The sequence below is a fragment of the Pseudoduganella sp. genome (genome assembly GCF_041914865.1).
Classification (GTDB): Bacteria; Pseudomonadota; Gammaproteobacteria; order Burkholderiales; family Burkholderiaceae_D; genus Rugamonas.
Map to the genome: position 1 here is coordinate 1 of NZ_JAYSCO010000037.1, position 53,411 is coordinate 53,411.

54 protein-coding genes and 1 pseudogene are annotated in these 53,411 nt (G+C 64.2%); 29 read left to right on the top strand and 26 right to left on the bottom strand.

What is annotated here, in order from left to right:
- Nucleotides 1-261 precede the first annotated feature (261 nt).
- Nucleotides 262-2,025, top strand: a complete 1,764-nt coding sequence (locus ACE3TQ_RS17040; RefSeq protein ID WP_374583481.1) for a DUF885 domain-containing protein — start codon at nt 262-264, stop codon at nt 2,023-2,025.
- Here ACE3TQ_RS17040 and ACE3TQ_RS17045 read toward each other — a convergent pair.
- The 3 genes from ACE3TQ_RS17045 to ACE3TQ_RS17055 form a co-directional block, all read right to left on the bottom strand.
- On the bottom strand, nt 2,022-2,372 hold the full coding sequence (locus tag ACE3TQ_RS17045) for a DUF1840 domain-containing protein (protein ID WP_374583482.1): 351 nt from the start codon (nt 2,370-2,372) through the stop codon (nt 2,022-2,024). The genes ACE3TQ_RS17040 and ACE3TQ_RS17045 overlap by 4 nt on opposite strands.
- Before the next feature lie 69 nt (nt 2,373-2,441).
- The gene (locus ACE3TQ_RS17050) at nt 2,442-2,963 is read right to left on the bottom strand and encodes a hypothetical protein (protein ID WP_374583483.1); all 522 of its coding nucleotides are present in this window, start codon (nt 2,961-2,963) and stop codon (nt 2,442-2,444) included.
- A 20-nt stretch (nt 2,964-2,983) separates the two neighbouring features.
- A complete protein-coding gene (locus ACE3TQ_RS17055) occupies nt 2,984-5,287 on the bottom strand; it encodes a TonB-dependent receptor domain-containing protein (RefSeq protein WP_374583484.1) in 2,304 nt (767 codons plus the stop codon).
- A gap of 111 nt (nt 5,288-5,398) precedes the next feature.
- On the opposite strand from ACE3TQ_RS17055, the gene ACE3TQ_RS17060 reads away from it, so the two are divergent.
- Entirely contained in the window at nt 5,399-6,220 is an 822-nt protein-coding gene (locus tag ACE3TQ_RS17060) for a hypothetical protein (RefSeq protein ID WP_374583485.1), read from the top strand.
- On the opposite strand, the gene ACE3TQ_RS17065 is transcribed toward ACE3TQ_RS17060, so the two are convergent.
- Nucleotides 6,217-7,737 (bottom strand): YifB family Mg chelatase-like AAA ATPase, encoded by a 1,521-nt coding sequence (locus ACE3TQ_RS17065; protein ID WP_374583486.1) that lies wholly within the window; start codon nt 7,735-7,737, stop codon nt 6,217-6,219. The genes ACE3TQ_RS17060 and ACE3TQ_RS17065 overlap by 4 nt on opposite strands.
- 192 nt (nt 7,738-7,929) lie before the next feature.
- Between ACE3TQ_RS17065 and ACE3TQ_RS17070 the strand changes: the two genes are divergently transcribed.
- The gene (locus tag ACE3TQ_RS17070; RefSeq protein WP_374583487.1) at nt 7,930-9,147 is read left to right on the top strand and encodes a hypothetical protein; all 1,218 of its coding nucleotides are present in this window, start codon (nt 7,930-7,932) and stop codon (nt 9,145-9,147) included.
- Between the two features lies 1 nt (nt 9,148).
- Here ACE3TQ_RS17070 and ACE3TQ_RS17075 read toward each other — a convergent pair whose 3' ends face one another.
- The 5 genes from ACE3TQ_RS17075 to ACE3TQ_RS17095 form a co-directional block, all read right to left on the bottom strand.
- Nucleotides 9,149-10,702, bottom strand: a complete 1,554-nt coding sequence (locus tag ACE3TQ_RS17075; RefSeq protein WP_374583488.1) for an MBL fold metallo-hydrolase — start codon at nt 10,700-10,702, stop codon at nt 9,149-9,151.
- Between the two features lie 9 nt (nt 10,703-10,711).
- A complete protein-coding gene (locus ACE3TQ_RS17080; protein ID WP_374583489.1) occupies nt 10,712-12,661 on the bottom strand; it encodes a hypothetical protein in 1,950 nt (649 codons plus the stop codon).
- Between the two features lie 8 nt (nt 12,662-12,669).
- Complete coding sequence (locus ACE3TQ_RS17085; protein WP_374583490.1) at nt 12,670-13,071, bottom strand: hypothetical protein; 402 nt, start codon at nt 13,069-13,071, stop codon at nt 12,670-12,672.
- A gap of 21 nt (nt 13,072-13,092) precedes the next feature.
- A complete protein-coding gene (locus ACE3TQ_RS17090) occupies nt 13,093-13,680 on the bottom strand; it encodes a patatin-like phospholipase family protein (RefSeq protein ID WP_374583491.1) in 588 nt (195 codons plus the stop codon).
- Nucleotides 13,681-13,789: 109 nt separating this feature from the next.
- Nucleotides 13,790-14,032 carry an accessory factor UbiK family protein gene (locus ACE3TQ_RS17095; RefSeq protein WP_055928647.1) on the bottom strand — a complete coding sequence of 81 codons (243 nt, stop codon included), beginning with the start codon at nt 14,030-14,032 and terminating at the stop codon, nt 13,790-13,792.
- Between the two features lie 205 nt (nt 14,033-14,237).
- Here ACE3TQ_RS17095 and ACE3TQ_RS17100 point away from each other — a divergent pair, with 205 nt between their 5' ends.
- From ACE3TQ_RS17100 to ACE3TQ_RS17155, 12 genes are all read left to right on the top strand, one after another.
- A complete protein-coding gene (locus ACE3TQ_RS17100) occupies nt 14,238-14,996 on the top strand; it encodes a TorF family putative porin (RefSeq protein ID WP_374583492.1) in 759 nt (252 codons plus the stop codon).
- Between the two features lie 12 nt (nt 14,997-15,008).
- Nucleotides 15,009-15,347, top strand: a complete 339-nt coding sequence (locus tag ACE3TQ_RS17105; protein ID WP_374583493.1) for a P-II family nitrogen regulator — start codon at nt 15,009-15,011, stop codon at nt 15,345-15,347.
- Nucleotides 15,348-15,367: 20 nt separating this feature from the next.
- The gene (locus ACE3TQ_RS17110; RefSeq protein WP_374583494.1) at nt 15,368-16,921 is read left to right on the top strand and encodes an ammonium transporter; all 1,554 of its coding nucleotides are present in this window, start codon (nt 15,368-15,370) and stop codon (nt 16,919-16,921) included.
- A gap of 517 nt (nt 16,922-17,438) precedes the next feature.
- Nucleotides 17,439-18,737, top strand: a complete 1,299-nt coding sequence (gshA, locus tag ACE3TQ_RS17115; protein WP_374583495.1) for a glutamate--cysteine ligase — start codon at nt 17,439-17,441, stop codon at nt 18,735-18,737.
- A 101-nt stretch (nt 18,738-18,838) separates the two neighbouring features.
- Complete coding sequence (gene gshB, locus ACE3TQ_RS17120; RefSeq protein WP_374583496.1) at nt 18,839-19,789, top strand: glutathione synthase; 951 nt, start codon at nt 18,839-18,841, stop codon at nt 19,787-19,789.
- A gap of 2 nt (nt 19,790-19,791) precedes the next feature.
- Nucleotides 19,792-20,193 (top strand): PTS sugar transporter subunit IIA, encoded by a 402-nt coding sequence (locus ACE3TQ_RS17125; RefSeq protein ID WP_374583497.1) that lies wholly within the window; start codon nt 19,792-19,794, stop codon nt 20,191-20,193.
- Nucleotides 20,194-20,206: 13 nt separating this feature from the next.
- A complete protein-coding gene (locus ACE3TQ_RS17130) occupies nt 20,207-20,476 on the top strand; it encodes an HPr family phosphocarrier protein (RefSeq protein WP_028102381.1) in 270 nt (89 codons plus the stop codon).
- An 18-nt stretch (nt 20,477-20,494) separates the two neighbouring features.
- On the top strand, nt 20,495-22,243 hold the full coding sequence (gene ptsP / locus ACE3TQ_RS17135) for a phosphoenolpyruvate--protein phosphotransferase (protein ID WP_374583530.1): 1,749 nt from the start codon (nt 20,495-20,497) through the stop codon (nt 22,241-22,243).
- Between the two features lie 29 nt (nt 22,244-22,272).
- The gene (locus ACE3TQ_RS17140; protein WP_374583498.1) at nt 22,273-23,430 is read left to right on the top strand and encodes a homoserine O-acetyltransferase; all 1,158 of its coding nucleotides are present in this window, start codon (nt 22,273-22,275) and stop codon (nt 23,428-23,430) included.
- A complete protein-coding gene (gene metW / locus ACE3TQ_RS17145) occupies nt 23,427-24,035 on the top strand; it encodes a methionine biosynthesis protein MetW (RefSeq protein ID WP_374583499.1) in 609 nt (202 codons plus the stop codon). Before ACE3TQ_RS17140 ends, metW begins: the two co-directional genes overlap by 4 nt.
- Nucleotides 24,032-24,928 (top strand): M48 family metallopeptidase, encoded by an 897-nt coding sequence (locus ACE3TQ_RS17150; protein WP_374583500.1) that lies wholly within the window; start codon nt 24,032-24,034, stop codon nt 24,926-24,928. Before metW ends, ACE3TQ_RS17150 begins: the two co-directional genes overlap by 4 nt.
- A 1-nt stretch (nt 24,929) precedes the next feature.
- Nucleotides 24,930-25,838 (top strand): pseudouridine synthase, encoded by a 909-nt coding sequence (locus ACE3TQ_RS17155; protein WP_374583501.1) that lies wholly within the window; start codon nt 24,930-24,932, stop codon nt 25,836-25,838.
- On the opposite strand, the gene ACE3TQ_RS17160 is transcribed toward ACE3TQ_RS17155, so the two are convergent.
- Together ACE3TQ_RS17160 and ACE3TQ_RS17165 are read right to left on the bottom strand one after the other, a co-directional pair.
- Nucleotides 25,835-26,851 carry a S41 family peptidase gene (locus tag ACE3TQ_RS17160; RefSeq protein WP_374583502.1) on the bottom strand — a complete coding sequence of 339 codons (1,017 nt, stop codon included), beginning with the start codon at nt 26,849-26,851 and terminating at the stop codon, nt 25,835-25,837. The two genes, ACE3TQ_RS17155 and ACE3TQ_RS17160, sit on opposite strands and share 4 nt — an antisense overlap.
- A gap of 45 nt (nt 26,852-26,896) precedes the next feature.
- On the bottom strand, nt 26,897-27,919 hold the full coding sequence (locus tag ACE3TQ_RS17165; RefSeq protein ID WP_374583503.1) for an AraC family transcriptional regulator: 1,023 nt from the start codon (nt 27,917-27,919) through the stop codon (nt 26,897-26,899).
- Between the two features lie 91 nt (nt 27,920-28,010).
- On the opposite strand from ACE3TQ_RS17165, the gene ACE3TQ_RS17170 reads away from it, so the two are divergent.
- Complete coding sequence (locus ACE3TQ_RS17170) at nt 28,011-28,988, top strand: 2Fe-2S iron-sulfur cluster-binding protein (RefSeq protein ID WP_374583504.1); 978 nt, start codon at nt 28,011-28,013, stop codon at nt 28,986-28,988.
- On the top strand, nt 28,985-30,145 hold the full coding sequence (locus tag ACE3TQ_RS17175) for an alkane 1-monooxygenase (RefSeq protein ID WP_374583505.1): 1,161 nt from the start codon (nt 28,985-28,987) through the stop codon (nt 30,143-30,145). Before ACE3TQ_RS17170 ends, ACE3TQ_RS17175 begins: the two co-directional genes overlap by 4 nt.
- On the opposite strand, the gene ACE3TQ_RS17180 is transcribed toward ACE3TQ_RS17175, so the two are convergent.
- The 5 genes from ACE3TQ_RS17180 to ACE3TQ_RS17200 form a co-directional block, all read right to left on the bottom strand.
- On the bottom strand, nt 30,114-30,815 hold the full coding sequence (locus ACE3TQ_RS17180; protein WP_374583506.1) for a hypothetical protein: 702 nt from the start codon (nt 30,813-30,815) through the stop codon (nt 30,114-30,116). The two genes, ACE3TQ_RS17175 and ACE3TQ_RS17180, sit on opposite strands and share 32 nt — an antisense overlap.
- An 80-nt stretch (nt 30,816-30,895) precedes the next feature.
- Entirely contained in the window at nt 30,896-31,297 is a 402-nt protein-coding gene (locus tag ACE3TQ_RS17185) for a hypothetical protein (RefSeq protein ID WP_374583507.1), read from the bottom strand.
- A 2-nt stretch (nt 31,298-31,299) separates the two neighbouring features.
- The gene (locus tag ACE3TQ_RS17190) at nt 31,300-32,040 is read right to left on the bottom strand and encodes a DUF4386 domain-containing protein (protein WP_374583508.1); all 741 of its coding nucleotides are present in this window, start codon (nt 32,038-32,040) and stop codon (nt 31,300-31,302) included.
- Nucleotides 32,041-32,112: 72 nt separating this feature from the next.
- Nucleotides 32,113-32,505 (bottom strand): YcxB family protein, encoded by a 393-nt coding sequence (locus ACE3TQ_RS17195; RefSeq protein WP_374583509.1) that lies wholly within the window; start codon nt 32,503-32,505, stop codon nt 32,113-32,115.
- Nucleotides 32,502-33,272: an exodeoxyribonuclease III gene (locus tag ACE3TQ_RS17200; protein WP_374583510.1), complete on the bottom strand. Its 771-nt coding sequence runs from the start codon at nt 33,270-33,272 to the stop codon at nt 32,502-32,504. Before ACE3TQ_RS17200 ends, ACE3TQ_RS17195 begins: the two co-directional genes overlap by 4 nt.
- 48 nt (nt 33,273-33,320) lie before the next feature.
- Between ACE3TQ_RS17200 and pyrE the strand changes: the two genes are divergently transcribed.
- The 3 genes from pyrE to ACE3TQ_RS17215 all read left to right on the top strand — a co-directional run bounded on the left by pyrE (nt 33,321) and on the right by ACE3TQ_RS17215 (nt 35,335).
- Complete coding sequence (gene pyrE / locus ACE3TQ_RS17205) at nt 33,321-33,977, top strand: orotate phosphoribosyltransferase (protein WP_374583511.1); 657 nt, start codon at nt 33,321-33,323, stop codon at nt 33,975-33,977.
- Nucleotides 33,978-34,050: 73 nt separating this feature from the next.
- Nucleotides 34,051-34,425: a hypothetical protein gene (locus ACE3TQ_RS17210; RefSeq protein WP_374583512.1), complete on the top strand. Its 375-nt coding sequence runs from the start codon at nt 34,051-34,053 to the stop codon at nt 34,423-34,425.
- A 4-nt stretch (nt 34,426-34,429) separates the two neighbouring features.
- Nucleotides 34,430-35,335, top strand: a complete 906-nt coding sequence (locus ACE3TQ_RS17215) for an alpha/beta fold hydrolase (RefSeq protein WP_374583513.1) — start codon at nt 34,430-34,432, stop codon at nt 35,333-35,335.
- Nucleotides 35,336-35,582: 247 nt separating this feature from the next.
- Here ACE3TQ_RS17215 and gatB read toward each other — a convergent pair whose 3' ends face one another.
- From gatB to gatC, 3 genes are all read right to left on the bottom strand, one after another.
- Nucleotides 35,583-37,043: an Asp-tRNA(Asn)/Glu-tRNA(Gln) amidotransferase subunit GatB gene (gatB, locus tag ACE3TQ_RS17220; protein WP_374583514.1), complete on the bottom strand. Its 1,461-nt coding sequence runs from the start codon at nt 37,041-37,043 to the stop codon at nt 35,583-35,585.
- Nucleotides 37,044-37,142: 99 nt separating this feature from the next.
- The gene (gene gatA, locus ACE3TQ_RS17225) at nt 37,143-38,618 is read right to left on the bottom strand and encodes an Asp-tRNA(Asn)/Glu-tRNA(Gln) amidotransferase subunit GatA (RefSeq protein WP_374583515.1); all 1,476 of its coding nucleotides are present in this window, start codon (nt 38,616-38,618) and stop codon (nt 37,143-37,145) included.
- Between the two features lie 80 nt (nt 38,619-38,698).
- Nucleotides 38,699-38,998, bottom strand: coding sequence for an Asp-tRNA(Asn)/Glu-tRNA(Gln) amidotransferase subunit GatC (gene gatC / locus ACE3TQ_RS17230; RefSeq protein ID WP_374583516.1), 300 nt, complete (start codon nt 38,996-38,998; stop codon nt 38,699-38,701).
- Nucleotides 38,999-39,237: 239 nt separating this feature from the next.
- Here gatC and ACE3TQ_RS17235 point away from each other — a divergent pair, with 239 nt between their 5' ends.
- Genes ACE3TQ_RS17235 through ACE3TQ_RS17260 form a run of 6 tightly spaced genes read left to right on the top strand, consistent with a single transcriptional unit; the run spans nt 39,238 to nt 46,177 of the window.
- The gene (locus ACE3TQ_RS17235; protein ID WP_028102363.1) at nt 39,238-40,281 is read left to right on the top strand and encodes a rod shape-determining protein; all 1,044 of its coding nucleotides are present in this window, start codon (nt 39,238-39,240) and stop codon (nt 40,279-40,281) included.
- A gap of 46 nt (nt 40,282-40,327) precedes the next feature.
- The gene (gene mreC, locus ACE3TQ_RS17240; RefSeq protein ID WP_374583517.1) at nt 40,328-41,452 is read left to right on the top strand and encodes a rod shape-determining protein MreC; all 1,125 of its coding nucleotides are present in this window, start codon (nt 40,328-40,330) and stop codon (nt 41,450-41,452) included.
- The gene (gene mreD, locus ACE3TQ_RS17245; protein WP_374583518.1) at nt 41,449-41,961 is read left to right on the top strand and encodes a rod shape-determining protein MreD; all 513 of its coding nucleotides are present in this window, start codon (nt 41,449-41,451) and stop codon (nt 41,959-41,961) included. Before mreC ends, mreD begins: the two co-directional genes overlap by 4 nt.
- Nucleotides 41,962-41,963: 2 nt before the next feature.
- A complete protein-coding gene (gene mrdA, locus ACE3TQ_RS17250) occupies nt 41,964-44,036 on the top strand; it encodes a penicillin-binding protein 2 (RefSeq protein WP_374583519.1) in 2,073 nt (690 codons plus the stop codon).
- A 9-nt stretch (nt 44,037-44,045) separates the two neighbouring features.
- Entirely contained in the window at nt 44,046-45,161 is a 1,116-nt protein-coding gene (rodA, locus tag ACE3TQ_RS17255) for a rod shape-determining protein RodA (RefSeq protein ID WP_374583520.1), read from the top strand.
- Entirely contained in the window at nt 45,158-46,177 is a 1,020-nt protein-coding gene (locus ACE3TQ_RS17260) for a septal ring lytic transglycosylase RlpA family protein (protein ID WP_374583521.1), read from the top strand. The genes rodA and ACE3TQ_RS17260 overlap by 4 nt, the downstream gene beginning before the upstream one ends.
- On the opposite strand, the gene ACE3TQ_RS17265 is transcribed toward ACE3TQ_RS17260, so the two are convergent.
- From ACE3TQ_RS17265 to argS, 7 genes are read right to left on the bottom strand one after another with little or no spacing between them, the layout of a single operon-like run.
- Nucleotides 46,164-46,862: an SPOR domain-containing protein gene (locus ACE3TQ_RS17265; RefSeq protein WP_374583522.1), complete on the bottom strand. Its 699-nt coding sequence runs from the start codon at nt 46,860-46,862 to the stop codon at nt 46,164-46,166. The two genes, ACE3TQ_RS17260 and ACE3TQ_RS17265, sit on opposite strands and share 14 nt — an antisense overlap.
- A gap of 16 nt (nt 46,863-46,878) precedes the next feature.
- Nucleotides 46,879-47,661, bottom strand: a complete 783-nt coding sequence (locus tag ACE3TQ_RS17270) for a type III pantothenate kinase (RefSeq protein WP_374583523.1) — start codon at nt 47,659-47,661, stop codon at nt 46,879-46,881.
- Nucleotides 47,658-48,467 carry a biotin--[acetyl-CoA-carboxylase] ligase gene (locus tag ACE3TQ_RS17275; RefSeq protein WP_374583524.1) on the bottom strand — a complete coding sequence of 270 codons (810 nt, stop codon included), beginning with the start codon at nt 48,465-48,467 and terminating at the stop codon, nt 47,658-47,660. The genes ACE3TQ_RS17270 and ACE3TQ_RS17275 overlap by 4 nt, the downstream gene beginning before the upstream one ends.
- Nucleotides 48,464-49,237 carry an SDR family oxidoreductase gene (locus tag ACE3TQ_RS17280; protein WP_374583525.1) on the bottom strand — a complete coding sequence of 258 codons (774 nt, stop codon included), beginning with the start codon at nt 49,235-49,237 and terminating at the stop codon, nt 48,464-48,466. The genes ACE3TQ_RS17275 and ACE3TQ_RS17280 overlap by 4 nt, the downstream gene beginning before the upstream one ends.
- A 4-nt stretch (nt 49,238-49,241) precedes the next feature.
- Complete coding sequence (locus ACE3TQ_RS17285; protein ID WP_374583526.1) at nt 49,242-49,910, bottom strand: thiol:disulfide interchange protein DsbA/DsbL; 669 nt, start codon at nt 49,908-49,910, stop codon at nt 49,242-49,244.
- Between the two features lie 14 nt (nt 49,911-49,924).
- Complete coding sequence (locus tag ACE3TQ_RS17290; RefSeq protein WP_374583527.1) at nt 49,925-50,620, bottom strand: SPOR domain-containing protein; 696 nt, start codon at nt 50,618-50,620, stop codon at nt 49,925-49,927.
- Between the two features lie 7 nt (nt 50,621-50,627).
- Complete coding sequence (argS, locus tag ACE3TQ_RS17295) at nt 50,628-52,337, bottom strand: arginine--tRNA ligase (RefSeq protein WP_374583528.1); 1,710 nt, start codon at nt 52,335-52,337, stop codon at nt 50,628-50,630.
- Nucleotides 52,338-52,470: 133 nt separating this feature from the next.
- On the opposite strand from argS, the gene ACE3TQ_RS17300 reads away from it, so the two are divergent.
- From ACE3TQ_RS17300 to ACE3TQ_RS17310, 3 genes and pseudogenes are all read left to right on the top strand, one after another.
- Nucleotides 52,471-52,758 carry a DUF4258 domain-containing protein gene (locus tag ACE3TQ_RS17300; protein WP_374583531.1) on the top strand — a complete coding sequence of 96 codons (288 nt, stop codon included), beginning with the start codon at nt 52,471-52,473 and terminating at the stop codon, nt 52,756-52,758.
- A complete protein-coding gene (locus tag ACE3TQ_RS17305; protein ID WP_374583529.1) occupies nt 52,745-52,987 on the top strand; it encodes a YgiT-type zinc finger protein in 243 nt (80 codons plus the stop codon). Before ACE3TQ_RS17300 ends, ACE3TQ_RS17305 begins: the two co-directional genes overlap by 14 nt.
- 104 nt (nt 52,988-53,091) lie before the next feature.
- Nucleotides 53,092-53,411, top strand: a pseudogene (locus ACE3TQ_RS17310) (hypothetical protein); the annotation flags it as partial.

Here is a 53,411-nt window from a genome sequence, read left to right on the forward strand (position 1 = left end):
AAGCCCGCTAACGTGTGTTAGCGGGCTTTTTGCTTTTTAAACCCGGAAAACCGGGGTCTGACCCAAGGGTCAGACCCCGTCTGCGCCACGGGCGCTGGTGTTGGTTGTGCGCTGTTGATCTTCGCCGAACGTCAAAGGCCTCAAACCCAACCCCCTTCGTTTGAATAGACAGGGTCTGACCCTTGGGTCAGACCATGGTTTCCCGGTTTCGGATTATGATACGGCTCGCAGTTTCTTTTAATTAAACACAAAAGGAATACGATGCCATACAAAAAACTCCTGGCTGGCGCAATCACCCTGGCGCTGGTTTCCTTCCAGGCCTCTGCCGCGACCGAACCGGCGTGGGTCACCAAAAGCAATGAGAACGCTAAACTGCTGCTGAAAGTGCAGGCCAAGTATGGTCCTGAAAACGCCAGCAGCCTGGGCGTGGACGGCTACGACGAACAGATCACCGACATGTCGCGTGACCAGTTCGACGCGATCAACAAAGACACGCGTGCGGTAATCGCCGAGCTGCGTAAACGCCTGAAGGCCGAGACCGACCCCAAGGTAAAACAAGATCTTGAGATCCTGATCAACACCGCCGAGGACCAGCTGCGCTCTGCCGCAGTCAATCGCAAGCATCTGCTGCCGTTCATGGACGTAACCCAGCTGATGTTTGGCGTAATGCGCCTGACCCTGGACCCGCGCATCCCGAAAGAACGCCAGAAAACCCTGCTGGTGCGCCTGGAAAAGTATGCCGGCATCACCAAGGGCTACCGTCCAATCACCGAACTGGCCTACGAACGCTACGTGGAACGCCAGAAGGCCGACAAGAACCTGATCGGCCCTTACAAGGGTGAAGTGGAGCAGGCGCTGAATTCGGCGCCGGCCATGATCAAGGGCATGAAGGACCTGCTCAGCAAGAGTGAGCTGAAGGGTTGGGAGCCCGCATATGCGGCGATCGAGAAGCAACTGACCGCATATAACGAGAAGGTCAAGAACGAGATCCTGCCGAAAGCGCGCACTGACCATCGCCTGCCGGCCGAAGTCTACGCCGACAACCTGCGCCAGTACGGCGTGGATATCGCGCCGAAAGAGCTGATTGCCAAGGCGTTGACCTCATTTGCCGAAATCCGCAACCAGATGACGATCACGGCCAGCCTGATTGCCAAGGAGCGCAACCTGCCGAATGCGGACTATCGCGCCGTAATGAAGGAGCTGAAGAAGCAGCAGATCCCGGTCGACCAGGTCATGCCGCTGTACGGTGAACGCCTGCAGCAGATCGAGGCCGCGGTGCGCCAGCAAGGCATCGTCACGCTACCCGACCGTAAGGCAGTAATCCGCCTGGCGACCGAGGCGGAGAATGCCCAGCAGCCGGCACCGCACATGAGCCCACCACGCCTGATCGGCAACACCGGCGAGTACGGCGAGTTCGTGCTGACCACCGGCATGCCGCCTGACGCCAGCGGCAAAAAGCTGGTGTTTGACGATTTCACGCACCAGGCGGGCAGCTGGACCCTGACGGCGCACGAAGCCCGTCCCGGCCACGAGCTGCAGTTTGCCAAGATGATCGAAATGGGCGTCTCCACCGCGCGCGGCGTCTTCGCCTTCAACAGCGTGAATGTGGAAGGCTGGGCCCTGTATGCGGAAGCGGAAATGCAGCCTTATGAGCCGCTCGACGGCCAGCTGTTCGCGCTGCAGGCACGCATGCAGCGCGCGGCCCGCGCCTTCCTCGACCCGATGGTGAACCTGGGCGAAATCACTCCGGAAGGCGTGAAATCGTTCCTGATGGACGAAGTGGGCCTGTCGGAAGGCATGGCGACGCAGGAGATGCAGCGCTACACCTTCCGCGCACCGGGCCAGGCGACCTCATACTTCTACGGCTACCAGCGCCTGATGGAAACGCGCCAGGCAGCGGAAGTCGCGCTGCGCCAGAAGTTCAACCGCAAAGCCTTTAACGACTTTGTCCTGGCGCAGGGCATGCTGCCGCCCGCGCTGCTGCGCAAGGCGGTAATGGAAGAGTTCGTACCAAGCCAGCGTTAAACGCCCCACACTATGTCGTGTCCGCCCGTCTGGGCGGCACGCAACATCTCCAGCAGGGGGAAGGCTCGCTGGGCGAAGCCGACCTTCTGCGTCTCGGCGAAGTCTGCTTCGCCATCGTCATCCGGCAAGGCGTGGTGGGGCGTGTGGGCTGCATGCTGGGAATCGACTTCCGGATGCAGTTTGCTAAGCGCAACTTCTTTTTCAAGCAGTTGCAGGGCCTGGGAAGCTTCCGCTGCCGTGATAACGCCCCGCGTGGGACTTTTCTTCAGCAGGTCCATGATGCGTTCGACGTGCTCGTGAGCCATCATGACTTCCGGCGACGATATGGATTTAAATTTGATCAACATGGCGCGCTTCCCATAGTTTGTTGATGTGTTCTTACGATAGCACGACTGCGGCTGCGCGCATCGTGCTACTTAATACAATTTAAACGAACTCAAGAATGTATCAACCGTATCCGCATCAAAATGTTTCTGGTTCCCCAGCATGACGACCTGATACACGCGCTTATCCTTCGCCAGGAAGCGGCCATGCATCGCCAGCGGCGCGCCATTGGCGGCCGTGCCGCGCGCTTCCACCTCAAAGGCGCCGTTCTTTGTCGTCTCTTTGGTGATGGTGCCGTTGATGTTGCGCACCATGGCCAGGCGCATGGCCTGCACCGCCAGCGCCGCCTTGGCCGCATCAGGTAACTCAGCAGTACCAACCGCGAACATGGTGCCTTCCACCTCTGCGGCGGACATCGTCATCTTCACTTCCTGGCCGTCGAGGTTGACGGCGCGGGTATGGGTAGCGGCTTTGCCCGGCAGCATGATGGAATAGGGCGCATCGGTGCTGCGGAAATCGCGCCAGTCGAATTTGGGGCTGCAGGCAGCCAGCGCAAGCGCCGTGGCAAGCACGGCGCAGGTCTTATGCAGGGTATGTTTGGTCATACCCTGCATGGTAGCACTTCGGCCCTGGCTTAATCGCCGCCGGGACCCATGCCCGGGCCCATGCCGCCGGGTGGCGGACCCATGCCTGGGCCGCGCATGCCGGGACCACGCATGCCATCCGGACCGCCTTCGCGCGGCGCGCCAGAGGTGCCGCCAAAGCGGTAGGACAAGCCGACGTAGATGATGCGGCCATCGAACTGGCGCTCAGTACGCTCGCGCAGGGCGTAGGTGTCCGTGATGTTGGTCATCTTGTTGCTGTTGAAGACGTCGGTCGCGTTCACCATGAAGGCCAGCTGCGGCGTCAGCGCGTGGCGCCAGGTCAGGTTCAGCGTGGTGTTCGGCTCGCGGTAACCCTGGCCGGTCAGCATTTTTCCTTGCGCCTGGATTGCGGCTTGCAGCATGTCTTTGCTGGTGGCCTGCCAGTTCAGGCGGAAACGGCCGCTGAGCGAGGATGCATTGCGCTTGGTCTGCTCGCCATTCATCTCGAGCACGGTCTGTTCGCTGCGCGCCAGGTTGCCGCTCAGGTTCATCGTCAGCGATGGCAGCACCTTGCCGCTCAGCGTGAACTCAACACCGCCGGAGCGCGTGCTGCCTGCGTTCTCGCGCGTGGTCAGCAACACCGTGTCGCTGATGAAGTACTTGCGCTCGAGGATGGAGTCGGTCTCGTCGCGCAGGTAGCCGCGCAGGTTGGTCTCCAGGCCGAACAGGCGGGTTTCGTAGCCCAACTCCAGCGAGTCGGTCTTGGCCGGCTTCAGCTTGGGGTTGCCGGAGGAGACGTTGAACTCATCGCGGTACACCACGAACGGGTTCAGGTCCTGTGCATTAGGGCGGCGCAGGCGGTGCGCATAGGCGAAGCGCATCTGCGCGTTCTCGCCCATTTTGTAGGTGGCGAAGAAGCTCGGGATCAGGTTGGTGTAGCTGTTGCCCGCGCTGACCTGGCTGGTGAGCTGGTCGATATCCATCTCGGTGTGCTCGGCACGCAGGCCGGCCTGCAAGCCCCACTCCTCGTTCAGGCGCATCTGGTAAGAGCCGTAGGCCGCGTAAATGGTTTCCTTCATGTCGAAGGCATTGCTGCGCAGGGCATTGGGCGAACCGGCTTGCGTGATCGGATCGATGTTGATGTACTCGACGTCCGAATCGTTGCGGTTCTGGACGATCTTGTAGCCGAATTTGGTAATGCCGCCGAACAGTGGCGCCTCGTAGTCGCCGGTGAAGTCGATGATGTCGTTCTTGCTGCGGCTCTTCTGCGCGCTGTCCATCACGCCGCCGCTGGGCGGACGCACGATGTAGTTGTTGCGGTAGGCGCTGTCGGCGTCGTTGCTGGAGGACGAAACGCGCAAATCCATCTTGAAGGTTTCGCCCGGGGCGTCGCCCTTGTGGTCCCAGCGCGCACCCCACGAAAGGTTTTTGCTCTCGCCCTCGCGCACGGTGCTGCGCTGGTAGTTGTCGGTCACGGTGCCGCTGGCATCGGTCGACAGGTAGTCGTCGCTGGAGCGCGCGTCGTTGCTGCGCTGCGAGTAATTGAGCTGCGCGCCCAAAGTGTCGTTGGCGCCCAGGTTGTAGGTGACGCCGCCATTCAGGCCGACGTTGTCGTTCAATCCGCTCGACTGCGATTTCTGGAGGGCGTGCGACAGCGCGCCGGTGCGCGGGTCGATGCGGTCACGCACCGAATCGCCACTGGAATTGCGGCCATCATGGCGCACGTTGATGCCGCCCTGGAAGCCCCACAAGCCTTCGTTGTAGGTACCGTTCAGCGCACTGTTGTAGCGCCCTGCGGTGCCGTAGTTGGCGTTGGCCACGCCGAAGCCGCCCGGCTTGCGCGAGCGACGCATCACCAGGTTGATGATCGGACCGCCGCCGCCTTCGTTGCCGAACTGCGCACCGGGGTTGTTGATCACTTCCACCGATTCCAGGTCTTCCGCAGGAATCGACTGCAGCGCCGGCCCGCGGTTTTCGCCCTGCAGCATGGCGGACGGCTTGCCGTCCACATAGACCTGCACATTGCTGCTGCCGCGCAGGGTCAGCGAGCCATCCGGGTCGACGTTGACGGAAGGGACGTTGTTCAGTGCATCGGCCGCCGAGCCGTTGCTGGCGGAGGCATCGGTCTTCACGTCATAGACCTGGCGGTCGATACGGTTGGTTGGGCGTTCGGCGGCGACCGTCACGCTTGGGACGGTGGCTGGTTCTTCCTTCTTTACCGTTGCTGGCTTGGCGTCTGCCTTGGCTGGCTGGGTGGGCTGGGCGGATTGGACCTGGGCGGCTGCGCTGCCGCAGCACAGGAGGAACAAGAGCGGGCCGGCGCTATAGCGCGAATAACGGTATAAAGTTGTCATGATGGCCGCCATTCTAGCTAAAGTGGCGGCGCAGAAGTCATTGATTTACTTGAAATTACATTTGAAACTATACGCATGGATCGGTGGATTGGTCGGGGCAGGAGATATCCAATGGAGTTATCAATTGAAGCGCAAATGAAAAGCCTTAATGGCGGAATTCCTATGTGGATTCAGCGGTTGGCGGACATTCTTGCTGAACATGGGGTGGAACAAACCCTCAAAGGGGCAATTGCAGACGCCGAGCAATCTCCAGATAAGCTCAGGAAAACCCATTTGCACTTCTTAATCAGGGGTATCAAGAGCATTAACCGCAGTGAACTTGTGGCTGCGGTTGAACCGCTAAAGGAATACCCGCATCGACTTCGGGCGTTAGGAGCGCAGTGGGGCCAACAGTTCGACACGCTCAAACGGACTAAGGCAGAGTGGGACATCGCGGCAGCACATGCAAGGACGGAGGTGTCAGCTTGGCAGCAGTGGGCCTCTGCCGCAGAAGCAACCGCACGTAAGGAAGCTTTTCCTTGGGCAGGGGCGGAGTGGTCGATAGATTTCCAAGTCCAATTGGAGTTTAGTGGGGCAACGTCAGCGTTGAGCTCGCATGAAAGCTTGGCGGGAAATATAGACTTCTTTAATGAAAAAATTGCGTCAATACGAGCGGTGATTGAGCGTTCCTACGTGAATGGAAGCTTCGATGAGGCACTAAGTCCCGTAGCTTTGGATGAGGCAGTTTGCGCCTTACTGGACAAGCAGGAGGAAGTTGGAAAGTGCCAAGAGCTGCTGGATATGACCAACGTCGAGTGGGATAAGTGCAGTCATTCGTACTCGACGCTTCGTAGCTCGGTGGTCCACCTGCTGCAGGAAATGCCCGAGAGTGCACGTGTGGCACTCTTTTGGCTCTGCCGTCCCGGCCTGAAGTATCAGTCCATGCAAGCCTAAAGCTCGCGTAAGGCCCGCCGCAGCTGGATAGCCTGCGACACATGGCGCGCGCCAACCTGCTTCATGCCTTCCAGGTCGGCCACGGTGCGTGCCACGCGCAGCACGCGGTGGTAGGAGCGGGCGGACCAGAGCATTTTGCGCATGGCGGCGCGCAGCACTTCCTGGCCGGCGGCATCGGGGCGGCAGTAGCGGTCAATTTCACGTGGAGTGAGCAGCTGGTTGGCTTTGCCCTGGCGTTCGACCTGGCGCTGGAAGGCGGCGGCGACGCGCTCGGCGATAGCGCTGGACAGTTCGCCGCTGGCGTCGGCTTGCAGCACGTCTGGAGGCACGGGGCCGACTTCGATGTGCATGTCGATGCGGTCCAGCAGCGGCCCGGAGACGCGGCCTTGGTAGCGCAAGATCTGGTCGGGCGTGCATTGGCAGCGGCCGGACGGGTGGCCGAGGTAGCCGCAAGGGCAGGGGTTCATTGCTGCGATCAGCTGGAAGTTGGCGGGAAAGTCGGCGTGGCGGGTGGCGCGCGCGATGGTAACGCGGCCAGATTCGAGCGGTTCGCGCAGCACTTCCAGTACGCGCCGGTCGAACTCGGGCAGCTCATCCAGGAAGAGGACGCCGCAATGCGCAAGCGAGATTTCGCCCGGGCGCGGCACGCTGCCGCCGCCGACCAGCGCGGCGCCGGAGGAGGTGTGGTGCGGCGCGCGGAAGGGGCGGACCTTCCAGCCTTCGATGGAGAAGCCGCTGATCAGGGATTGCACTGCTGCCGCTTCGAGCGCTTCGTCGTCGGTCATGAGTGGCAGCAGGCCCGCGAAGCGCGTGGCGAGCATGGTTTTGCCCGCGCCGGGAGGCCCAACCAGCAGGACTGAATGTCGACCGGCAGCGGCCACTTCCATCGCGCGCTTGGCGTGCTGCTGGCCTTTGACGTCGGCGAAATCAGGGATGGAGGGCGGCAGCGGCAAGGGTTTGGCGCGATGGCGTGCGAGGGCATAGCTGCCGTCGCTATTGGGTGCGAAATGGGCGCACACCTGCAGCAGCGTGGTGGCGGGGTAGATGGCGGCATCGGAGACCAGCGAGGCTTCGTCGGCATTGGCCATGGGCAGCACGAAGCCGCGCGCGTGGCCGCCGGCGGAGCGCTGCATGGCGTAAGTCATGGCCAAGGCACCGCGTATCGGGCGCAGCTCCCCCGTCAGCGACAGTTCGCCGGCAAATTCGTAGCGCTCCAGTCCTTCGTGGGGGATCTGGCCGGAGGCGGCCAGGATGCCGATCGCAATCGGCAGGTCGAAGCGGCCCGATTCTTTTGGAAGGTCGGCCGGGGCCAGGTTGACGGTGATGCGGCGGGCCGGCAGCTCGAAGCCGGCATTGGTGATAGCGGCGCGCACGCGGTCGCGCGCTTCCTTCACTTCCGTATCGGCCAGGCCGACCATGGCAAAGGCGGGCAGGCCGTTGGCCAGGTGGACTTCAACGCTGACTTCCGGCGCTTGCATGCCGGCCAGGGCGCGGCTTTTGATGACGGCGATGTCCATGATGGCCTCCAGGGTGTCCTGCCATCGTAGAACCCCGTCGGCGGAAGGCTTTGCGCTAAATCAGTTCTTGACATTGTTGCAATATTGCAACATCATTCGATTGGGTGATGCGCGGCACCGGCCCGCAAACATAAGATCAGCCCGACCGCGTATTGCATCTCAAAAAATCACAAACCACTCCTGGGGAAATAAATGAAAAAGCGACAACTGCTGGCCGCTGCGCTGGCGTGTGCCTGGCTGGCACCGGCCTATGCACAACTCAATTGCAACAAATCCTTTGGCTTCCGCGCCGACGTCGGTACCACCGTTGGTCAAACGCTGTGCAGTTCCACTGTCACGACCTTTATCGATGCAGCCAAGAACCTGAACCTGAGCAACCCGGGTTATACCAACAACTCGGCCGCGACGGTGGCGGGCCGCATCAGTGACGTTTCCGTCATCCTGCGCTACGACGCCAACTCGTCGGCGCTGCACTACAACTTCCCTGAACTGGGCATGACCGGCAACTTCAACGGCGGTACACGCGACCTGTCGGAAGAGCAGTTCGTCGAATACCTGAAGAAGACCGACATCATCGGCCGCATCATGAATTACCAGGCCAAGCATTCGCCAACCAGCGCACTGACTGGCCAGGGCGGCGCTTTCCTGAACATGGCCGGCACCGACTTTGGACAAGCCTTTGACACGGCGAGCCAGATTGCCGCACCGGGCGGTGCGGACAGCACGGGCAACAATAACCTGATCGGCGTTGGCCTGAGCTACGGTTCCTACAACATCAACGGCAGCGGCGACCGGGTCAAGTCGACCAACCTGCCGCTGTCGTACACCATCCGCAACGACAAGGACTCGCGCCAGCAGCTGGTGTTCAGCGTGCCGCTGTCGATGACCAAGATTGGCGACGCCGATGTGTACCAGGCGGGCCTGGGCCTGACCTACCGCCAGCCGATCACTTCGCGCTGGACCCTGTCGCCGGGCGTGCGCTTTACCGCCGTGGGTTCGGTGGACCGCGCCACGGTGTCGACCGTCATGTCGGCGAATGTGATGAGCACCTACCTGATCCCGGCTGGCGCTTATACGGTTGCGATCGGTAATATGGTTGGCCTTTACCGTACCGGCAAGATCTCGTCGGGCGACTACTCCTTCGACCCGGATATCAGCGCGACCTTGCTGCGCAACGGCGTCATGCTGTCCATGCCGACCGGTGCCACCATGGCTACCGAGGTGTCGCTGATCGATACGCGCTACGCTGGCGGCGACAAGCCGTATGTGCGCGACACGCAGGAAGTGGGCATCACCGTCGGCACCAACCGCAATGCGGCCAACGCGCGCAGCTTCCTGCGCGCTGGCGTGAGCTACGTGCACAGCAAGGACTCCAAGGGCTTCACCGTCAACCTTGGCTACTGGTTCTGAGCTAGCGCAAGCTGAATTCAAACCATAGTTCCTGTTCCTCGACGCTCGCTTTGAAGTGCTTGCGGGCGCCGGGGGATAGTTCGGACAGGCTCGCGTCGCCGGGCCGGTCCTCGTCTGCTACCAGCAGGCGGCCATAAGTCTTTTCCTTCAGGCGCTTCACCAGCGGGTTGAAGGGCATGCCCATCCAGCGGTTCTTCACCGCCTGCGCTTTCGAGACGGGGATGAAGGCGACCAGGTTTTCGCTGGTCATCTGCTCCAGCCCTTTGTCGCGCAGGGTGGCGTTGTGGCTGCCGTGGTGGCCTACCTTGTAGAACACCGTGCGCGCCAGCAGCTCGGGGCCGGTGACGACGCCCGATCCTACCTTCCAGCGCAAGTCCTGCCACGACAGCCAGTTGCCTACCTGGGCGTCGGCGGGGAACAGCAGTACTTCGCCGCTGTCGATGAACTCGAAGGCCAGCACCAGGCAGGTGTTGTTGGTGTGGCTGTCCAGGTTCAATGCCAGGGTTTCGGCGGCCTGGGTCCAGTCTTCCTCGATCTGGCGCCATCCTTGGCCCTGCGTGTGCCACACGTTGGCGAACATGTCGGCCAGCGCGGCCGAGCAGCGCTGGCCGGAATCCATTTCACGCCGCAGGCTGGGGTCGAAGGGGCAATCATCGTAGCTGTCGCCATCCGGCGCGCCGTCGGGACCCAGGCGCAGGAAGGCTGCGTCCAGGTTGCTGGCGAGCTGCAGTTCGGATGCCAGCTCGTAGGCTTCGCGTCCCTTCTTCGTTGGCGCGCTGCGTTTGATCATGCCTTCATCCGGCGGCGGGCCGAGGACGTAGACGCGCACGTTGGGTGCGCCGTCCAGCGTGCGCGGTGTTTGGCGCGGCGAGAGGTAGCGCGTTTTCACGTCCTGTTTGCCTTGCAGGTATTCGAACGCGTCGCGTGTTTTGCCGATGCGCGTGCCGGCAGGTTCTCCGGGTTTCAGGCCGAAGAAGCCCAGCATGCGTCCCAGCTCGGCGCCGCGTTGCCTCATGCCGGGGGAGGGGGAGTCGCTGAAGGCGGCGACGGCGGTGGCCAGTGCGTTCAGTTTTGCGGCGCGTTCGGCGCGCAGGCGCTGGCCCAGTTCATTGCGCGGGTCTTCGGTCCAGCCGTACCAGACTTCGCCGATTTCCATGCTGTCGAATACGTCGCGTGCCTGTGAAGGGTGGAAGCCGGAGACGTGGTCCCAGTGCTCGTGCGTCATTACCACCACGTCGAGGCGTCCGTGGCAGGCGTCCTTGATGTCGTTGGCGACGGCCTGCATGGTTTCCTTCGGCTGTTCGGCGACTGTGATCAGGCCGCAGTCGATCAGCACATTAAAGGTGTCGCCGCCGTCCGGCTTGGCAAAGCGCAGCAGGATGCAGTCGCCCAGGCCGTGGCGGTATAGTCGGATGCGGACGCGCGCTTCGGCTTCGGCCTGTTTGCGGGAGCGGGTCTCCGTGGCGGCCCGGCCTTTGGGGGCGGGCTGGCGCGTGGGCGTGCGCGGCGGCGCCTTGGCGCGCAAAGCTGGGGGCTGGACGTTGGGCGAGATCATGGCGGTGCCTTAATCGTTGGAGTGGAGCATGCAGAACGGCTCGGGGTTGCCGTCGCCGGACTTGAAGTAGGTTGAGCGCAGGGCCACGCCGGTGTCATAGCGCATGCTGCGGTGCCTGCGCACGGCGGCCAGGCGCTTGTCGTCCAGCAGCGGGCGCTTGATGGCGTAGCGCAGGGTCGGAATCACGCCGCCGTCGTCCTGTGTGTCGCCTTCCAGGTCGAACACCAGGGTGCAGCCGCCGGGGAAGTCGAAGCTGCCCATGGCTTCGTTCTGTTCATCCACCAGCACCTTGCGGCGGCGCTGGGTGATGGAGATGATCAATTGCTTGAGGATGTCGCCGTCGGGCATGACGCGCAGGGTCGGCTGCACCGAGTGCACTTCGAAGCTGGGCAGGCCGTCCTGGCCGTAGTGCAGGCCGGGCACCTTGCCGTTGCGTTTTAGCTCCAGCCCGGTCACCCGCATGAATTCTTCACAGCGGGCGCCGTCGCCGGAGCGCATCATCTCTTCCACGTTGTCGTGGGCGCGGATGCGGGCGCGTTTCAGCGTGTCGAAGACCTTGCTGCGTTTGCGCTGGTAGAGGGACTCCTGCACCAGGCCGCTCAGTTCGCGCGCGAGGGAGGTGAGCACGCTGGTGGGGTCCGGGCTGCCGTCCGCCAGTTCGATGCGCGCATAGGGCCAGCGCAGCTGTTCTTCCGACAGCGTTTTCAGGCCGTCCGGCAGGATGCCCCAGCGGCGGAACGATTCGATCAGCGCCACCCGGTAGCCGTGGCGGTCGTTGGGCACCATGTCGTAGTCGGCGGTGACCAGGGCGCGCAGGTAGTCGCCGAAGGTGATGTCGAAGGGCGGGCAGTAGTCGAGCGCGCGGATCGCCATGTGCAGGAAGGTCTGCGCGGTCTTGGTGGCGACGGCGGCCAGTTCGTCCACCAGCACCGGGTGCAGTGCGCCGTCGGGCAGCTTGCCGGTGCCGGAGCTGGCCAGGCAGACGATGCCGGCACTGCGCAGCTTGTACATTTCGAGGAAGGCGGAGAACATGGCGGCCACCAGGATCGAGCCGCGTTCGTGCGGCTCCAGCGCCTGCGCCAGGCGCGCGGGGTCGGGCTGTACCGGCTGCCAGGCGCCTTTGTCGTCCACGTCGCCGATGGCGCTGCGCAGGGCGCCGTAGCGGCCGGTGGCGACGCCGAATTCGTGCGCCAGTTCGCTCAGCAGCGATTGCGTCTCCAGGTTGCCGCGCGTGCGCGAGACCTGGTGCTTCAGCACTTCGGGGAAGGTGAAGTGCTGGAACAGCGCCACCAGGTCGGAGAACGCTTCGTGGAAGGCCAGCGTATCCGGGTGGTTGTCGTCGATGTAGCGCCGGTGCATGCCGTCCAGCAGGGCGTGCGTGGTCTCGTGCGTGATGATGTCTTGCGACAGGCAGGAGAACACCATGCCGTTCGGGCCCTGGAAGTAGCCGAACAGCAGGGCTTTTTTCTGCGGGCTGTAATAGGCGTTGGCGGCGCGCAGGGCATGCGGGTAGATGCGCAGGGTCTGCACGAACTCTTCGCGCTTGCCGGCGTCTTCGCGCGAGGACCATTGCACCTGGCGCCCCAGCGCGCGCTCGAAGTTGCAGATGGTGTTCATGGCCACGGCGTACACCATCTGCTGGTGGAATTGCGGGTTGCCTTCGGAGGGCGGGTGGCCGTCCTGCGCCAGCAGGTGGGCGCCGTTCAGGTCCACCGGCTCGTACCAGCAATCGCTGGCGGGGTCGTAGTCCAGCACCTCCACGTACTCGCCGCGCGGGCCGGGCTGCAGGTCGCTCTCCCAGGGGATGTTGAAGATGCGGTGGTTGATCGATGCGGTATCGAGCTTGAGCGACAGGCTGGGGTCGAATGCATAGCCGCGCAGGCGGCGGAAGGGCGGGCGCTTGGCGCCCTGTTCGATGGCCTGCTTGCTGTAGTCCTGGCTGCTGGTGGAGGAGTACATGGGGGCTCCTATTGCGCCAGCTCAGGCGCCCAGCGCTGGATGCGCGCGGCTACCAGGGCGCCGCCATGGCGCGCCAGCACGGCGCGTTCGGCATCTTTCAGCGCTTTCAGGTTGGTGGCGATGCTGGAAGCGAAGAAGGAATCGCCAGGCGCCGCCTCGCCCTCCTGGCTGTCGATGGAGAACCATAGCGGGCGCGGGCCGGCGCCGGCTTTGTGGCGGTGCTCCATGCGGTCGAACTGCAGGCCGCGTATCTGTTCCATCATGATGTCCAGCCCTTCCTTCAGCACCAGCGCGCCCGATTCAGTCGGTTCGCTCTTGATGGCATAGGGCTTGCCGCCGTCGCTCACCAGCAGGTAATCGAGCTTGTTCAATGCCGCCAGGCCGGGATTGATGCCGAGGTTGTCGTACATGCCGCCGTCGCTGAGCGTGACCTAGTCGCATTGGGCGGCGTGCTTGTAGACCTTTTCATCCAGCCGCAGCGGCGGGAAGACCGGCGGGAAGGCGGAGGAGGCGGCCACCGCGCGCGCAATGGGGAAGTTGGGGGCTTCGACGAAGCCCAGCTCATAGTCGCCCATCTCGCTCTTGCCGCGCGCGCCGGCGATGAAGGAGAACATATTGCCGGTGGCGAGGTTGGTGCTGTTCAGGTAGATGCGCGGCCCTTCCGCCAGGTCGCCCAGCTTTTTGCCGTGGAACAGGTCGCGCTCGTAGGTGTCGGCCAGCTTGTCCAGGCGCGTATGGAAGGGATCGAGCGTGCCGCCGATGACCGAGCCGACGGCGATGGAACGCGTGGCCAGGTAGCGCTCCAGTTTGTCCAGCGCGAGCGGGTCGTGCCAGTTCAGGGCGACGAAGGCGCCGGCGATGCTGCCGCCGCTGACGCAGGAGATCAGGTCGATCTTGTCGAGCAGCTTGCGCTTGCGCAGTTCGCGCAGCACGCCCAAGTGAAAAGCGGCAGCCCGAAAGCCGCCGCCCGACAGGGTTAGCCCAATGCGCTTGCTGGCGCCATTGATCATGATCGTCATGGGACACCTCCGTAGGAAAGCGCGTGCCCATGGCTTCAGGAATCAACCCGTTACGATAGGGCGATTCCTATAGAGTAGGCAATAATATTGCCTGAAAACTCACCAATTATCACTTGTCGGCCAGCTTGGCTTCCAGCTCGGCCAGGCGCGATTCCAGCAGTTCCAGCTTGGCGCGGGCCTTGGCCAGCATCTGTGCCTGGATGTCGAATTCTTCGCGGGTCACCAGGTCCAGCTTGGCGAAGCCCTGGGTCATCATGGCCTTGACGTTCTTCTCGATGTCCTTGGCAGGCGAGTTTTCAATGACCTGGTTCACTTTTTGTTGCAGGTCGTTAAAGAAGGCATTCATGTCCATTGGCGTAATTCCTGATGTGTGAGGTTCTTGCACCACTACGGTGCGGTTTTGGCTTCAATTGGTGCGAGATGTGGGCAGAACATCAATTGACGCACGTTCCCGGTGGTTATTGGGCTGGCACGCAACCTGCTAATAAGCAGGAAAGCTTGTCGATTTAAGCCTGAATTTTAAACCGCAATAAAAGTTCACTCAAAAGGAAATCGCCATGAATCACAAGAGCAAGAAGCTGGCCCTCACCGCTGCAGTCGCTTTGGCAATGGTATCGATGGGGACTGGCATGGCCCAAGCGGCAGACGCCGCGCCGGAGGCGAAGCCTGACAATGAGATTAGCTTTAATGCTGCCATCACCAGCGATTACCGCTACCGCGCTATTTCGCAAACCCGCCTGAAACCAGCGCTGCAAGGCGGCGCCGACTGGGTCAACAATCCGACCGGTTTCTATGCGGGTGTTTGGGGCTCCACCATCAAGTGGATCAAGGATGGCGGCGGCGATGCCTCCGTTGAAGTCGACGTGTATGGCGGCAAGCGCGGCGAGATCGCGCCGGGCGTGAGTTATGACGTGGGCTTCCTGGCCTACATCTATCCGTCCAACGATCTCAACCCGAGCGCCAATACGCGTGAAGTGTATGGCCAGGTCGGCTATGGCCCGGCGACCCTGAAGTACTCGCACTCGCTGAGCAACCTGTTCGGCTTTGCCGACAGCAAGCACAGTACCTATATCGATGCCTCGGTCAACCAGGACCTGGGCGATGGCTATGTGCTGAACCTGCACGTGGGCCGCCAGAAGGTGAAGAACTCCAGCTTCTACAGCTATACCGACTGGAAGGTCGGCGTAACCAAGGACCTGGGCTTTGCTGCGCTGTCGCTGGCTTATATCGATACCAATACCGAGAACTATCTCGCACCAAATGGCAAGAAACTGGGTAAGGCTGGCGCTGTGCTGACCTTGTCCAAAACCTTCTGAAGAGGCACCCGTATGAAAATGATTACCGCCATTATCAAGCCGTTCAAGCTGGACGAGGTGCGCGAAGCACTGTCCGCGATCAACGTGCAAGGCATTACCGTGACCGAGGTGAAAGGCTTCGGTCGCCAGAAAGGCCATACCGAGCTGTATCGCGGCGCGGAGTATGTGGTCGATTTCCTGCCGAAGACCAAAATCGAGGCGGCGGTGGATGACGCTATCGTGGAACAGGCGATCGAGGCGATCGAGAGCGCCGCGCGCACCGGCAAGATCGGCGACGGCAAGATCTTCGTCTCGTCGCTGGAACAAGTGATCCGTATTCGTACCGGCGAGACCGGCAACGACGCACTGTAAGGGGAACTGTGATGCAATTCATGAAGAAGTTGCTGGCTGCGGGCACCGTCCTGATGGCCTTTAGCGCAGCCCTGCCTGCACTGGCGCAAGACGCCAAACCGGCGGAGGCGCCTGCCGCCACCGCGACCGCCGCTGCGCCGGCTGCTGCTCCAGCCGCCGCTCCTGCGGCTGATGCCGGGGCCGCCGCCGCGCCTGCTGGCGCTGCCACCGCGCCGGCTGCCGAAGCGGCTCCTGCCGCCGCGCCTGCGCCGGTAGCGCAGAAGGGCGATACCGCCTGGATGTTCGTGGCTACCCTGCTGGTCATCATGATGACCATTCCTGGCCTGGCCCTGTTCTACGGCGGCCTGGTGCGCTCCAAGAACATGCTGTCCGTGCTGCTGCAGGTGTTCTTCGTCTTCGCGCTGATCATTGTGCTGTGGTGCCTGTACGGCTACTCGCTGGCCTTCACCGAAGGCAACGCCTACTACGGCGGCTTTGGCCGCGCGCTGCTGGCCGGCATCTACGACCCAGCCAAGGGCTTCGCCATGGCGGCCACCTTCAGCAAGGGCGTGGTGATTCCGGAGTTCATCTTCGTTGCGTTCCAGGGCACCTTCGCCGCCATTACCTGCGGCCTGATCGTGGGCGCTTTCGCCGAGCGCGTGAAGTTCTCCGCCGTGCTGGCCTTCATGGTGCTGTGGTTCACCTTCTGCTACCTGCCGGTAGCGCACATGGTCTGGTTCTGGACCGGCCCTGATGTGATCACTGACGCGGCGAGCGCCGCCACTGAAGCCGCAAAAGGTGGTTTTATCTGGCAAAAGACTGCGCTTGATTTTGCGGGCGGCACCGTGGTGCACATCAACGCCGCCGTGGCGGGCCTGGTGGGGGCGATCCTGATCGGCAAACGCGTTGGCTACGGCCGCGACTCCATGGCGCCGCACTCGCTGACCATGACCATGATCGGCGCATCGCTACTGTGGGTGGGCTGGTTCGGCTTCAACGCAGGCTCCGCGCTGGAAGCTGGCGACATTGCAGCGCTCGCTTTCATCAACACCCTGCTGGCTACGGCTTGCGCCACCGTTTCGTGGGTATTCGGTGAATGGGTCACCAAGGGCAAACCATCCATGCTGGGCGGCGCTTCCGGCGCGGTGGCCGGCCTGGTGGCGATCACCCCGGCAGCCGGCTTCGTCGGCCCGATGGGCGCACTGGCGATCGGCCTGCTGGCCGGTATCGTCTGCCTGTGGGGCGTGAATGGCCTGAAGCGCCTGATCGGCGCCGACGACTCGCTGGACGTGTTCGGCGTGCACGGCGTGGGCGGCATCCTGGGGGCGGTGCTGACCGGGGTGTTCGCTGCGCCATCTTTAGGTGGCCAGGGAATCTGGGACTACGTTACCAATAAGGTAAGTCCAGATTATTCCATTGGCGGCCAAGTTCTCACCCAGTTGACTGCGGTTGGCATTACCATTCTCTGGTCCGCAGTGGTGTCCTTTATTGCTTATAAGCTTGTGGATATTGTCATTGGTCTGCGAGTACCTGAAGAAGAAGAGCGCGAGGGCTTGGACATCACCAGCCATGGTGAGTCCGCGTATCACGCGTAATAAACTAAATAGTTAGATTGTCATCGTTACGCCAGTACATTACATCTGCTGTACTGGCGTAATTTGCTTTTCACATCGGTTTAGGTTTCGTGCGGCAAGCTGCAATGTAGCCGCCGACTGCGCCACCGAAGGCTCCGGCCGCGACCGATGCAAGGCCGCCAAACATTCCGCTTAGTGCCCCACCAATCATGCCTCCGACAACTGCATCGGAACATGGATCTGGTCGTGGGTTGGGAGTACCTCTTGAGCCCATGCCTCCAGATACCTGATTTGCTTCTTCAATAGTTAAGTTCCTCATTGCAACCTCCATAGATGAATTGCTAAGAAACGTCTTGCCCCGGAGGGCAACTTAATCCTGCTACCACGTCCACCTAGCCATCTTGCGATTGAGCAAAGATTGTGGCGAGACGTCGCTTTTGCGGCTCAATTCGCCCTTTTTGTTTAAAAGCATCTTTTATTTGCGCGTTTTGCCCCAAAATGGAGGGTCTGCGAATACCAACATAAGCAAGGAAGCAACATGGTGCCCCACCTCGTCACGGCCCTGACCGGGCCGTTACTGGATCTTGAAGAAAAGATCATTGCCGCGACCCCAGCCATTGAACGGTGGTTCCGCCTGGAGTGGCAGGAACATACGCCGCCGTTCTATGCCTCGGTCGACCTGCGCAATGCCGGCTATAAGCTGGCGCCGGTGGATACCAACCTGTTCCCGGGCGGCTTCCATTTCCTGGCGAACGAAATGGCGCCGCTGTCGGTGCAGGCGGCCATGGCGGCCATCGACAAGTATTGCCCCGATGCGCGCAACCTGCTGCTGATCCCGGAGGTCAAGCCGCGCCATCCGACCTATTTCCAGAACGTGTCCAAGCTGATGCAGATCTTCCGCCAGACCGGGCTGCATGTGCGCCTGGGCTCGCTGGACCCGGAAGTGACCCAGCCCACGCCGCTGGCGCTGCCCGACGGCAACATGCTGGTGGTGGAGCCGCTGGTGCGCTCGCCGAATGGCCGCCGCCTGGGGCTGAAGGATTTCGATCCCTGCACCATCCTGCTGAATAACGATTTGTCGGCCGGTATCCCGGATGTGTTGACCAATCTTCACGAGCAGAGCCTGCTGCCGCCGCTGCATGCCGGTTGGGCCATGCGCCGCAAGTCGAACCATTTCAATGCCTACGACGAGGTGGCGAAGAAGTTCGGCAAGCTGATCGGGGTCGATCCCTGGATGGTCAATCCTTTCCACGCCAAGTGCGGCGGGGTCGACCTGGCCACCGGGGAGGGGCAGGAGTGCCTGGCGTCGTCCGTGGATGCGGTGCTGGCCAAGATCCGCAAGAAGTACAAGGAATATGGGATCAAGGAAAAGCCGTTCGTCATCATCAAGCCGGATGCCGGCACCTATGGCAAGGGCATCATCACCATCCGCGACGCGGCGCAGCTGAAGGAGCTGTCGGACGAGCAGCGGGCGCGCATGACCGTCATCAAGGATGGCAAGGCGGTGACGGACCTGAATATCCAGGAGGGTGTGCCGACCTTTGAAAGCATCAAGGAGGCGTTTGCGGAGCCGGTGGTGTATATGATCGACCGCTACGTTGTCGGGGGCTTCTACCGGGTGCATGGCGAGAAGGGGCCGGACCAGAACCTGAACGCGCCAGGCTCGCAGTTTGTGCCGCTGGCGTTCGCGCAGCAGCATGCGGTGCCGGATGTGAAGGCGAAGCCTGGGACTGCGGCGCCGAACCGGTTCTACGTCTATGGCGTGGTGGCGCGGCTGGCTCTTCTGGCGGCTTCGCTGGAGATGGAGCGCACCGACCCGGATCCGGAGGTCTATTAAACCCGGTAAACCTGGGTCAGACCCAAGGGTCAGACCCTTGGGTCTGACCCAGACTTTCCGGGTTTAGGCTAGAATCAGTTGTTACATTTTTGGACTAATCCATGAAAATCGCCTTCCTCGCCGACCCTTTGTCCAGTTTCAAGATCTACAAGGACTCCACTTTCGCCATGATGGCGGAGGCGGCGCGGCGGGGGCATGAGGTGTATGCCTTCCAGCAGCGCCACATGGCGCTGAAAGACGGCAAAGTCACCGCCCATGTGGCGCGCATCGAACTGACCGGCGATGCGCACGACTGGTACAAGGCCGCGCCGTCGGAAGACACCAGCCTGGCCGCCTTCGACGCTGTGATCCAGCGCAAGGACCCGCCGTTCGACATGGAATACGTCTACGGCACCTACCTGCTGCAGCTGGCGGAACAACAGGGCGCGAAGGTTTTCAACAAGCCCTCCGCCATCCGCGACCACAATGAAAAGCTGTCGATCGCCCAGTTCTCGCAGTTCACCGCGCCGACCCTGGTCACCAGCGACGAAACCCGCCTGCGCGACTTCCAGGCTGAACACGGCGACGTGATCCTGAAGCCGCTGGACGGCATGGGCGGCGCCGGCATCTTCCGCATCAAGGCCGATGGCCTGAACCTGGGCTCCGTGATCGAGACCCTGACCCAGCTCGGCGCCCGCACCATCATGGCGCAGCGCTATATCCCGGACATCGTCAAGGGCGACAAGCGCATCCTGCTGATCGACGGCAAACCGGTGCCCTACGCCCTGGCGCGCATCCCGCAGGCCGGCGAAGTGCGCGGCAACCTGGCGGCCGGCGGCACCGGCGTGGCGCAGCCGCTGTCGCAGCGCGACCGCGAAATCGCCGAGGCGCTGGGGCCGGAATTGGCTGCGCGCGGCCTGTTGCTGGTAGGATTAGATGTGATCGGCGATTACCTGACCGAGGTAAACGTCACCAGCCCGACCTGCTTCCAGGAGATCACACAGCAGACAGGCTTCCAGGTTGCGTCCATGTTCATCGACGCGCTGGAAGCGCGGGCCGGCAAGCAAGGATAAACATGGTAGGGATTTTATTGATGACACATGCGCCGCTGGGCCAGGCTTTCCTGGCTGCCGCAGCGCACGTGTTCCGGGCCCCGGTCGAGAAGCTGGAGGCGATCGACGTGGTGGCGGACCAGGACCTGAACGAGGTGCAGCAGCTGGCGCGGGAAGCGATCAAGCGCCTGGACAGCGGCGACGGCGTGCTGGTGATGACCGACATCAAAGGCGGCACGCCCGCCAATTGCTGTAACAAGCTGGCCGATGCGGGCCAGGTCGAGGTGGTTGCGGGCATCAGCCTGCCGATGCTGCTGCGCGCCATCACCTATCGTACCGATACGCTGGATGTAGTAGTGGAAATGGCCCTGGCCGGCGCGCAGAACGGCGCGGTCAAGGTCGACAATCGTATCCGAGTCAACTAAACAAAACTAAAACATGATTCAGCAAGAACTTGAAATTATCAACAAGCTCGGATTGCATGCACGTGCTTCTGCAAAATTCACCCAGCTGGCAGCCAAGTACCAGAGCGATGTCTGGCTGTCGCGCAACGGCCGCCGTATCAACGCCAAATCGATCATGGGCGTGATGATGCTGGCGGCGGGCAAGGGCGCCAAGGTCCTGCTGGAGGCGGACGGCGCCGATGAACAGGATTGCATCAACGCCCTGACCGCACTGGTCAACGACAAGTTCGGCGAAGGCGAGTAAATGCGGGACGGCAGCCCGATGGCATCGTTCTCCCTCCACGGCATTCCCGTTTCGCGCGGCATCGCAATCGGCCGCGCGCATATCCTCGCGCCGGCGGCGCTCGACGTCAAACATTACCTGATCGCCGAGGAGCACGTGGAGGCGGAGGTGCGCCGCCTGCAGGATGCGCTGGCCGCCGTGCACCGCGAACTGCAGACGCTGTGGAACGAGCTGCCGAAGGATGCGCCGACCGAGCTGGGCGCCTTCATCGACGTGCATGCGCTGATCCTGTCGGACCCCATGATTTCCGAGGCGCCGCTGGACATCATCCGCAGCCGCCATTACAACGCCGAATGGGCGCTGCTGACCCAGATCGACGAGCTGTCGGCCCAGTTCGACGAGATCGAAGACCCTTACCTGCGCGAGCGCAAGGCCGATATCCAGCAAGTCGCGGAGCGGGTGCTGAAGGTCCTGATGGGCACCGAGCCGCTGCTGCCGAAGCAGGGCGAGCTGGAGGGCGATGAATTCCTGGCGCAGATGATCGTGGTGGCGCACGATATCTCGCCGGCCGACATGCTGAAGTTCCGCGACCGTTCCTTCATCGGCTTCGTGACCGATGTGGGCGGGCAGAATTCGCACACCGCCATCGTGGCGCGTTCGCTCGATATTCCGGCGGCGGTCGGCATGTCGCAGGCGTCCACCCTGATCCAGCAGGACGACTGGGTGATCATCGACGGCGATGCCGGCGTGGTGATCGTGACGCCGAGCGCGCAGGTGCTCGAACAGTACCGCGAGCGCCAGCTGGTGGCGATGCGCGCCCGCAAAAAGCTGGGCAAGCTGAAAAAGACGCCGGCCATCACCAAGGACGGCACGGCAATCGCGCTGATGGCCAATATCGAGCTGCCGGACGATTGCGAGCATGCGATGGAGTCGGGCGCCAACGGTGTCGGCCTGTTCCGTTCCGAGTTCCTGTTCATGGGGCGCGGCGCCAGCATGCCGACCGAGGATGAGCAGTACGAGCAGTACCGCCGCGCCGTGGTGGCGATGAAGGGCCGCCCGGTCACCATCCGTACCCTGGACATCGGCGCCGACAAGCCGCTGGACCAGATGGAGCATACGGCGCTCAACCCGGCGCTGGGCCTGCGCGCGATCCGCTATTGCCTGGCCGAGCCGCAGATCTTCCTGACCCAGCTGCGCGCCATCCTGCGCGCGTCGGTGCACGGCAAGGTGCGCATCCTGATCCCGATGATGGCGCACGCCTTCGAGATCGAGCAGTCGCTGGCCATGATCAAGCGCGCCAAGGCGCAGCTGGATGAGGCGGGCGAGAAGTACGATCCGGACGTGAAGGTCGGCGCCATGATCGAGATCCCGGCCGCCGCGCTGGCGCTGCCGATGTTCGTCAAGAAGATGGACTTCCTGTCCATCGGCACCAATGACCTGATCCAGTACACGCTGGCGATCGACCGCGTCGACTACGAAGTGGCGCACCTGTACAACCCGCTGCACCCGGCCATCCTGCAACTGATCTCGATGACCATCGCCGCCGGCCACAAAGCCGGCATCGAAGTCGCGGTGTGCGGCGAAATGGCGGGCGACACCAAGCTGACCCGCCTGCTGCTGGGCATGGGCCTGCGCGAGTTCTCGATGCACCCGTCGCAGCTGCTGGCGGTCAAGCAGGAAATCCTGAACAGCGACCTGGGCACGATCGCGCCGCAAATGCGCAAGATCATGCGGGCGATGGACCCGGATGCGATCGCCGACGCGGTCATGGCCCTGCAAGTCCTGTAACACCAACCTTTTTTACAAACCGGATTCACATGCCTTCGATTGGAATCGTCTCGCCGCAGACCATGCATTTTGCGGAACCCCTTCAGCTACAGAGCGGAGCGTCCCTGCGCGACTATATGCTGATGTACGAGACCTATGGCACGCTGAATGCGGACAAGTCGAATGCGGTGCTGGTCTGCCACGCGCTGAACGCCTCGCACCACGTGGCCGGCTATTACGCCGACAATCCGAAGAACGTGGGCTGGTGGGACAATATGGTGGGTCCCGGCAAGCCGCTCGACACCGACAAGTTCTTCGTCATCGGCATTAACAACCTGGGTTCCTGCTTCGGTTCCACCGGGCCGATGCACATCAACCCGGAAACCGGCAAGCAATACGGCGCCGCCTTCCCGGTGGTGACGGTGGAAGACTGGGTGGCGGCGCAGGCGCGCCTGGCCGACCAGCTGGGCATCCAGCAGTTCGCCGCCGTGATGGGCGGCTCGCTGGGCGGCATGCAGGCGCTGGCCTGGTCCATCATGTATCCGGAACGCCTGCGCCACTGCCTGGTGATCGCTTCCACGCCCAAGCTGTCGGCGCAGAATATCGCCTTCAACGACGTGGCGCGCCAGGCCATCCTGTCCGACCCGGACTACCACGGCGGCGATTTTTACGAGCACAGCGCGGTGCCGAAGAACGGCCTGAAAGTGGCGCGCATGATTGGCCACATCACCTACCTGTCGGACGACGACATGGCGGAGAAGTTCGGCCGCAAGCTGCGCGATATCGCGGCCAGCGGCGGCGATTACAAGTTCGGCTTCGGCATCGATTTCGAGATCGAGTCCTACCTGCGCTACCAGGGCGACAAGTTCGCCGAGTACTTCGACGCCAACACCTACCTGCTGATCACCAAGGCGCTCGACTATTTCGACCCGGCGCGCAAGTTCGACGGCGACCTGACGAAAACGCTGGCCTGCACCAAGGCCAAGTTCTTCCTGGCGTCCTTCACCACCGACTGGCGCTTCTCGCCGGAGCGCAGCCGCGAGATCGTGCAGGCGCTGCTGGCCAACCGGCGCGAGGTCACCTACGCCGAGATCGACGCACCGCACGGCCACGACGCCTTCCTGCTTGAGGATTCGCGCTACATGAACATGGTGCGCGCCTACTACGAGCAAGTGTGGAAAGAAACGAACAAGGAACAAGCAGCATGAACTTTGCAGAACTGAGCAGCGCCCGCCCCGACCTGGCCTTCATCGCGCACTGGGTGCGCGAAGGCTCGCACGTGCTCGACGTGGGCTGCGGCGACGGCGTGATGATGGATTACCTGCAAAGCGACAAGCGCTGCACCGGCTACGGCCTGGAACTTGCGGATGAGCAGGTGCTGGCCTCGACCAAACGCGGCGTGCGCGTGATCCAGCAGGACTTTGAGAATGGCCTGGGCATCTTCGGCGACAATTCCTTCGACACGGTGCTGTGCCTGTCCTCGCTGCAGATGATGAAGCACGTGGAAGACTTGCTGCGCGACATCGTGCGCGTCGGCCGTGAAGCCATCGTGTCCTTCCCCAATTTCGCCTACTGGCCGCACCGGGTGGCGCTGCTCAAGGGCCGCATGCCGGTTTCCAAATCGCTGCCGTACCAATGGTACGATACCCCTAACGTGCGTTGCGCTACCATCAAAGACTTCCAGGAACTGGCGGAAGAGGTAGGGCTGGAAGTGATCGAGTGCGTGGCGCTGGCCGAGGGCCAGACCGTCTCCGTCCTGCCCAACCTGCGCGGCGACTTGGCCGTGTTCCGCCTGCGTAAGAGGACATCATGAAATTCAAGCACACTATCTTGGCAATGTCGCTGGCGCTGGCCGCCGGCGCCCCGGCAGCCCAGCCGCAGCAGGCGCCGATGAACCCGAATGCCGACGGCATCCCCGTCACCAAGCTGTCGCGCCTGCGCGCGTTTTCCGATGAGCAGTCGGTCAACGAGCAATCGCGCCTGCAATACGGCCAGTTGCTGTCGGAGGCGCAGAAAAAGAATGCGCTGGTGCCGGATACCCACCCGCAAGTGAAACGCCTGCGCGCCATCGCGGCCCGCATCACGCCGCACGCGGCGCGCTGGAATCCCGGCTCGGCCAACTGGAAGTGGGAAGTCAACCTGCTCAATTCGGACCAGGTCAATGCCTTCTGCATGCCGGGCGGCCGTATCGCCTTTTACACCGGCATCCTGTCCAAGCTGAACCTGAACGACGACGAAGTGGCCATGATCATGGGCCATGAGATCGCGCACGCATTGCGCGAACATGCGCGCAAGCGCATGGGCCAGTCGCAGGTCACGTCTATCTTTGCGCGGCTGGGCGGCGCCGTGGTGTCGCACTATACGGGCTGGGACCCGCAGCTGGTGGGGGCGGGCGCCAACGCGGTCGGGCAGGGCGTCCTGCTGAAATTCTCGCGCGGCGACGAGGCGGAGTCCGATATGGTCGGCATCGACCTGGCGGCGCGCGCCGGCTACGATCCGCGCGCCGGCATTTCGCTGTGGCAGAAAATGAGCGCGATCAATTCGGCCCAGCCGCTGGAATTCCTGTCCACCCACCCGAGCGGCGAAACCCGCATCGAGGACATGCAGAAGAACATGCACCTGGTGCTACCGGTGTATGCCCGCGTGCGCGGCCTGGACGTGAACAAGCTGCCGCCGTACCAGTCGACGCCGCTGCCCAAGTCCTGACATGCCCCGCCCCAAGCAAGCCCCGAGCGCGCCGCCGTTGCCGATGCGCGACGGCGTCACGCCCAGCTACCTGTGGCTGCCGGAGGGCGACTGGCCGGACATGATCACCTTCATGTCCGCCAACTATCCCGCCGTAACGGAAGCGCAGTGGCGCGAACGCATGGCGCGCGGCGACGTGGTGGATGGCAAGGGCGTGCCGGTGCAGCCGGATTCGCGCTATGTGCGCGGCGCCCGCATCTGGTACTACCGCGAGCTGGAACACGAGTTCCATATCCCGTTTGAAGAAGAAGTGCTGCACCAGGACGAGCACATCGTGGTGGTGGACAAGCCGCACTTCCTGCCGACCATCCCGTCCGGCCGCTTCGTGAAAGAGACGCTGCTGGTGCGCGTGCGCCAGAAGCTCGGCATCGAAGACCTGGTGCCGATCCACCGCCTGGACCGCGAGACCGCCGGCCTGGTGATCTTTTCCTGCAATGCGCGCAGCCGCGGCGACTACCAGTCGCTGTTCCAGAAGCGCCTAGTGCAGAAGGAATACGAAGCGCTGGCCGGCCCGCTGCCGGGCCGCGAGTTCCCCTTCGTCTATCGCAGCCGCATGGTGGAGGGCGACAAGTTCTTCACCATGAAGGAAGAGCCGGGCGAGCCGAATTCCGAAACCATGATCGACGTGATCGAACAACGCGGCGAGCACGTGCTGTACCGCCTGTGGCCGCACACCGGCCGCCAGCATCAGCTGCGCGTGCACCTGTCCGCGCTTGGCATCCCCATCGTGAACGACGTCTTCTACCCGGTCGCCCTGCCGTGCAAGCAGGACGACGTCTCCGCGCCCCTCAAGCTGCTGGCAAAAGCCATCGGCTTCCCCGATCCGCTGAGCGGGGAGTGGCGCTACTTCGAGAGCAAGCGCGCGCTTTAACGCGCCGCCACCCTGGCCTTGCAGGCGGGCGATTGCGCGGCGGCCCATTCGGCGGCCTGCCGCACGGCGTCCTGCGCCGGCGCCGCGACGTCGGGCGCCAGCTTGCCGCGTATGACTGGCTGGTCGCCAAAGGCGTAGCGCTCGGTCGTGAGCAGGAGCAGGGCATTGTCCGGCATCGCTACCGGTAGGTTGCCGGTCGTCATGCCGTAGGTCGGCGCGCCGAAGCTGCGCGAGCGGCCCGGCTCGCCCTGCAGGGCGATGGCAAGCATCTCGCCGGCGCTGGCCGTGGCGTTGGCGTAGACCACACCGTAAGGCAGGCCGCGGAAACGCTCCAGCGCATTGGGCGGCACCTTGCCCACGCGTTTCTTGAAATTGCGGATGGTCGCCGGATTGGCGATCTGCTGGCGGTTGTTGTGGCGGTCGACGAAGCGCGCCGAGTTCTGCGCGGTAAAGAGCGGCTCCAGCACCAGCAGCGGCGGCCAGGCATTGCCGCCGGTCTGGCCGCTCAGGTCGACCACCAGCGCGCAGCTGCGTTCCAGCCCTTTGGCTTCTGCGATCCCGCGCTGCATGGCCGCGATGTATTCGCGCATCGCTTTGGCGTCGGAGGTGCTGATGGCGGGCGGGTTGATGACCAGCGCGGTGCCGTGCTGCGTGTCGATGACGCGCACCTGGCTCGGGATCACGTCCAGCGGCGGCACCGAACGTTCGGCGTGCTGGGTCACTTCGCGCGACCAGAGCATGGTATGGCCATCCGAGTCGATGGTGTCCAGCATGTCGTTGATGACACGGTATAGCTGCTTGCGGTCGAAAGCCGGCGCGTCGCCGGCAAGGAAGCCTTGTACGCGCTGCTTCGCTGCGTCGTAGTCGGCCTGCCTGGCGGGCAGCAGGGCCCTTGCTTCAACCTGTTCGATGGTCTTGGCGGCCAGCTCTTTTGCGAGCGCGGCATCGATGGTGGCGTTGCCGGCGTGGGCCAGGGATGTGCTGAGGAGGAGTGCTGCGAGGAGTTTTTGCATGGCGCGATTCTACCGGGCGGCAGGACCCTGGAAACTCTCCAATGCTCACTGCGCCGCGCGGCCGGCATAGGCCGAAGGCGGCACGCCTTCCCAGCGCTTGAAGGCGCGGCGGAAGTTGGCGATCTCGGTGTAGCCCAGCGCATAGGCGATTTCCTGCACGCCCAGCTTGCCCGCCTTCAGGTACTCGCAGGCGAGGCGGTGCCGCACCTGGTCCAGCAACTGCTGGAAGGACGTGCCTTCTTCCTGCAGGCGCCGGTGCAGCGTACGCGGGGTGCAGTTGAACAGGCGCGCGGTGACCTGCAGCGAAGGGAACTGGCCGGGGTTTTCCAGCATGGTGCGGCGGATGCGTGCCGACAGCGATTCCGGCTGGCGCAGGCGGTCGAACTCGCGCTGGCAAATGGCGGCCGCTTCGGAAAAGGTGGTGGGGTCGGCCAGCTTGAGCGGCTGGTCCGCCACGGCCAGGGGCAGTTCGAAGCCGGTCCAGGTTTGGCCATAGCGCACCTCACACTGGAACAGGTCGCGCGCCAGCGCCGCATACGGCGGTTCTGCAAAGTCGAAACTGGCCAGCGTGGTGTGGCGCGCGCCGGCGATGAAGTCGACCAGGTTTTTCACCGTCAGCGTCACCGCTTCCATCACCAGCGCATCGATGCTGCCCAGCGGCGCCGCCCGGTCGATGCGGATGCGCAGCCTGCCTGCGCTGCCGCTGCCGGATTCGCTATGGCTGATCGCCACCAGCGGGGTGCGCAGGGCGACAAAGCGGTCCAGCATGTCGGCGGTCTGGCGCAGGGTGGCGCTGCTCATGGCGGCCAGGCCAAGCACGCCGTGGGTGTTGATCGGCAGGCGGGCGCCGACCAGCAGGCCGATGGCCGGTTCGCCGCTGATGCCCACGCCATCCTCCAGCAAGGCGCGGTAGGCGGGGAAGGGCAGGGCCAGCGTGGTGTCGCTCAGCTGGTCGGGGCACAGCTGGTGGCGCGCCAGCCAGGCCCCGACGTCGGCGCCGCAGCTGGCCAGCTGGTCGGCCACCTGGCGCAGGTAGTAGATGGGGAATTGGGGCGCGTGCGTCGGCATGCCCAGATTGTCAATAAATGACCCCTGCTTGTCAATTGCGGCCCTGCTGCGCCGCGCGGGCGCGGCCTAGACTGGGGCCATGTTTACCTTCATGCGAAAAAAGCGCCCGCTGACGGCGCACATCAACGGCCGCGCCATCGGCGTCGAACCGAAAGAGACCCTGCTGCAGGCGGCGTTGCGCGCCGGCGTGGACTTTCCGCACAGCTGCCGCGTGGGCAGTTGCACCAGCTGCAAATGCCGCCTGCTGGCGGGCCAGGTGAAGGAACTGACCGATGCCGCCTATGTGCTGGGGGATGCGGCGGGCTGCATCCTGGCCTGCCAGAGCGTGCCGCTGACCGACGTGACGGTGGAGGTGGAGTCGGCGCGCGCCATGGCCCAGCGCGAGGTGGGCGGACGCGTGGTCGGCCAGCGCCGCCTGACGCACGACATCACGGAACTCTCGATCCAGCTGGACGATACGCTGCATTACAAGGCTGGCCAGTTCGCCGACCTGTCGCTGGAGGCGCTGCCCGGCGTGCGGCGCAGCTATTCCTTCGCCACGCCGATGCGGCCCGACAGCCAGGTGGTCTTTTACATCCGCCGCGTGGCCGGTGGCCAGCTGTCGTCGCTGGTGAACGACGCGCCGCTGCTGGGCCGGCGCGTGCGCGTGCACGGCCCGGCGGGCAACTTCTGGCTGCGGCCCGGACTGGACCCGGCGCTGATGGTGGCCGGCGGCAGCGGCCTGGGGCCCATCCTCGCCATGCTGCGCCAGGCGCTGGACGACCGCGCCGCGCCGCCAGTCACGCTGCTGTTCGGCGTGCGCGCGCAGCACGACCTGTATGCGCAGGAAGAGATCCGCGCGCTGGCCGCTGCCTGGCCGGCGCCGTTCCGCTACCAGCCGGTGGTGAGCGCCGAGCGCGGCATGCTGGTGCATGCGGCAGGGGCGGCGCTGGCGGCCGATACGCGCGCCTACCTGTGCGGCCCGCCCGGCATGGTGGACAGCGCGGCCGAACGTTTGCAGGCGCACGGCCTGGCCGCCAGCCGCATCCACGCCGACCGATTCCTAACCCAACAAGAACTGGCACGATGAATACCTTCCATTACCTGAAATACTTCCTGTTCCACCTGGTCGGCTTGTTTGCCGCCGTGAACCTGCTGGCGGGTGGCAGTTGGATCGGCTATGGCCTGCTGGCGGTGCTGGCGCTGTACGTGCTGGGCGATATCGTGGGCGGCGACGACACCAGCACGCCGCGCTTGCGCGCCGGGTGGCTGCTGACGGCGCAGCTCTGGCTGGCGCTGCCCCTGCTGGCGCTGATCGTGTTCATCTCCACCTGGTCGGTGTGCAGCGGCGACCCGCTCGGCTTCGGCGCCTGGGTGGCGCAGGCCAGCGGCTACGATGTGCTGGCGGCGCGCGCCGCCACGTCGGACTGGCAGCGCATCGCCGCCGTGCTGCAGACCGGGCTGATGATCGGCATGATCGGCACCATTCCCGGCCACGAACTGACGCACCGCACGCAGGACCCGCTGTCGATGCTGGTGGGGCGCTGGCTGCTGGCGTTCAGTTTCGACACGGCATTCGCGATCGAGCACGTGTACGGGCACCACCGCTATGTATCGACCACGCTCGACCCGGCCACGGCGCCGCGCGGGCGCAATGTGTACTGGCATATCCTGCTGTCCACGGTGCGCGGCAATATCAGCGCGTGGCAGATCGAAGCGCGCCGCCTGGCGCGGCGCGGGCACGCCCTGTTCGGCTGGCGCAATGCCTATCTCCGCGGCATCCTGATGAGCGCGACGCTGGTGGCGCTGGCCTGGGCCATGGGCGGCGCGCGCGCATCCTTGTACTTCTCGCTGTGCGCCCTGGCCGGCAAGGCCATGCTGGAGATTGTGAACTACATGGAGCACTACGGCCTGGTGCGCGACCCGCACACCCCGGTGCAGCCGCGCCACTCGTGGAACACCAACCGCCGCGTCAGTTCCTGGGCCATGTTCAACCTGACGCGCCATTCGCACCACCACGCCAACGCGAACGTGCATTACCAGGACCTGAACCCATTCCCCGAGGCGCCGATGATGGTGAGCGGCTACCTGGGCACCATGATGCTGACGCTGGTGCCGCCGCTCTGGCATCGCCTGATGGCGCCCAGGCTGGAGGCATGGGACCGGCTCTACGCCACCGATGCCGAACGGGCGCTGGCGCTGCAGGCGCGCCGGCTTAACCCAGCCAGTGGCGCGCCAGCAGGCTGATGGGATACCACATGCCGAATTGCGCGGCCAGCGCGATCAGCACCGCCTGGTAGGACGGGTACAGGCCGTCGGCGGCGGCTTCCTGCAGGGTGCGCGTCATGGCCGCATGGGCGATTTCGCGCAGCGACATGCCGGGCCTGGCCACGTCGGTGATGGTCTCGGCCAAGGGGATGCGCGAGGTGACTGCCCCCATCAGCCATGGCAGGGGCTTGGGCAGCCTGGCTTGCAGCTGCAGGTAGTTTTGCCATTGTTCGATGAACCTGGCCGTCAGGTTGCCGCCGGGCTGGTAGTTCACGGCGCGCAGGAAGCCTTCCAGGATGCCGCTGCCGGCACGCGCGATCAGCTCCGACTGGCTCTCCACCACGCGTGCCAGCACGCCCTGCAAGCCTAGCTTGTAGCTCAGGATGGCGGTGAGGGCGACTGCGATGACGAAGGGCAGGGCCACCAGTGCCAGCATGGGCATTGCCGCGCCTTGCCGTTGGCCCAGGCTGGTGTCGACGAAAACGGCGACGCCCAGGGCATTGACGGCGAGCGCAGCCAGCACCGCCAGTGCCGCGCGCAGCAAGCCGGCGCCGGTGCCGCGCGCTACGCTGGCGGCCAGTTGTTTGGCGAGCGCCAGCTTGTCGGTGCCGGCGCTGCTTTCGATGGTTGGTTGCTGGACTTGATTCATGGCCTGCGTGAAGTTGTTTAAATGGCTGGCATTTTATGCAACTTTCACCCCGGCCGGCGCACGATGCGCCGTGTGCGGCGTTAGTGCGACGGGGCGGACTTGGGGCTGTAGCTGGTACCGGGCGGCGTCCAGAACAGCGGGCCTTTCGGCGAGATCTGCAGGTTGTCGGCCAGGCCCTGTTTTTTCAGCTCGCGGCGCAGGCCTTCCACACCGTCTTCGCTTTCGATGATGAAGGCCTCGTCGATCACGTCGCCGTAATGGCGGTTGGTGGTTTCGGTGGCCAGGTCGACCAGGTCGCCGTCGGCCTCGATGCTCCACAGGTGCACATCCTCATCTTCGGCGAAGGTCTTGAAGCGCCAGGTGCCTTTCTCCGTCTGCACGAACTGGATCGTGTCGAACTGCTCGTCGGTGGCTTCGGATTCTTCGTCGTTGATATAGCTGCTCTTGATGGTCAGCAGGAAGAGGACTAGTACAGATTTCATTTTCAGTTCCGGGCGGTTTTTACCCCCGTATTATAGGCTTCCGCGGGCTGCACCGGCTCGCGCGCGCCCATGATGCAGAGCCAGAGGCAGGTGCCGATCTCGCCCAGCGAGGCGGGGATGGAGAGCAGGCCGGCTCCCGGCAGGGCGGCGAAATTGGCGTGCAGGATGTGGCCGAAGGCTTCCAGCGCATAGCCCGCGCTGCCCACCATCAGCAGGATGCCCAGGAAGCGCGGCAGGATGCCGGACTTGTACACCAGGTAGCCGAATGGCCCCAGCCACAGGCTCCAGAACACCTGGTTCAGGATCATGCCCTTGCTGTACGCCTTGAGCGACAGCATGACCTGCTGCGCCAGCACGTCCGGCGCCAAGCCGCGCAGGTAGTCGGCGCCGCTGACCAGGTTCAGCACCTCCATCCGGTGGCCGACGTTGGCGAAGGAGAGCGGCACGCTGGCCACCGCCAGCGCCACCATCACGGTGGCGGCGCCGCGCCCATAAGGGCTGAGGAGTTTGTAGAGCACCAGCGGCAGCAGCAGGAACGCCAGGTAGCACAGCAGGCTGGCCGCAATCCCGGCGCGGAACAGGCCTTCGCTGGCGCGGATGTTGGCCATGGCGGCGGCGGGATCGCTGCCGATTTTCAGCTGCGACGGCACATACATCAGGGCGAAGATGCCGGCGACGACGACAACCAGGTACAGCAGGCCGGCGGTGCGCGCCAGGCGCTTGGTGGGCAAATCCTGCGGCATGGTCTTTTCCTTGTATTTTTGAAAAGAGTACCGAGGATGGCATAACTTGCCGGCCGGGGCAAGGAAGTCCGGTCAGGCTGGTGCGGCCAGTTCGTTTTCGCGGCGGCGGACCAGGCTATCGAGCAATGCGGCCTGTTGCGGCGTCAGGCTGCGGAAGGGGAGGGGCATGGCGCCGCGTGCTTCGGCCACCAGGTAGCCGGGCTGGTAGCGATGGATGGCAGTGACATCGCGCCATGGAAGCACGAGCTTCTTTTCGCCCGTGGTGCGCACGATGCCTTCTTCGTCGATGGCGAAATGGCAGACCGGCATGCGGTGCTTCTTGATCGCGAACATGACCGTGCCGACGATGCCGATCAGCAGGCGCACCGGCCAGGCCAGTCGCGCCTGGGCCGCCTCCTTCGCGGCATGCGCCTGCACAAAGCTCAGGTATTCCTTCAGTGTGTAGGAAACCGTGAAAGCAATCATGGGTGGTAGTCGATGATCAGCGGCGCGTGGTCGGAGAACTTCACGTCCTTGTAGATCGACACGGCGTGCGCCTTGGCGGCGATGCCTGGGGTGGCGACGTGGTAATCGATGCGCCAGCCCACGTTCTTGGCATAGGCCTGGCCGCGGTTGGACCACCAGGTGTACTGCTCTTCGCGCGGGTCGAGGCCGCGGTGCACGTCGACATAGCCCACTTCGTCGAACAGCTTGGTCATCCAGGCGCGTTCCTCCGGCAGGAAGCCGGAGTTCTTCAGGTTGCCCTTCCAGTTTTTCAGGTCGATCTCTTTGTGGGCGATGTTCCAGTCGCCGCAGATCACGAACTCGCGGCCTTCGTCGCGCAGCTGCTGCAGGTGCGGCAGGAACAGGTCCATGAAGCGGAACTTGGCCTGCTGGCGTTCTTCCGACGAGGAGCCGGATGGGCAGTACACCGAAATCACGGTCAGGTTGCCGAAGTCGGCGCGCACATAGCGGCCTTCGGCATCGAATTCAGGGCTGCCAAAGCCGATCAGCACGCGGTCCGGCGCCACCTTGCTGTAGATGCCGGTGCCGGAATAGCCCTTCTTCTCCGCATAGTGGAAGTGGCCGTGGTAGCCGTGCGGGTTGAGGAATTCCTCCGTCATGTCCGCTGCCTGCGCTTTCAGTTCCTGCACGCAGATGATGTCGGCGTCGATCGTGCCCATCCAGTTGAAAAAGCCCTTCTTGGCGGCGGAGCGGATACCGTTCAGGTTCGCGGAAATGATTTTTGGCATAGGTGTTCCGGTTAAAATACTGGCACTTTGAACAAAGATGGGTGCACTATGAGCAATTTGAGGCAAGAGTTTATCGCGTTTTCCGTACAGGCGGGAGTGCTGAAATTCGGCGAGTTTACGACCAAAGCAGGGCGCCAATCGCCCTATTTCTTCAACGCCGGCCTGTTCCACGATGGCGCGACGCTGGCCCGGCTGGCCGACTTCTACGCCCAGACCCTGCTGGACTCCGGCGTCGAATTCGACATGCTGTTCGGCCCGGCCTACAAGGGCATCACCCTGGCATCCGCGACGTCGATGGCGCTGGCGGGCAAGGGCCGCAACACCTCTTTCGCCTACAACCGCAAGGAAGCCAAGGACCACGGCGAAGGCGGCACCCTGGTCGGCGCCAAGCTGGCTGGCAAGGTTGTCATCATTGACGATGTGATCTCGGCCGGCACCTCGGTGCGCGAGTCGGTGGAAATGATCCGCAACGCCGGCGCCGAGCCGTGCGCGGTGCTGATCGCGCTGGACCGCATGGAGCGCGGCGGCAAGGATGGCCAGATGTCCGAGCTGTCGGCGGTGCAGGAAGTGAGCAAGAACTACGGCATCCCGGTGATCTCGATCGGCAACCTTTCCGACCTGTTCACCTACCTGTCGGCCGACCCGTCGCTTGCACAATACAAGGACGCGGTAGCCGCTTACCGCAGCAAGTACGGCGTCGAGTAAACGTGACTGGCGGCGGCGCCGCCTTGTGCTAGACTGGTGATTGCTTCCTTACAACATTAAAACGAGGAAAGTAATGAACATTGCAACGCTCAAGGTGTACGGCGACGAAGCCGCCGTCGCGGACGTGCGGGACGGGCTGCCCAGCGAGCCCGATAGCGACTGGAAGAAGGGCGACGTCAGCCCGACCGGCCGCACCCGCATCGACCACGGCTTCTACGCCACGCTGGGCACCGACCCCAACCCGGATGCCCTGATGCGCCAGGTGCGCGCCTATCTGCACGAATGCCAGGCGCGCGGCATCAACTTCGACGTGGCGCCGATCCAGGCGGAGCTGCGCATTGCTTTCGTTTCCCCGGCTCCCGAGCAGGGCGCTGCCACCCTCGATTTCACGCTGGCCGACCTCACCCTGTTGCTGGAGATGGGGATTGCGCTGAGCATCTCTTCCTGACCGCATGAACCGATTCTCCGAAGACCGCTTCGCCACCTTCAAAGGCCGCCACGGCGCGCAACGCAAGATCCACATCTGGGAACCGGAGCAGGCGCCGGCCGGCGTGCTGCTGGCGATCCATGGCGGCCTGGCGCATGCGGGCGATTATGTGACGCCGGCGCTGTACTTCAAGCAGCACCGTTTTGCCACTGTGGCCTTCGACCTGTGCGGGCATGAGAATGCGCGGCGGGTGGATATCCCGGACTTCGAGGTCTTCCTGGAGGAGGTGGAGCTGTTCCTGCATTGGGTCAAGCAGCACTTCCCGAACGTGCCGGTGTTTATCATGGGCCATTCGATGGGTTCCCTGATTGCCACCCGCTTCGGGCTGCAGCGCCTGCAGCGCGATCCGCTGGTGCGGGGCTTTGTGCTGTCGTCGCCGTATTACGTGAATGCGATCAAGGTGCCGGCGCTGCTGGAGAAAATGTCGGGCGTGCTGGCGCGCCTGGCGCCGACCATGAAGGTGCCGATGGCGCCGATGACGGATGTGCTGACGCACGATAAGGCGATCACGGCGCGCCATCATCGCGATGAGGCGGATGGGGTGCGGGCGAGCGAGTGCACGGTGCGCTTTGGCGTGGCGCTGCAGAATGCGCAGAAGGGGCTGGCTGAGTTGATGCCGACCTGGCGCTGGCCGTTATACGCGGTGGTGGCGGGGGACGACAAGCTGGCGGACCCGAAGGCGACGCTGGATTTGCTGGCGATGATCGATCCTAAGCTGCTGGAGTGCCATGTGCAGCATGAGAACTATCACGAGAACTTCAATGAGGTGAATCGTGAGGAGATCTTTGCGGATATCCTGCGGTGGATGTGCGGGCGGTTGCAGGCGAACCCGGTAAACCGGGGTCTGACACAAGTGTCAGACCCTGTATGATCTCGCGGGCGCGGGGGGGGTTTAGGCCTTTGATTTTCGCCGAAGATCAACAGCGCACACCCAACACCATCAACTAAACCCGGTAAACCGGGGTCTGACACAAGTGTCAGACCCTGTATGATCTCGCGGGCGCGGGGTTGGGTTTAGGCCTTTGATTTTCGCCGACGATCAACAGCGCACACCCAACACTACCAGCCTCTGAACAGACGGGGTCTGACCCTGCGGGTCAGACCCCGGTTTCCCGGGTTTAAGAAGCCAGCTTCTTCTTCAGCAGTTCGGTCAGCTGGGCCGGGTTGGCCTTGCCCTTGGAAGCCTTCATCGCCTGGCCGATCAGCGCGTTGATCGCCGCTTCCTTACCCGCGCGATACTGCTCAACCGACTTCTCGTTATTGGCGATCACTTCGTTGACGATGGCTTCCAGCGCGCCGGTATCGGAAATCTGCTTCAGCCCCTTCTGCTCGATGATCACATCGACCAGGTTCGGGTCTTCCGACTTGGCTTCCCACATCGCGCCGAAGACTTCCTTCGCGATCTTGTTGGAGATGGTGCCGTCGGCGATGCGCTTCAGCATGCCGGCCAGCTGCGCAGGCAGCACCGGCGCCTCGGTGATCTCCACGCCTTCGCGGTTCAGGGTCGACGACACATCGCCCATCAGCCAGTTGGCGGCAGCCTTGGCGTTCTCCTTGCCGGCTGCGGCCACGACGGCCTCGAAGTAGGTCGCCATGCCCTTGGACGCGGTCAGCACCAGCGAATCGTATTCCGGCAGCTTGTACTCCTCCACGAAGCGCGCGCGCATCACGCCCGGCAGTTCCGGCATGGACGCCTTCACGCGCTCGATCCAGTCGGCGCCGATGGTCAGCGGCGGCAGGTCCGGATCAGGGAAGTAGCGGTAATCCTGCGCATCTTCCTTGGAACGCATTTCGCGCGTGACCTTCTTGTCCGGATCGTACAGGCGGGTCGCCTGCACCACCTTGCCGCCGTCTTCGATCAGCTCGATCTGGCGCGCCACCTCCACGTGCACCGCTTCCTCGATGAAGCGGAAGGAGTTCAGGTTCTTGATCTCGCAGCGGGTGCCGAATTCCTTCTGGCCCTTCGGACGCACCGACACGTTGATGTCGCAGCGGAAGGAGCCTTCCTGCATATTGCCGTCGCAGATGCCCAGCCACATGACCAGGCCGTGCAGCGCCTTGCAGTACGCCACGGCTTCCGCCGCCGAGCGGATTTCCGGCTCGGACACGATTTCCAGCAGCGGGGTACCGGCGCGGTTCAGGTCAATGCCCGACATGCCATGGTAATCCTCGTGCAGCGACTTGCCGGCGTCCTCTTCCAGGTGGGCGCGGGTCAGGTTCACGGTCTTGGTGACGAACTGGCCATCCTTCTCGTAGCCGAAAGTCAGCTGGCCGCCTTGCACCACCGGGTCTTCGAACTGCGAGATCTGGTAGCCCTTCGGCAGGTCGGGGTAGAAGTAGTTCTTGCGGGCGAAGATCGACTGCGGCGCCACTTTCGCGCCCACAGCCAGGCCGAAGCGGATCGCGCGGTCGACCGCCTGCTTGTTCATCACAGGCAGCACGCCCGGCAGCGCCAGGTCAACCGGGCTAGCCTGGGTATTTGGTTCGGCGCCGAACTTGGTCGGCGAGCCGCTGAAAATTTTGGAGTCGGTAGTGAGCTGTACGTGGTTCTCAATACCAATAACGACTTCCCATTCCATGTTGTTCTCTCTTTCAAGGTCGGGGTCAGGTCTGACAATCGGACAAACTATGCGCGAAGCGCATAGTTTGTCCGATTGTCAGACCTGACCCCGAATTTCTTAGATGCCAGTCGGGGCGCGTTTGTGCCAGTCGGTTGCTTGCTGGTACTGGTGGGCCACATTCAGCAGCTTCGCTTCGGCGAAGTAGTTGCCGATGATTTGCAGGCCAACCGGGCGCTTGGCGTTCTTTTCGCCTTCGCCGAAACCGCAAGGGATCGACATGCCAGGCAGGCCGGCCAGGCTGGTGGACAGGGTGAAGATGTCGGCCAGGTAGTTCGCTACCGGGTCGTCCGCCTTCGAGCCCAGGTCCCAGGCCACGGTCGGGGCCACCGGGCCCATGATCACGTCGCACTGGCTGCCCAGCACATTGGCGAAGTCCTGCGTGATCTTGCGGCGGATCTTCTGCGCTTTCAGGTAGTAGGCGTCGTAGTAGCCGTGGCACAGGATGTAGGTGCCGACCATGATGCGGCGCTGTACTTCCGGGCCGAAACCTTCGGCGCGGCTCTTGCGGTACATGTCCTGCAGGTCTTTGTAGCCTTCGGCGCGGTGGCCGTAGCGCACGCCGTCGAAGCGCGACAGGTTGGACGAGGCTTCGGCCGGGGCGATCATGTAGTAGGCCGGGATCGACAGGGCGGTGTTGGGCAGCGAGATGTCGACCAGGGTGGCGCCCAGTTCGACGAATTTGGCCAGCGCGGCGCGCACGGCTTTCTCGACGTCGGCGGCCAGGCCTTCGCCGAAGTATTCCTTCGGTACGCCGATGCGCAGGCCGGTCAGCGGCTGGTTCAGGTCGCGCGTGTAGTCTTCGGCGGCGTTGCCTTGCTCAGCGGTCAGGCTGGTGGAGTCGCGCTCGTCGAAGCCGGTCATGGCGGACAGCAGCAGCGCGCAGTCTTCGGCGGTCTGCGCCATCGGGCCGGCCTGGTCGAGCGAGGAGGCGAAGGCGATCATGCCGAAGCGCGAGGCGCGGCCATAGGTCGGCTTGATGCCGGTGATGCCGCAGAACGCTGCCGGCTGGCGGATCGAGCCGCCGGTGTCGGTGCCGGTCACGCCGGGCGCCAGGCGCGCTGCCACGGCGGCGCCGGAGCCGCCGGAGGAGCCGCCCGGGACGGCCGTCTTGTCCCATGGGTTTTTCACGGCGCCGAAGGCCGAGTTCTCGTTGGAGGAGCCCATGGCGAATTCGTCGCAATTCAGCTTGCCCAGGTTGACCATGCCGGCGTCCTGCATTTTCTGCACCACGGTGGCGTCGAACGGGCTGACGTAGTTGGCCAGCATCTTCGAGCCGGCGGTGGAGCGCCAGCCTTTGGTGACGAAGATGTCCTTGTGCGCGATCGGCACGCCGGTCAGCGGCGTGGCGGTGCCGGCGGCGATGCGCTTGTCGGCTTCCTCGGCCTGGGCCAGGGTCAGGGCGCGGTCGACGTGCAGGAAGGCGTTCAGGTCGCTTTTCTCGATGCGGTCGAGGAAGTGCGTCGCCAGCTGGACGGCGCTGACTTCTTTCTTTTGCAGCAGCTCAGAGAGCTCTTTGATTGTTTTGTTGTGCATTCGTATTCCTTTTCATACCCGGCCGGCGGCGGCCGCGTGACGTGGGTCAGGCCCTTGGGGCTGACCCCGGTGTGCCGGGTTTAGTCGATCACCTTCGGCACCAGATACAGGCCGTCCTCAGTCTTCGGCGCCACTTTCTGGTATTCCTCGCGGCGATTCGGCTCGGTCGCCACGTCCTCGCGCAGACGCAGGGCGACCTGCATGGCGTTGGCCAGCGGGTGGGACAGCGGGGCGACACCCTCGGTGTCGACGGCCTGCATCTGCTCGGCCAGCGCGAAAATGCCATTCAGCTTGTCCAGCATATTGGCGGATTGGGCTTCGTCCATCTCCAACTGGGCCAGTTTGGCGATGCGGTTAACGTCGTTCAGTGTCAGGGACATGGATTTGTCAGAAAGATAATTTATTGAATCGGTTGCCTATCACCAGTTAAATCGCTGCTAACGCCGCATAATTCAACGGTTGCGTACACGCACAATAGAGTGGATTTAAGGCAAATATCCTGTAGATTATAAGGTACAATCGCGGGTTAATGCGTTGCTGGCGCTGAATTCCCGCCCGGCCGCATTTGACCGGATACCCCATAAAACGAATTTTGCGCATTGCGCCCTACAGGACACACATGTTTGGTTTTTTACGTCGCTATATTTCGTCTGACCTGGCCATCGACCTGGGCACGGCCAACACCCTGATTTACGTCCGCGGTTCCGGCATCGTGCTGGACGAGCCGTCGGTGGTTGCCATCCGCCAGGAAGGTGGCCCGAACGGCAAGAAAACGATCCAGGCCGTTGGTAAAGAAGCAAAACAGATGCTGGGCAAGGTGCCTGGCAACATCGAGGCGATCCGCCCGATGAAAGACGGCGTGATCGCCGACTTCACCGTCACCGAGCAGATGCTGAAGCAGTTCATCCGCATGGTGCACGACTCCAAATTCTTCCGCCCGTCGCCGCGCATCATCATTTGCGTGCCGTGCGGCTCGACCCAGGTGGAACGCCGTGCGATCCGTGAATCGGCGCTGGGCGCCGGCGCTTCGCAGGTGTACCTGATCGAAGAGCCAATGGCAGCGGCGATCGGCGCCGGCCTGCCAGTGTCCGACGCGACCGGTTCCATGGTGGTCGACATCGGCGGCGGCACCACCGAGGTGGGCATCATCTCGCTCGGCGGCATGGTGTACAAGGGCTCCGTGCGCGTGGGCGGCGACAAGTTCGACGAGGCGATCGTCAACTACATCCGCCGCAACTACGGCATGCTGATCGGCGAACAGACCGCCGAAGCGATCAAGAAGGCCATCGGCTCCGCTTTCCCTGGCTCCGAAGTCAAGGAAATGGAAGTCAAGGGCCGCAACCTGTCGGAAGGTATCCCGCGTTCCTTCACCATCTCCTCCAATGAGATCCTGGAAGCGCTGACCGATCCGCTGAACAACATCGTTTCCGCCGTGAAGAACGCGCTGGAACAGACCCCGCCTGAACTGGGCGCGGACATCGCCGAAAAAGGCATGATGCTGACCGGCGGCGGCGCGCTGCTGCGCGACCTGGACCGCCTGCTGATGGAAGAAACCGGCCTGCCGGTGCTGGTGGCTGAAGATCCGCTGACCTGCGTGGTGCGCGGCTCCGGCCTGGCGCTGGAGCGCATGGACCAGCTGGGGTCCATCTTCTCCTACGAGTAAGGTTGTGTAAAAGGGCAGCGCAAGCTGCCCTTCTTAATTGGAAGACATGGAATACAGTCCACCGCCACTGTTCAAGCAAGGCGCGTCCGCCCGTTTCAAGATGATGGTGTTCGCGTGCATTTCGATCGCGCTGCTGCTGGCCGATTCGCGCATGAATGCGCTGTCGGAGGTGCGGAAGGGCGTCGGCTTTGTCCTCACTCCCCTGCAGAAGCTTGCCTTGCTGCCGCGCGATGCGCTGTACGGCATGGGGGAATATTTCTCCACCCTGTCCAAGCTGGAAAAGCAGGTCCATGCGCTGCAACAGCAGCAGATCGCGGCGTCGCAGGCTTTGCAGCAGGCGCAGCTCTACCAGGCTGAAAACAACCAGCTGCGCAAGCTGCTGGACGCGCAGCAGCGCGTGCCGGGCAAGTCGCAACTGGCCGAAATCCTGTATGAGGCGCGCGACGTCTTCACGCGCAAGGTGATCCTGAACCGCGGCACCCAGCACGGCGTGGCGCCGGGCTTGCCGGTGATCGACAACCAGGGCGTGGTGGGGCAGGTGACGCGCGTGTTCCCGTTCACCTCCGAAGTCACGCTGCTGACCGACAAGGAGCAGGCGATTCCGGTGCAGATCCTGCGCAATGGCCTGCGTTCGGTGGCGGTCGGCCGCGGCCAGTCGGGCAACCTGGACCTGCGCTTCATGGCGCCGACGGCCGATGTGGTGGTGGGCGATATCCTGATTACCTCCGGCATCGATGGCGTGTACCCGGCCGGCCTGGCCGTGGCGCGCGTGGTGCAGGTGGAGAACAATGCCAGCGGCGCGTTCGGCCGCGTGGTGTGCGCACCGCTGGCCGGCATCGAGCGCAATACGGCGCTGCTGATCCTGATGTCGCTGCCGGAGATGCCGCCGCGCCCACCGGAAGAGGAACCGGTCACCAAACCGCCGAAGAAGAAGGGCAAGGACGCCGCCGCCGATGCCGCCGCGCCGGCTGCCGGCGCTGCCGCAGCGGGCACTCCCGCAGCGGGCGCCGCAGCTGCCGCCGGCCAGCAGCCCGCTGCCGCCCAGGCGCCCGCCGCCGCACCGCGCACGGCGCCGGCCGGCATGACGCCGACGCTTAGCCTGCCGCCCGGCACCCGCCCGGCCGCGCAAGCCGCACCCGCCGCACCCGCTCCGAAGGAGGCGACCCGATGAACCGTCCACAATACATCCTGCTGCCGGTCAGCCCGCTGTTCATCATGTTCAGCATGCTGTGCGCGGTGCTGCTCAACATGCTGCCCTGGGGCAGATTCATCGCCGCGCCGGACTTCGTGGCGCTGGCCCTGGTGTTCTGGGGCGTGCACCAGCCGCGCAAGGTGGGCATTGGCACCGCCTTCTGCCTTGGCCTGCTGATGGACGTGCACGACTCCGCCCTGCTGGGCGAGAACGCGCTGTCGTACACGCTGCTGTCCTACTTCGCCATCATGCTGCACCGCCGCATCCTGTGGTTCCGCGTCACCACCCAGATCCTGCACGTGCTGCCCTTGTTCCTGCTGGCGCAAACGGTGCAGCTGCTGGTGCGCTTCATGGTGGCCGGCAAATTCCCTGGCTGGTTCTTCTTCATCGAAAGCCTGGTCGCCGCCTTGCTGTGGCCACTGGCCACCATGCTGCTGCTGGCGCCGCAGCGCCGCGCCGTCGATAAAGACCACACCCGCCCGATCTGAGCATGACCGAGTTTAAGAATACAGAGCAAGACCTGCACCGCTTCCGCGTGCGCCTGTCCGTGCTGGGCGGGCTGGTCTTCTTTTGCTTCTCGCTGCTGCTGGCGCGCTTCATCTGGCTGCAGGTGATCAAGCACAGCGACTATATCGCCAAGGCCGAGGACAACCGCATCGCGGTGGTGCCGATCGTGCCGAACCGCGGCCTGATCCTGGACCGCAACGGCGTGGTGCTGGCGCGTAACTACTCGGCCATCACGCTGGAGCTGACCCCGTCCAAACTGGCGCAGCCGCTGGAAAGCGTGATCGACGAACTGGCCAAGCTGGTCGAGATCACGCCGAAAGACCGGCGCCGCTTCAAGAAGCTGATGGAAGAATCCAAGAGCTTCGCCAGCATCCCCCTGCGCAACCGCCTGACCGACGAGGAGGTGGCGCGCTTTGCCGCCAACCGTTTCCGCTTCCCGGGCGTGGACATCCAGGCCCGCCTGTTCCGCCAGTACCCGCTGGGCGAGGTGGCATCGCACGTGATCGGCTATATCGGCCGCATCAACCAGGCCGAAGCCAAGGCGCTGGAAGGCACCGAGTACGAAGCCAATTACAACGGCACCGAGCATATCGGCAAGGAAGGCCTGGAGAAGAGCTACGAACGCCAGCTGCACGGCATTACCGGCTACGAGGAGGTGGAAAAGACCGCCGGCGGCCGCGCCATCCGCACGCTGTCGCGCACCCCGGCCACGCCTGGCGCCAACCTGATCCTGTCGATCGATATCGAGCTGCAGAAGATCGCCGAGGATGCCTTCGGCGAGCGGCGCGGCGCGCTGGTGGCGATCGAGCCGAGTACCGGCGACGTGCTGGCCTTTGTCTCGCGCCCCGGCTACGACCCCAACCTGTTCGTGGACGGCATCGACTCGCAAAGCTGGAACGAGCTGAATACCTCGCTCGACCGGCCGCTGATGAACCGCCCGCTGTCTGGCACCTACGCGCCCGGCTCCACCTTCAAGCCCTTCATGGCGCTGGCCGCGCTGGAAACCGGCAAGCGCACCACCAGCCAGGCCATCTCCGACCCCGGCTTCTTCTACCTGGGCAGCCACAAGTTCCGCGACGACGTGGTGGGCGGCCATGGCATGGTCGACATGCGCAAGTCGATCATCGTGTCCTGCAATACCTACTACTACATCCTGGGCCGCGACATGGGCATCGATCTGATCCATGACTTCATGAAGCCGTTCGGTTTCGGCCAGCTGACCGGCATCGACCTGGAAAACGAGAAGACCGGCGTGCTGCCCTCGCAGGCATGGAAGCGCAGCCGCTTCAAGAAGAACCCGCAGGCTGGCAAATGGGTCGGCGGCGATACGATTTCCGTCTCCAACGGTTCGGGCTACAACAACTACACGCCGCTGCAGGTGGCGCACGCGGTGGCCAACCTGACCAACAACGGCGTGGTGATGAAGCCGCACCTGGTGAAGATCATCGAGGACGGCGCCACCCGCAAGCGCACCCTGACCGTGCCCAAGGAAAGCTACCGTATCCCGCTCAAGCAGGAGAACATCGACTTCATCAAGAGCGCGATGGTGGGCGTGACCAGCGAAGGCGGCGGCACTGCGACGCGCGCCTTTGCCGGCGCCGAGTACGCGGTGGGCGGCAAGACCGGCACCGCGCAGGTGGTGGCGATCAAGGCCAACGAGAAGTACAACGCCGCCAAACTCAACGAACGCCTGCGCGACAACGCCTGGTTCACCGCCTTCGCCCCGGCCGAGCAGCCGAAGATCGCGCTGGCCCTGATCGTGGAGAATGCCGGCTTCGGCGGCGCCGAGGCAGCGCCGATCGCGCGCAAGGTGCTGGATTACTGGCTGCTGGGCAAGCGGCCGAAAGAAAAGGATACGACGCCGGTGCCGAAGGAAGATGCGGTCACCGTGCCCGTGGAAGATTTACCCGCGGCCGACGTGGAGGCTGCGGCCGAGCGTCGCGCGCAGCAGCAGGGCGATGGCAGCGGCCAGGCCCCGGCGGCACCGGCCCCCGCGCCCGCCCCGGCGCCGGCCGACCAGAAGCCGCCTGCCGGCCCGCCGCGCAAGAGAGATTAAGGAGGCAGCATGCCTATCAATGAAAGGCGTTCACTGTGGCGGCGCATGCGCCCCTACGTGACCGTGTTCGACGGCCCGCTGATGCTGGTCATTACCTTCCTGCTGGCCACCAGCCTGGTGGCGCTGTATTCGGCCAGTATCGGCATTCCGGGCAAGATCGAGGACCAGCTGCGCAATATCGCCATGTCCTTTTTCGTGATGTGGCTGGTGGCCAATATCTCGCCGCAGAACATGATGCGCATTGCGCTGCCGGCCTATGTGGTCACGGTGTCGCTGCTGCTGGCGGTGGCGCTGTTCGGCACCATCAAGCTGGGCGCGCGGCGCTGGCTGAACCTGGGCTTCATCCAGATCCAGCCATCCGAATTCGCCAAGATCGCCGTGCCGCTGATGCTGGCCTGGTACTTCCAGCAGCGCCACGGCCAGCTGCGCTGGCAGGCCTACGCGCTGGGCGCCTTGCTGCTGCTGGTGCCAGTATTCCTGATCGCGCGCCAGCCCGACCTTGGCACCGCCTTGCTGGTGGTGGCGGCCGGCGGCTGCGTGATCTTCCTGGCCGGCCTGTCCTGGAAAGCCATCGGCGCCCTGTTCGCGCTGGGCGCAGCCTGCATGCCGGTGGCCTGGTCCATGATGCACGACTACCAGCGTGAGCGCGTGATGACGCTGATCGACCCCACCTCCGACCCGCTGGGCAAGGGCTTCCACATCCTGCAGTCGACCATCGCGATCGGCTCCGGCGGCATTACCGGCAAGGGCTGGACGCAGGGCACGCAGGCCCACCTGGAGTTCATCCCCGAGCGCACCACCGACTTTATCTTTGCCGTCTATTCCGAGGAGTTCGGCCTGATCGGCAACCTGGTCCTGATGGGCTTCTACCTGCTGCTGATCGGGCGCGGCCTGATGATCGCCTCCGGCGCGCCCAACCTGTTCACGCGTCTGCTGGCCGGCGCCATCACCATGATTTTCTTCACCTACGCCTTCGTCAATATGGGCATGGTGAGCGGCATCCTGCCGGTGGTGGGCGTGCCGCTGCCGTTCATGAGCTACGGCGGCACCGCGCTGCTGACGCTGGGCCTGGCCTCCGGCATCCTGATGTCGATCCAGCGCCACAGAAAGCTGGTGCAGACATGAAGCGCGCCATCCGACTCCTGCCGCTGGCGGCGGCGGCCATGCTGGCAGCCTGCGGCACCACGCCCACGCCAAGCGAGAGCACGCCGCGCAAGGCGCCGGCGCCGGTGACCGCACCGCAGCAGCCGGGCATCCCGGTGCTGCCGGCCGCCAATTCCGGCCGCGGCGCCTATTACCAGGACGACGGGCCGGGCGACAACCCGCCGCCAGGCCTGCTGGAGATGCCCGACGCGGAAGTGCGCAACGACCCGCTGCGCCCCGGCTCCAACAAGCCCTACGTGGTATTCGGCAAAACCTACAAGCCGATCCCGCTCGGCTCGGACTTCAGGCAGCGCGGCCTGGGCACCTGGTACGGCAAGAAATTCCACGGCCAGCGTACTTCGTCCGGCGAGATCTACGATATGTACAAGATGACGGCGGCGCACCCGACGCTGCCGATCCCGTCCTACGCGCGCGTGACCAATACGGGCAACGGCAAGTCGGTCGTGGTGCGCATCAATGACCGCGGACCGTTCCACTCGACGCGCGTGATCGACGTCTCCTACACCGCGGCGCTGAAGCTTGGCCTGCTGGTCAACGGCAGCACCCAGCTGGAAGTGGTGCACCTGAAACCGGAAGAGATCGAACGCATGATCGCCGCCCGCAAGCAGGGCGATGGCGCGCCCGCCGCCGTGGCTGCGGCCCCGCCCCCCCCGGCCGGCCAGCCGCAGGCCATGCCCAAAGCCGCGCCGATGCTGGCGTCCTCCGACGGTGAGAATGACGCGCGCGCCATGCTGGCCGGCGGCGCACCCGCGCCGGGCTTCTACCTGCAGCTGGGGTCCTACTCGCGCGAAGACGGCGCCGATGGTTTGCGCAAGCGCCTGGAGTCGACGGATGCGGGTCTCAAGCTCGATGTGGAGCAGGCCGGCAAGTTCTACCGCCTGTTTGCCGGCCCCTATGCCACCCGCGACGAGGCGCAGGCAGCGGGCAAGGCGCTGCCATCGAGCCTGAAGCTGAAGCCTATCGTTATCGAGCGTTAGTGCAGGAACGGGTTTCCTGTTCGGGGAACCTGGCCACGATCTTGGCGATGCGCGCCTTGGTCTCCTCGCTGATATCGCGGAACTGGTAGATCAGCTGTTTGCTGCCGGTGTAGCGCGGCGCCACGCGCGCGCTTTGCACGCCCTGCTTGTTGAGCGCCGCCAGCTGCGCCTGCGCCGCCGCCTCGGTGCGGAACACGCCCAGCGAAATACCCCAGCGCAGCGGCGAGCTGTCGTTCATCACGAAGAAATTGGTGATGCCCAGGTTGCGCAGTTCATCGGCTTTCTTGTCGGCCGCCGCGCGGCTGCCCTGCGGCGGGATATGCACGATATAGCTGGAGATTTCCTGGCCCGGCAGGTTGCGGCGCTGCTGGCGGTCGCCCAGGGCCAGCGGCGCCAGGCGCTCCTCGAACTTGCGCGCATCGGCCAGCACGAAATTGCCGGCCTCCAGGCAAGCGATGGCCGGCGGCTCGTCGCGCGGCACCGGCGCCGGCGGCGGCGGGTTGACCGCAGCGGCAACCGCTTCCGCCTTGCTGGCGCTGATCAGCTGCAGCTTGTCCGCGTTCTGCTGCTTTTGCAGGCGCGCCGGTTCATGCTCATTGCCGCTGAACTGGCCGAGGTAGCCCTTGCCGTAGGCGAACAGCACGGCATTGGCAGCGACCAGCAGGGCGAAAATCAGTTTCAGCACAGGTACTCCATCCGGGTCAGGCCGCGCGCAGGGCAGCGTGCAGGCCGATCATCACAATGTTCTCGACATGGCGGTGCGGTACCGGGACCGCCGGCGCGATATACGGCGCCGCGCCGCCCGAAATAATACATTCTACGGCCTGGTGCAGCTCAAACGCGCGCTCGATCGCCCCCGCCTGCGCGGCCAGGCAGCCGGTCAGGATCGCATCGTCGGTATTGTCCGCAAAGCCTTCCGGCAGCTTGCCTGGTTTGATTTGCGGCAGCTGCGCCGTGTTTTTGGCCAGGCTGGTCGCCATCAGGCCCAGTCCCGGCAGGATCATCCCGCCCAGGAACGTGCCGTCCGCCGTGATCGCATCAATGGTGGTCGCCGTGCCGCAGTTGGCGACAACGATCGCCTTGCCCGGCGCCAGCGCATGCGCCCCGATGGCCGCCGCAAAGCGGTCGCAGCCCAGCTGCGCGGGGTTGCGGTAGCCATTGCGCACACCGGCGCGCTGCGGCACCGAGGCGAACCACTCGACCGCTGCCGGCGCAATCCCCAGCGCCGGCGCCGCCAGCCATCCCGCCAGCATGTCGCGCACCGCTTGCCCCGCCACATTCGCCACCAGCACGCGGCCGATGCGTCCGGCGGGCCCCGTCCCGGGAGGCAGGGCCAAAGCCGACATGAGTCCGGCCGGGAAGTCGGCGGCGTCGGCGTGCATATGGGCGCCCTGGGCGTGCCAGGCGCCGAGGGCGGCGCCGGGTGCGGCGAGGGCCCATTTGATGCGGGTGTTGCCGGCGTCGATCAGCAGGTCGTAATTCATGGTGCAAGCCTCAGCGAAACGTCGCCCGACAGCACGGCGACGCGGCCGGCCGGCGTGTCGAGCAGCAGGCGGCCCTGGTCGTCGACCCCGGCGGCCAGGCCTTCTTGCTGTACCGCGCCCTGGTCGAGCAGGCGCACCGGCTGGCCGCGCCAGGCTTGCAGCGCGTTCCAGCGCTCGGTGAAGGCGGCAAAACCGGTATCGTCGAATTCGGCCAGCACCGCGCACAGGCGGCTGAGCAACTGGGCCAGCAGGGCATTGCGGTCCATCTGCGCCAGCCAGGGGGCGGACGAGACGTCGCGGCCAATGGCCGCTTCCAGTTCATCCGGCATCAGGAGGTTCATGCCGCAGCCGACCACGGCCCAGATCGTGCCGTCCGGCGCGGCCTGGGTTTCCACCAGGATGCCGGCCAGCTTGGCGCCGTCCTTCAGCACGTCGTTCGGCCATTTCAGCTGCACCGGCACGCCCAGGCCGCCCAGGGTCTCGGCAATCGCCACGCCAACGGCCAGCGGCAGGCCGACCATGCGGTGCAGCGGGGCGCGGAAAGGCCAGGCCACCGAGAAGGTGAGCGAGGCGCCCGGCGCCGACAGCCAGCTGCGGCCGGCGCGACCGCGCCCGGCGGTCTGCAGCTCGGCCACGCGCAGCACGGGGCCGCGCAGCGCCGCAGCGCCGCCCGCAGCGGACGGCACGCGTGCCAGCAGGTCGGCGTTGGTGGAGCCGGTTTCGGCGACTACTTCCAGCGCGACGTGGGAAGCGCTGGCGGCCAGCAGCGCGCGGATCGCCTCGGCGGCGAGGGGAGTTGCATTCATGATGTGCCCTTGCGCGCCTTATGCGGCGCTTTGGCGAAAGCCATGTCGTACAGCCAGTTCGGCAGCGCCCGCAGCAGGCGCGCGACCACGCCCATCTGCCACGGAATCACGCGGTAGCTGGCGCCACGTTCGATGCTGCGCGCCGCAGCCGCTGCAAAGGCGGCGGGCGCCATCAGGAACGGCATGGCGTATTTGTTTTTCTGCGTCATGGGCGTATCGATATAGCCCGGCGCAATGGTGACAACCTTGATCGCGCTGGCGCGCAGTTCCACGCGCAGCGCTTCGCAATACACGCGCACCGCGGCCTTGGACGCGCTGTAAGCGCCGCCGCCCGGCAAGCCGCGCACGCCGGCCACGCTGCCGATGCCCACCAGCCGCGCCGGCGTGCCCTGCGCGCGCATGGCCGCCACGAAGGGCGCGAAAGTGGCAACGGTCGCCGTCACGTTGGTGGCGATGATCGATTCGAACACCGGCAGGTCCTGCGCCAGTTCGGTGATGGTGCCGTGCGAGATGCCGGCGCTGGCGATCACGATATCGCAGCCGCCTGCATAGGCGAGGAAGGATTCCGCCGCTATGCGCACGGCGCCGTGGTCGGTCACATCGGCCGGGTAGGCGCGGTGCAGGTGCGGGTTGGGCAGGCTGGCAATGAGCGCATCCAGCGCATCGCCGCGGCGCGCCAGCAGGCCGAGCGTGCAGCCCTGCGCCGCGTAATGCGCGGCCAGGGCGGCGCCGATGCCGCTGGAAGCGCCGGTAATAAAGACGCGCTTCAAGGGCTTACTTCTTTTCCGCCTTGGCCTTGGCCACCAGGAAGTCCAGCACCTGCAGCGCATTGGCATGCTGCTGTTCTTCGGTCGGCTCCGGCTTGATGCGGCGGCTTGCTTCGGCGGGGGAGGTCATGTACTTGCCGTCGACGAACAGCATGGGCCAGTAATCGACGCGGTAGTCGGCCATCATGCGGTCGGTGCGGCGCAGCTTGGCCGCCACGCCCATGCCGTGATAGGTCGCCATGAAGTTGCGCTTGTCGATGCCCCGGCTGGCAGCCCAGTTGAACACCATTTCATCATTGCGCAGCGGGTTGTTCTGCACATGCATGGCCTCGAACGCCTTCTGGTGGTGCTGTTCCAGCAGGCCCATGGCGTCCAGCGTGAAGAACAGCTTTTGCTGCGGCAGCACCGACTGGCCGCGGCTCACGTGCACGCGCTTGAAGACGATGTTGTCGCCCTGTTTTTTCACCCAGGCCGCCAGCGCCGGTTCCAGGGCGTAGCAGTGGGGGCAGTAGTAGGCGAAGAACTCGATGACTTCGACCTTCTTGCCGGTATCGACGGCTTGCGGTTCGGGCAGCACGACGTATTCCGCGCCGGCGCTGGGCGCCGCCGGCGATGCGCCTGCACCGACTGCAAAACTGCACAATGCGGCGGCCAGGACCTGCTTGAAGAATTTCATCGTGCTGCTCCCCGTTACTTCTGGTTGCGGACCACGGCGACGTCGATGCCGTTTTCAGACAGCTTGGCGCGCACCTTGTTCATGGCTTCCACCTGGGTGAAAGGGCCCATGCGCACGCGGTGCAGCACGCCGGCGTCGGTGCTGCGGTCGGACACCGACGCCTCGAAGCCCAGCAAGGCCAGCTTGGCGCGGGTGTTCTCCGCATCGGCCGCTTCGCGGAAGGCGCCGGCCTGCAGGTAGTACACGAACTTTTCCTCGCCCGGCAGGGCAGGCGCCGGGGCGGCGGCCTGCGCCGGCGGGGCGGCGCTGTTCACTGGCGGCGGTGCGACAGGGGAGGTGGCTGCTGGCGCCGGCGCTGGCGCGGCCGGCTTGGCCGGGGCGTTGCCCTGCGCCTGGATGGTGTCCACCACCTTCTGCAGTTCGTCCACCGGCGGCGGCTTGGGCGATTCGCGTTCGAATTCGCTGTTGGCCTTGCGCACGGCGTCTTTGCTGCCATACATCGGCTTGTTCGGATCGGCGATCTGGCCGGATGCTTCATCGGTCGGCTTGCCGTTTTTCGGCGCCTTATCGGTGAACGGCGTCTGGCCCTTGGTGATCATCAGCGCGACGACCACTGCGATGACCAGGCCGATGACCAGGCCGATGACGATGCCGACCAGGGTGTTGCCTTGCTGCCGACCCGGGGAAAAGCGATTAGTGCGAAAAGCCATGAGGTCCTTACATTTGGTTAGGAGCGGATACGCCGATCAGCGCCAGGCCGTTGCGCAGCACCTGGCGGGTGGCCACCATCAGCGCCACGCGGGCCAGCTTGGTCGCCTCGTCTTCCACCAGCACTTTTTCGGCAAAGTAGAAGGAGTGCAGGGCGGCGGCCAGGTCGCGCAAGTAGAAGGCCACCTGGTGCGGGCCCAGTTCGGCCTGGGCGCGCGCCAGTACTTCCGGATACTGGGCCAGTGCCGCCAGCAGGGTCGCTTCGGTCGGCGCGGTCAGCGGCGACAGGTCGACGTTGGCCACGCTGGCTTCGTCGCCGCCCCAGTTTTCCAGCATGCGGCAGATACGCGCGTGGGCGTACTGCACGTAGTAGACCGGGTTCTCGTCGGAGGTCTTCAGCGCGACGTCGACGTCGAACACGAATTCGGTGTCGGCTTTACGCGAGATCAGGAAGAAGCGCACGGCGTCGCGGCCCTTGGTGATATCGCCGCCGCCGGACCATTCGATCAGGTCGCGCACGGTGACGTAGGAGCCGGCGCGCTTGGAGATCTTCACCTCGGCGCCGTCCTTCATCACGGTGACCATCTTGTGCAGCACGTAGTCAGGGAAGCCTTGCGGGATGCCCATGCCGACCGCCTGCAGGCCGGCGCGCACGCGCGCGATGGTGCCGTGGTGGTCGGAACCCTGCACGTTGATGGCCTGGGTGAAGCCGCGCTGGAACTTGACGATGTGGTAGGCCACGTCCGGCACGAAGTAGGTGTAGCCGCCGTCGGTCTTGCGCATGACGCGGTCCTTGTCGTCGCCGTAGTCGGTGGTGCGCAGCCACAGGGCGCCGCCGTCTTCGTAGGTGTGGCCGTTGGCGACCAGCGCTTCCACGGCCTTTTCCACCTTGCCGTCGGAGTACAGCGAGGACTCCAGGTAGTAGTTGTCGAACTTCACGCCGAAGGCCTGCAGGTCGATGTCCTGCTCGTTGCGCAGGTAGGTGACCGCGAAGGCGCGGATGTTCTCGATGTCTTCCACGTCGCCGGAGCCGGTCACCGGCTGGCCGTCAGAGGCGGACACGGTTTTCTTAGCCAGGAAGTCGGCGGCGATGTCGGCGATGTAGTCGCCGTTGTAGGCCGATTCAGGCCATTCCGCGTCGCCCGGTTTGAAGCCCTTGGCGCGGCACTGCACCGAGGTGGCCAGGGTCTGGATCTGCACGCCGGCGTCGTTGTAATAGAACTCGCGGGTGACCTTGGCGCCTTGCGCTTCGAACAGGGACGACAGCGCGTCGCCCAGGGCCGCCTGGCGGCCGTGGCCCACGTGCAGCGGGCCGGTCGGGTTGGCGGAGACGAATTCGATGATGACGTTCTTGCCGGCCAGTGATTCGCTCTTGCCGAAGGCGGCGCCTTGCTGCAGCACGGTCTTGACCACGGACTGCTTGGCGGCGTCGGTCACGCGCAGGTTGATGAAGCCTGGACCGGCGATTTCGGCGCTGGCAACCAGCTGCTTGCCGGCCGGGTTTTCCTGCAGGGCGGTGACGATCTTCTGCGCCAGTTCGCGCGGGTTCATTTTCAGCTGCTTGGCCAGCTGCATGGCGATATTGCAGGCGACGTCGCCGTGGCTGGCATCGCGCGGACGCTCCAGTACCACGTTGGCTTTAACGTCGGAACCTTCCAGGATCGGGGTCAGGGCGGCCTGGAACAGGGAAATGATCTCTTGCTTTTGTTGGGCGAGCATGTGGTGTGCGGGCGGCTGGCCGCCTCTATATAAACGTCTGAAAAGAGGGACATTATACTGAAAAGCGTATCATTCTCCCTATTGGTTGACACGGCGCAGAATGGCCGAGCCGCTGCTGGGGCAAGCTGGGCGAATGGCCCAGCCGACCATCCGGCAGTTTCGCAACCTTGTCCGAGCCGGGCATTACCGAGTCTCGTTGCATGCAAGGGAGGGGCTGGAAGATGACGGACTATTTGAAAAAGACTTCCGAAGAATCATCCTCGGCGGGAGAATCGTCGAACATCAAGTCGATCGGGGTACGGGAGAACGCAAATACCTGGTCTTCGGTCGAACCTGTGACGGTAGACCCGCCTATAGCGCAGTCAAAATCGAAACCGGCTCCGGCAGATTGGTTGCCATTACCGTCTATGCTGTCGCATGAACTCTGCTCTTCCTGTGGTCATCAAGGTTTGCGCTTGCGCCGGGTTACACGCAGTTGCGGCAGTGGCCAGGACATTGTTGTTATTGAACATATCCCGATGGTGTTTTGCCCACATTGCGGGGAGGGCTATTTTTTGCCCGAAACACTGCGTGAAATTGATCGAATGAAGGCGCAGAGGGACGGTTTTCAGCAGCTCCGGCTGGCTCCAGTGCTGGCATTCCCATCTTAGTTGGCATGCGTCCCGGGTTACAATCTTGGTTTTCACAGATTTACCGCGATTAAGCGGCCTCCCCGGCCGCTCCGCCGGCTGGCGGGCGCGATGACAGGATTGCAATGACTAAGAAAGAGCGCCCAACCTTATCCCTCAAACCTCAGGCTAAGCCGGCAGCGCCGGCTGGCAAGGCGCCTCGCGCGCAGGGGGAGGGCGCCAAACGCGGCGCCGGACCTGGCACCGGCGGCCCACGCGCCGCCGGCCAGCGTCCAGCCGGCCAGACCCGCAATGATTCCGCCCCACGCACCAGCGGCCCGCGCCCAAGCGGCGACGGCCAGCGTAGCTTCGCACCGCGCAGCGGCGAAGGTCGCGGCGAGGGCGGCCAGCGCTTCGGCGGCGGCGAAGGCCGTGGCCCGCGCGAAGAAGGTCGCGGCGAGGGCGG

Excerpts from the sequence above, each read along its gene's own strand:
- rodA (WP_374583520.1), top strand. The coding sequence starts at position 44,046 with ATGCCTATCAATGAAAGGCGTTCACTGTGGCGGCGCATGCGCCCCTAC.
- gatA (WP_374583515.1), bottom strand. The coding sequence starts at position 38,618 with ATGCACAACAAAACAATCAAAGAGCTCTCTGAGCTGCTGCAAAAGAAA.
- ACE3TQ_RS17095 (WP_055928647.1), bottom strand. The coding sequence starts at position 14,032 with ATGGACATGAATGCCTTCTTTAACGACCTGCAACAAAAAGTGAACCAG.
- gatC (WP_374583516.1), bottom strand. The coding sequence starts at position 38,998 with ATGTCCCTGACACTGAACGACGTTAACCGCATCGCCAAACTGGCCCAG.
- metW (WP_374583499.1), top strand. The coding sequence starts at position 23,427 with ATGAACTTTGCAGAACTGAGCAGCGCCCGCCCCGACCTGGCCTTCATC.
- ACE3TQ_RS17190 (WP_374583508.1), bottom strand. The coding sequence starts at position 32,040 with ATGCCGCAGGATTTGCCCACCAAGCGCCTGGCGCGCACCGCCGGCCTG.
- ACE3TQ_RS17045 (WP_374583482.1), bottom strand. The coding sequence starts at position 2,372 with ATGTTGATCAAATTTAAATCCATATCGTCGCCGGAAGTCATGATGGCT.
- ACE3TQ_RS17235 (WP_028102363.1), top strand. The coding sequence starts at position 39,238 with ATGTTTGGTTTTTTACGTCGCTATATTTCGTCTGACCTGGCCATCGAC.
- gshA (WP_374583495.1), top strand. The coding sequence starts at position 17,439 with ATGGTGCCCCACCTCGTCACGGCCCTGACCGGGCCGTTACTGGATCTT.
- ACE3TQ_RS17050 (WP_374583483.1), bottom strand. The coding sequence starts at position 2,963 with ATGCAGGGTATGACCAAACATACCCTGCATAAGACCTGCGCCGTGCTT.
- ACE3TQ_RS17285 (WP_374583526.1), bottom strand. The coding sequence starts at position 49,910 with ATGAAATTCTTCAAGCAGGTCCTGGCCGCCGCATTGTGCAGTTTTGCA.
- pyrE (WP_374583511.1), top strand. The coding sequence starts at position 33,321 with ATGAGCAATTTGAGGCAAGAGTTTATCGCGTTTTCCGTACAGGCGGGA.
- ACE3TQ_RS17100 (WP_374583492.1), top strand. The coding sequence starts at position 14,238 with ATGAATCACAAGAGCAAGAAGCTGGCCCTCACCGCTGCAGTCGCTTTG.
- mreD (WP_374583518.1), top strand. The coding sequence starts at position 41,449 with ATGAACCGTCCACAATACATCCTGCTGCCGGTCAGCCCGCTGTTCATC.
- ACE3TQ_RS17130 (WP_028102381.1), top strand. The coding sequence starts at position 20,207 with ATGATTCAGCAAGAACTTGAAATTATCAACAAGCTCGGATTGCATGCA.
- mrdA (WP_374583519.1), top strand. The coding sequence starts at position 41,964 with ATGACCGAGTTTAAGAATACAGAGCAAGACCTGCACCGCTTCCGCGTG.
- ACE3TQ_RS17040 (WP_374583481.1), top strand. The coding sequence starts at position 262 with ATGCCATACAAAAAACTCCTGGCTGGCGCAATCACCCTGGCGCTGGTT.
- ACE3TQ_RS17180 (WP_374583506.1), bottom strand. The coding sequence starts at position 30,815 with ATGAATCAAGTCCAGCAACCAACCATCGAAAGCAGCGCCGGCACCGAC.
- ACE3TQ_RS17160 (WP_374583502.1), bottom strand. The coding sequence starts at position 26,851 with ATGCAAAAACTCCTCGCAGCACTCCTCCTCAGCACATCCCTGGCCCAC.
- ACE3TQ_RS17085 (WP_374583490.1), bottom strand. The coding sequence starts at position 13,071 with ATGTACGACAACCTCGGCATCAATCCCGGCCTGGCGGCATTGAACAAG.
- ACE3TQ_RS17150 (WP_374583500.1), top strand. The coding sequence starts at position 24,032 with ATGAAATTCAAGCACACTATCTTGGCAATGTCGCTGGCGCTGGCCGCC.
- ACE3TQ_RS17175 (WP_374583505.1), top strand. The coding sequence starts at position 28,985 with ATGAATACCTTCCATTACCTGAAATACTTCCTGTTCCACCTGGTCGGC.
- ACE3TQ_RS17070 (WP_374583487.1), top strand. The coding sequence starts at position 7,930 with ATGAAAAAGCGACAACTGCTGGCCGCTGCGCTGGCGTGTGCCTGGCTG.
- argS (WP_374583528.1), bottom strand. The coding sequence starts at position 52,337 with ATGCTCGCCCAACAAAAGCAAGAGATCATTTCCCTGTTCCAGGCCGCC.
- ACE3TQ_RS17155 (WP_374583501.1), top strand. The coding sequence starts at position 24,930 with ATGCCCCGCCCCAAGCAAGCCCCGAGCGCGCCGCCGTTGCCGATGCGC.
- ACE3TQ_RS17105 (WP_374583493.1), top strand. The coding sequence starts at position 15,009 with ATGAAAATGATTACCGCCATTATCAAGCCGTTCAAGCTGGACGAGGTG.
- ACE3TQ_RS17200 (WP_374583510.1), bottom strand. The coding sequence starts at position 33,272 with ATGCCAAAAATCATTTCCGCGAACCTGAACGGTATCCGCTCCGCCGCC.
- ACE3TQ_RS17270 (WP_374583523.1), bottom strand. The coding sequence starts at position 47,661 with ATGAATTACGACCTGCTGATCGACGCCGGCAACACCCGCATCAAATGG.
- ACE3TQ_RS17065 (WP_374583486.1), bottom strand. The coding sequence starts at position 7,737 with ATGGACATCGCCGTCATCAAAAGCCGCGCCCTGGCCGGCATGCAAGCG.
- mreC (WP_374583517.1), top strand. The coding sequence starts at position 40,328 with ATGGAATACAGTCCACCGCCACTGTTCAAGCAAGGCGCGTCCGCCCGT.
- ACE3TQ_RS17110 (WP_374583494.1), top strand. The coding sequence starts at position 15,368 with ATGAAGAAGTTGCTGGCTGCGGGCACCGTCCTGATGGCCTTTAGCGCA.
- ACE3TQ_RS17125 (WP_374583497.1), top strand. The coding sequence starts at position 19,792 with ATGGTAGGGATTTTATTGATGACACATGCGCCGCTGGGCCAGGCTTTC.
- ACE3TQ_RS17260 (WP_374583521.1), top strand. The coding sequence starts at position 45,158 with ATGAAGCGCGCCATCCGACTCCTGCCGCTGGCGGCGGCGGCCATGCTG.
- ACE3TQ_RS17275 (WP_374583524.1), bottom strand. The coding sequence starts at position 48,467 with ATGAATGCAACTCCCCTCGCCGCCGAGGCGATCCGCGCGCTGCTGGCC.
- ACE3TQ_RS17290 (WP_374583527.1), bottom strand. The coding sequence starts at position 50,620 with ATGGCTTTTCGCACTAATCGCTTTTCCCCGGGTCGGCAGCAAGGCAAC.
- ACE3TQ_RS17075 (WP_374583488.1), bottom strand. The coding sequence starts at position 10,702 with ATGATCTCGCCCAACGTCCAGCCCCCAGCTTTGCGCGCCAAGGCGCCG.
- ACE3TQ_RS17300 (WP_374583531.1), top strand. The coding sequence starts at position 52,471 with ATGGCCCAGCCGACCATCCGGCAGTTTCGCAACCTTGTCCGAGCCGGG.
- ACE3TQ_RS17060 (WP_374583485.1), top strand. The coding sequence starts at position 5,399 with ATGGAGTTATCAATTGAAGCGCAAATGAAAAGCCTTAATGGCGGAATT.
- ACE3TQ_RS17055 (WP_374583484.1), bottom strand. The coding sequence starts at position 5,287 with ATGACAACTTTATACCGTTATTCGCGCTATAGCGCCGGCCCGCTCTTG.
- ACE3TQ_RS17210 (WP_374583512.1), top strand. The coding sequence starts at position 34,051 with ATGAACATTGCAACGCTCAAGGTGTACGGCGACGAAGCCGCCGTCGCG.
- ACE3TQ_RS17185 (WP_374583507.1), bottom strand. The coding sequence starts at position 31,297 with ATGAAATCTGTACTAGTCCTCTTCCTGCTGACCATCAAGAGCAGCTAT.
- ACE3TQ_RS17080 (WP_374583489.1), bottom strand. The coding sequence starts at position 12,661 with ATGTACTCCTCCACCAGCAGCCAGGACTACAGCAAGCAGGCCATCGAA.
- gshB (WP_374583496.1), top strand. The coding sequence starts at position 18,839 with ATGAAAATCGCCTTCCTCGCCGACCCTTTGTCCAGTTTCAAGATCTAC.
- ACE3TQ_RS17090 (WP_374583491.1), bottom strand. The coding sequence starts at position 13,680 with ATGACGATCATGATCAATGGCGCCAGCAAGCGCATTGGGCTAACCCTG.
- ACE3TQ_RS17215 (WP_374583513.1), top strand. The coding sequence starts at position 34,430 with ATGAACCGATTCTCCGAAGACCGCTTCGCCACCTTCAAAGGCCGCCAC.
- gatB (WP_374583514.1), bottom strand. The coding sequence starts at position 37,043 with ATGGAATGGGAAGTCGTTATTGGTATTGAGAACCACGTACAGCTCACT.
- ACE3TQ_RS17170 (WP_374583504.1), top strand. The coding sequence starts at position 28,011 with ATGCGAAAAAAGCGCCCGCTGACGGCGCACATCAACGGCCGCGCCATC.
- ACE3TQ_RS17140 (WP_374583498.1), top strand. The coding sequence starts at position 22,273 with ATGCCTTCGATTGGAATCGTCTCGCCGCAGACCATGCATTTTGCGGAA.
- ACE3TQ_RS17165 (WP_374583503.1), bottom strand. The coding sequence starts at position 27,919 with ATGCCGACGCACGCGCCCCAATTCCCCATCTACTACCTGCGCCAGGTG.
- ptsP (WP_374583530.1), top strand. The coding sequence starts at position 20,495 with ATGGCATCGTTCTCCCTCCACGGCATTCCCGTTTCGCGCGGCATCGCA.
- ACE3TQ_RS17305 (WP_374583529.1), top strand. The coding sequence starts at position 52,745 with ATGCTGTCGCATGAACTCTGCTCTTCCTGTGGTCATCAAGGTTTGCGC.
- ACE3TQ_RS17195 (WP_374583509.1), bottom strand. The coding sequence starts at position 32,505 with ATGATTGCTTTCACGGTTTCCTACACACTGAAGGAATACCTGAGCTTT.